Genomic DNA, 57,671 nt, shown 5'->3' with positions numbered 1-57,671 from the left:
CCCGCTTTGCAATTAACTTTTTAATATTTGCCTGTTTAGTTTTATCTATGTTAAAAGAAGAACTTGAGATGTTTTTTCTCTTTTTTTCTCCCGATATAGATTCAGCGCCCCCTCTAATTTTATTTATAAGCCCACGCTTAGACATTTTAGTGATATCACGTCGAATTGTCGCTTCTGAAGCATTTAGAATTTTAGTTAGGCTTCTTACACTTGCAAATTGGCGCTGCTCTAAAATATCTATGATTAGTTGCTGTCTATGCTTTTCAAGCATAGGCAGGGGCTGTTCACTAGTCGTAGTACTTGCAGAAGATCTGTTCATATTAATTCGAAATTCACCTTAAAAAAATTAGTGAAGTTACTATACCATACCTGACCATAAAAGACATATTTTGACACTATTTGATTTTTAATGCGGGGCGCCAACTTTTTTTCGTAGTGACCAGTAGGTGAGCCGGCGTTTTTATTAATAAAAACACTTAATATAAAATTCACGAGTTTGACAAAAATATTACTTTCAGTCATTATCGCTCAATATAGTCATTTACAATCACATAACCTGCAGTTAGAATCATTCAGCTAAATACTTCTTGAACAATAAGAATACTAAAGCAGTGAATTATCGATAGTGGCTTATGTAGATTTAATCTAAGGATGTAATTGTGAAAGTAGCTGTACTAGGTGAATGTATGATTGAATTGAGTCAGCAAAGTGATGACCAATATAAAATAGGCTTCGGCGGAGATACTTTAAATACTGCTATTTATTTATGTCGATGCAATGGCGAAGCCGATTACTTTTCAGTATTAGGTGATGATCCCTACAGCCAAAATATGCTGGACGCTTGGCGCAGTGAAGGTGTGGGTATTAACCATGTAAGAATTAAAAACAGTAAATTGCCTGGCCTATATATTATTAATAATGATGAAAATGGTGAGCGTTACTTTAACTATTGGAGACAAAACTCTCCTGCCCGCACAATGCTTTCTGATTACCCTGTCATATTAGATGAAATCAAATCTTATGAAATGATATTCCTAAGCGGAATAACTCTTTCCCTTTACCCTCAAGATGATTTAGTTGCGCTATTTAATTGCCTATCGCAATACCGAAAGGAAGGCGGAATAGTAATATTTGATAATAATTACCGTATAAATAATTGGATGAGTACTCATGATGCAATAGAGGTTTTTACAAAGATGATGTCGTTAACCGATATTGCATTACTGAGCTTTGATGATGAAAAAGCTTTATATGGAACCCATTCAATAGAAGATTGTATTACTCGTTGGGTGGATTCAGGCACTTCGGAAGTTGTTGTGAAGAATGGTCACCACGGTTGTCATTTTTATAAAGATAAAGCATGTACATTTTATCCATTAGAAACAGTACTAACTCCAGTTGATACAACGGCTGCGGGTGATTCATTCAATGGAGCATATATAGCTGCTAAGTTACAAGGTCTAAACAACGAAGCTTGTATTAAGGCTGGGCAGCAATGTGCTAGTACGGTCATCATGCATAAAGGTGCCATCATAAATCGCGATATATGTTTATTAGGTGGTGATTTATGAAATTTTTTAGATTTGCTTCTACTATTTTTGTTCTTTTTCTTTTATCTGCGTGTGGTAGCAAGGATGATACTCAAACTTCAATTCGCTTAGCTCATCATTTAGATACTAAGCACCCGGTTCATAAGTCGCTTGTGTATATGAATGAAGTTCTTCAAGAATTATCAGGGGGGACTATGCGCCTGATTATCTATCCGTCAGCTCAAGTAGGAACTGAGCGTGAGGTTCTTGAGCTTCTCCAAATTGGTAGTATGGGAATGACGAAAGTTTCGGCGAGTTCGCTTGAAGCTTTTGTACCACAAATGAAAGTTTTTAGCCTTCCCTATTTATTTAACGACCATGAACATTATTGGAAAACTTTAGATAGTGAACTTGGGCAAGATTTACTTGATGCTGGTACTCCCTTTTTGATAAAGGGCTTAGGATACTTTGATGCAGGTAGTCGTAGTTTTTACTCTACGAAGCGAAAAGTAGAGAAGCCTGAAGATCTTCAGGGGCTAAAAATAAGAGTTATGAATAGTAAAACAGCAGTAAGTATGGTCAACACTATGGGCGGTGCGGCAACGACTGTTAGTTGGGGTGAGTTATATACAGCACTTCAGCAAGGAATAGTCGGTGGTGCAGAGAATAACCCCCCCAGCTTTTATTTTTCTAAGCATTATGAGGTCAGTAAGTATTATTTATTAGATGAACATACTTCTATTCCTGACGTAATCGTTATTGGTACAAAAGTGTGGAACAAACTTAAACCACAAGAGCAACAATGGTTAAGCCAAGCAATGAGCGAAGCTACGGAATATCAGAAAGTTCTTTGGGCAGAGTCGACCCAGATGTCTTTACAAAAAGTAAAAGAAGCGGGTGTTGAAGTCATTACTGCAGACAAAGTACCGTTTCAAGACAGCGTAAGCCCTATTTATGAATCATTAGAGGGTACGATACTAGAACCTCTGATTAAAGATATAAAAGCTATGGGAGAGCCGCAGTGAAACAGTTTGAGCACGTCTTACACACAATTGACCATTTTTTACGGATTTTATTAGCTTTAATGATGGCGCTATTAGTCATTGATGTAACTTGGCAGGTTCTAACACGGTTTGTATTACCTCAGCCAAGCTCATTTACTGAAGAAGTAGCTCGTTTCTTACTTATTTGGATAAGTTTACTCGGAGGGGCATATGCTTACCGAGAGCAAAGCCACTTAGGCTTTGATCTGATAGTAAGGAACTTGTCGGCAGCGAAAGCTAAAGTTGTTTTTCAGCTGTGTTGTCTATTAGTGGCTATATTTGCGATCACTGTGTTGATAATTGGTGGCCTCAATTTAGTACACATCACATGGACTTTGGGTCAGCATTCGGCAGTTTTGAACTTACCAATGGCCGGTGTGTATACCGTATTACCCCTAAGTGGATTGCTATTTTTACTCTATAGCACTTATTTCTTTTTCAATGCTCCAAGTCATTCAGTTGAGCAGGAGGACATCATATGACTAGTGTCATTTTGTTTGGTGTTTTTGCTCTTTTGCTGTTAATTAATTTACCGATAGCATTGGCTATTATATTTGCCACATTAGTAACAATGTTAGCGACAATTGATACACTGCCTGCGCTTACTACAATCGCCCAAAGGCTTACAGCAGGTATAGATAGTTTCGCATTGCTCGCTATTCCTTACTTCATCTTATCTGGGTATATCATGGGGCAAGGTGGTATTGCACTTAGGTTGATTGAATTTGCAAAAGTGTTAGTTGGTCGACTTCCAGGTGGCTTAGCATTTGTAAACGTCATTTCATGTGCTCTTTTTGGTTCTATATCTGGCTCTGCCGTAGCAGCGACTTCAGCTATTGGTGGTTTTATGATCCCGGCAATGAAAAAAGAAGGGTATGACAAACCATTTAGCACAGCTGTGACGGTTACCGCTGCCACAACAGGTATGTTGATACCGCCAAGCAATATTTTGATCATTTACTCACTTGCTAGTGGTGGGGTTTCGATTGCAGCCTTGTTTATTGCAGGGTATTTACCGGGCCTTTTAGTGACATTGTTACTCATCGCTGGCGCTGCAATATATGTTAAACGTAAAAATATTCAGCCGTTGTCTAATGAGTCTATCGGACCGTTTTGGCCTTCTTTATTTGGTGCTATTCCAAGCCTATTTTTGATTGTTTTGATCATCGGAGGAATTATTGGAGGCTTCTTTACACCAACGGAAGCTGGCGCAATTGCTGTACTTTATTCATTGGTTGTGTCTTTAGTTTTTTATAAAGAGCTAAGCTACAAAGACCTTTATCCAATTTTACTTAAAGCCGTTAATACAACCGCCATTGTGATGTTATTAATCGGTGCATCATCTGCAATGTCTTGGTTAATGTCTTATGAGTTGATCCCACAAACAATTAGCCAAACACTTCTAGCATTATCAGAGAATCCATTAGTTATTTTATTAATAATTAATATTACGTTGTTATTGATAGGCACCTTTATGGATATGACTCCTGCAGTATTGATATTTACACCAATATTTCTACCTGTTGCTGAAAGTTTAGGTATTTCTCCTTTGCACTTCGGCATCATGATGATCTTAAATTTATCAATAGGGCTGTGTACACCTCCGGTAGGTAGCGTGCTATTTGTGGGCTGTAGTATTGGTAAAGTTTCAATCAGTCAAATTGTTAAACCCATATTGCCATTATATGTGGCGATGGTAGTTGCACTTGTTTTAGTCACAATCTTTCCTTCGATTAGTGAATTTTTACCTCAACTTTTAGGTTTAATCTAAGAAGGCCTTTTATTTAAACCGTTTAATAGGAATTTAGTAATGAACACATATTTACAGCAACAGTTTGGTTTAGAAAATAAAGTTGCAGTTGTTACCGGAGCTAGCCGTGGTTTAGGTCAAGCAATGGCAATTGCCTTGGGTGAAGCTGGCGCAACAGTTGTAGCCATTGGCTCAAAGGCTGAAAATGTTGAAAGTACTATCTCTTTATTAAAAGAGAAGGGTGTGAGCTGTTTGGCGCTTGGTTGTGATCAAGGTGATGGCGAGCAAATCAAGCAAGCCGTTGCAGATACAATCAGTGAGTTCGGGCGTATAGATATTTTAGTAAATAATGCCGGTACGATTAAACGTTCACCAGCGCATGAGTTTTCAGATGATGATTGGAATGAAGTGATCAATACAAATTTAAATGGTGTGTTTAAATTTTGTCGTGAAGCGGGTAAACACATGCTTAAACAAGGCTCTGGTAAAATCATCAATATCGCATCATTACTGAGCTTCTCAGGTGGAATTACAGTGCCAGCTTATGCAGCGAGTAAAGGTGGTGTAGCACAGTTAACAAAAGCATTAGCAAACGAATGGGCATCGAGCAATATTCAGGTAAATGCAATCGCACCCGGTTACTTCGAAACAGATAACACTTATAACTTGCGTCAAGATAAAGAACGTCATGAGAGTATTACGGCTCGTATTCCAAGCGGTGTTTGGGGTAAGCCAGAAGATCTAGCAGGGGCGACAGTCTTTTTATCAAGTAATGCAGCAAATTATGTAAATGGTCATGTCATGTTAGTCGATGGCGGCTGGATGGCTCGATAAGCCAATATTATTTAAATTTTTTCAAATGTATAAACAAGTTATACAAAGGGGCAATTATGGACTTTATGTTCTCAGCGGATATTAGAAGCTACAAGACAATGCGTAACGATGAGCTACGCGATGCGTTTGTGACCGCACCATTATTTGAAGCTGGTAAGATTAATTTAACGTATACCGATGTTGACCGTGCTGTGATTGGCGGTATTACACCCGCAGGTGAGCCGATAGTCTTACCGACGCATAAAGAGCTGGCCGCAGACTATTTTTGTCAACGCCGTGAAGCAGGTGTGATAAATATTGGTGGCGAAGGAGTTATTACCGTCGATGGTACAGAGTACCCAATGAATAACCGCGATAGTCTCTATATTGCTAAAGAAAGCCAAGAAGTGGTGTTTTCATCGAAAGACGAAGCGGATCCAGCAAAGTTTTATTTAGCGTCGTATCCTGCACACCGTGTTACTAAGACCGTGCACGTCCCAAAAAGTAAGGCGAAGTTCATTGAGCTTGGCTCTCAAGAGACCTCGAATGAGCGCACGATTTTCCAATCAATTCGCCCAGGTATTGTGGATAGCTGTCAGTTAGTGATGGGTATCACAGAGCTTAAAAAGGGCAGTGTGTGGAACACCAAGCCACCGCACACTCACTTTAGACGTACCGAAGTGTATATGTACTTTGACCTACCAAAAGATGAAAAAGTATTTCATTTAATGGGTGAGCCAACGGAAGTGCGCACACTACCAATAGAAAGTGAAGTAGCGATAGCGTCACCGAGCTGGTCAATCCACAGCGGTGTAGGTACGTCTAACTATACGTTCATTTGGGCGATGGGTGGTGAAAACCAAGAGTTCGATGATATGGACCACATTGAGGTGAGTGCATTACGTTAATTAGATGATGCATCTTAACTAAGCGTTCGCCTGCCACGTACCGGCGACCGCCGGTACGTTATATCTCCAACCTGTTTTGGCAAAGCTATCACTTAGCTTTGTTGGTTGGGGGTCACCCTACGTTGCCCACTGAGTGGGTATTTATCTTCTATCCGACAGCGAGTGTTGGAGGAATTGTTGCACCTTAAATTTAGGAATGAGGAAAATTTATGGCCAAAATAGTGTGTTTAAAAGAGGCTGCTAGCCGAGAGCGGCGGTGTGGGTTATTGCCCGCGAATGTCAAAGCGTATGTGTTGTTAGGGGCCGACGTGATTGTTGAGTCAGGGCTTGGCGACGGTATATATATCACGGATGAAGAGTACGTAAATGCAGGCGCCACAGTGCTGACAGAGCGGGCTGAGATTTTAGCGCAAGCGGATGTGATTTTATCGGTTGATAAGTTACCGGCCGAGGATATTGTACACGCAAAGAATAAAACCGTGATTAGCTTTTTAGATCCGTTCAATAGCCACGAGTATGTGGACCTATTGTGTCAAAACCAGCTCACCAGTTTTAGCATGGAAATGATACCGCGTAGCACGCGTTGCCAAAAGATGGATGCACTGAGCTCGCAAGCCAGCTTGGCGGGGTATGTGATGGTGACAAAAGCCATAGCGGAATTACCAAGCATTTTGCCGATGATGATGACAGCGGCGGGCACCATAAAGCCAGCGAAAGTATTTATCATTGGCGCGGGTGTGGCGGGTTTGCAAGCCATAGCAACGGCAAAACGCTTAGGTGCGGCAGTGACCGCCTTTGATACGCGTACGGTGGTTGCAGAGCAAGTGCGCTCATTAGGCGCCAAGTTTTTAGACATTGATTTAGGTGATACGGGGCAAACCGCGCAAGGGTATGCACAAGCACTGACTCCAGAGCAAATGGCGAAACAGCAGGCGGCGCAAGCGCAGTGTATAGCGCAATCAGACATTGTTATCACGACAGCACAACTGTTTGGTCGTAAACCGCCGTTGTTAATCAATCACGAGGCGATTAAGTTAATGAAAGCGGGCTCAGTGATTGTGGATATGGCCGCTGAGAGTGGAGGGAATGTAGCAGGTTCAGTGGCGGGTGACACCACCGTTGTTGAGGGGGTAAAAATCATTGGTACAGGTAACTGGTCAAATGAAGTGGCGCTTAATGCCTCACAAATGTACGCCAATAACCTGTTTAATCTCGTGAGTGAGTTTTGGCAAAAAGACAGTAAGCAGTTTGCGATTGACCTTGAAGATGACATTCAAAAGAGTGCGGTCATTACGCACCAAGGCGATATAACCAATCAAACAATCAGTGAGCTACGAGCGCAACAAGAGACTCAACCAGTGGAGCAAGCATCATGACCGGTATTTATCTTTTATTTATATTAATGCTCGCCATCTTTGTGGGCTTTGAACTTATTCGTAAAGTCCCTGCGACATTACATACCCCACTCATGTCGGGTGCGAATGCGATATCGGGTATCACGGTGATTGGTGCATTAAGTTTGGCCGGCGGTGAATCGCACGCGCTTGCTACATGGTTAGGTGCTGCTGCGGTCATGTTAGCGACGGTCAATGTGGTGGGTGGTTATCTTGTGACTGACCGCATGCTTGCGATGTTTAAAAAGCGCTAGGAGAGAAAGGTGACTGATTATTTAGTATTTATAAACGGCGTGTATGTGTTGTGCGCTTTGCTGTTTATCTTTGGCTTAAAACTATTAAGCCATCCGTCTACAGCGCGAAAAGGTAACCTATTGTCAGGGCTTGCGATGTTAATAGCCGTGGTGGTGACTTTATTAGACAAGCAGATTATCTCGTTTGAGTTTATTTTAGGGGCGATAGTGCTTGGCTCAGCGGTGGGGGTGTTCGCGGCGAAGAAAGTGGAAATGACGTCCATGCCAGAGCTTGTGTCATTGTTTAATGGTGTGGGTGGTTTAGCGAGTTTAGCGGTGGCGTATGCGGCCATTGTGAATGATGCGTCAGCCAGTGTGTTTGTGCTGATAGTGAGTTTTTTAGCCTTGCTGATAGGTGCGGTGACCTTTTCAGGGAGTGTTGTTGCGTGGGCGAAGTTAAGTGAGCGCATAGTGGGTCGACCGATAGTTTTTAAAGGTCAGGCAATTGCGAATGTGGTGCTTATTCTTGCGATTGCAGCGTCAGGGTATTTACTTGTTTCACAACCGGAGATAGCCACTTGGCACTACGTGGCGATTGGGTTGGCACTGTTAATGGGCGTGATGTTAGTACTGCCAATTGGTGGTGCGGATATGCCGGTGGTGATTTCATTGCTAAATAGCTACTCAGGGTTGGCGGCGTGTGCAGCGGGCTTTGCACTGGAGAATAACCTACTGATTGTGGCCGGTGCGTTGGTGGGCGCCAGTGGTATTATTTTAACAAATATCATGTGTAAGGCGATGAACCGCTCATTGGTGAATGTGTTGACGTCGGGCTTTCAAAAAGTGCACTCGAATGAGATGAAAATCGAAGGTGAAATAAAGCCACTGAGTCCAGATGATGCCTTTTATGTGTTAGAAGCAGCACAATCAGTACTGGTCATTCCGGGTTACGGTATGGCGGTGGCGCAAGCTCAACATACGATGAAAGAGCTGCAAGCGTTATTGGAAAACAATGGTGCAGAAGTGGCGTATGCGATTCACCCTGTAGCAGGACGGATGCCGGGGCATATGAATGTCCTGTTAGCGGAGGCGGATGTGTCGTATGAGCAATTGTTTGAGATGGACGAAATTAATCCACGGATAGAAGGATTTGATGTTGCTATAGTCATTGGTGCTAATGATGTGGTCAACCCGGCGGCACGCGAGATGGTGGGCAGTCCTATTTATGGTATGCCGGTGATTAACGCGGATTTAGCAAAAAACGTGTTTGTACTTAAGCGTGGTATGGCCACAGGGTTTGCAGGAGTCGATAATCCGTTATTCTTTAAACAAAATTGTCGTATGATCTTTGGAGATGCAAAAGAGACATTAAATACTTTAGTTCGACAGTTTGCAGATTAGTTACAATTTTAGCTATAGCGTGCTTAAGCTAAGAACGCTATAGCTATATTAAAAATATTTTGAAAGTTAGTACGAAATTTACTGAGTATAAATAGAGGTCAGTCTTTGTCTTAGCTATCTAAAGAATCGACAACAATCACTTCTATATCTTTACTTTCAAAATAACGAATTATTTCTTTGTCAGCCTTGGAGTCTGTAATAAGTACATCGACTTCTTCGAGTGAACAGAAAACGAAATTGCTTCGTTTACCTAATTTACTACTATCAGCCAGTATGATGAGTTTATCTGTTTGCTTTTTAAGCTTTTGCTCTGAAAGTATCAGTAATGGATCTGATTCCATTACTCCAAATGCTCCAATACCTGGTGTACCCATAAACATTTTAGAGCTACGGTAATGCTCAGTATTATCTTTTTCATATGAGCTTAATATAATGCCTTGCTCACGATAAATCTCTCCTCCCGGCAGTGAAACTAAATTATCACTGTTTTCTGAAAGGAAATTAGCTAAAACGAATGAGTTTGTCAGTATGTTGAGGTTTTTATCAGTCAGATATTCGCCCATCATATAGGTTGAGCTGCCCCCGTTAATGATAATAGAGTCATTATCTTCACATAATTCAACAGCTTTTTTCGCAATAAGTTTTTTTGTATCTGTTCGTTTTGTTTTGTCTATCTCAAACGCTGAGCTTTGGATATTTTTTCTCTTATTTGAGTTTGACTCCGCCCCGCCTCTGATTTTAACAATTTCTCCGCGATTAGACATTTTTGTTAAGTCTCGGCGAATGGTTGCTTCAGATGAAGATAATTTATCAGTTAAAACTTTTACACTAACAAAACTTTCGCGATCTACAATTTCTTTAATCAGCTGCTGTCTATGTTTTTCTAACATTTATAACTATTCCATTTACCAAAAAGGGCTATATGTATTTCATAATACATATACAGTATCAAAAGTTTATCACTATATAAGTTAAAAAGGAAAAAAATAGGTTTTACGGATAGTTACATGGTCAAATTTCCCATCTAGTAAATGAATTTCGTTATTCAGCGGAACAGCTATTTTTAAAATACATTCCCCCAAGAAAATTATTTTTCCCTCAAATTCAGTCCAAACTAATCATTTGCAATCAATTGCTATGTGTGTAAACTAAGATGCATATAATATCTTGTCTTAGCTATGCTAACGCGTTTTGGACCAAAATTAGTTGACAAAAGCATTGGTAAAGATGAGTTGTGTTTCTATTTACATTAATAATAAGTAATAAAAATGACTGAAATGACGCTGTATTCTTTGGTAATAGATATAGGTAAAACACATGTAAAACTGCATGTGTTAGATAATAAATATAATTCTGTATTTTCCAAACAAATGAAAAATACAGTAATAAAGGAAGGATATTTCCCTAGTATTAATACAAGCGAGATTTGGGGTTGGCTGATTGCTGGTATTAAAGAGATCACACCAAAATACAGAATCAATGCGATTAATATAACAACGCATGGTGCTACTGCGGCGTTGATTGATCGTAACTCGATAGGTACCGATGGTCTTGTGCTCCCTATTCTGGATTATGAATACGCAGATGTTTATGAGCAAATTCCTGAATATGAAAGTATTCGGCCTCCATTCAATGATACTTTTTCACCGTCATTACCAGCTGGATTGAATTTAGGTCGCCAATTATATTGGCTTAAAACAAAATTCCCTACTGAGTTTGCAAAGGTCACGGATATACTCATGTATCCTCAATATTGGGTATGGCGCTTTACCGGACAAAGAGTAAATGAAATAACATCCTTGGGTTGCCATACAGATCTATGGTCAATTAAGAGTAATACCTACTCCTCTTTGGTGGATTATTTAGGATGTGAGAAATTACTTCCTGATATCAAGCCCGCTTGGTTTAATTGTGGCAAAGTATCATCTTCACTTATAGCTGAGCTTGGACTTGACCCACAATGCCACTTTTTTAACGGTATTCATGATAGTAACGCGAGTTTTTTAAGATATAAACTGACCCAAAATAAAGCACCTTTCACCGTAGTATCGACTGGAACTTGGACTATTTTAATGTCATCTCAGGTCCCACTCAGTAACCTTGATGCTGATAAAGATATGCTCGCTAATATTGATGCTATGCAGGAGCCGATTGCTTGTGCTCGCTTCATGGGCGGCAGAGAATTTGAAGCTATTTGTGAGCGAGCTGGCTCGTGGCTTGGCGAGCAATTTAATGTTGACGACATTCAAAATGTGATTGATCAACAAGTGTTTGCATTGCCTGACTTCAGTAATGGAAGTGGCCCATTTGGAGGTGCTATGTGTGGTTTTACTACCAATACAGATAAAGTAAGCGGTATTGCATTAGCAACGATTTACAGTGCTTTAATGATAGATTACCAGCTGGATATGTTGGGTGCCAAAGGCGACATTTTTATCGAAGGCGCTTTTTTGAAAAACCCTTTATTATGCGCTGTTTTAAATCAGTTAAGAGACAATAACAAAGTGATTCTCTCAAAGGACTCTACAGGGACAGTACAAGGTGCTGGTTATTTATCTGATTGGGGCAATGTTCAGTGTGAAATTGAATGTGAACCCTCGTCAACTACTGAGCTTAGTAACCTTTCTGGGTATAAGAAACAGTGGCGAGAATATGCTGAATCTAGGTCTACTGTATTATAGGGATCAGGTTTTAATCTACTGAGGCCCATTTATTATTATTTTTAGGTGTAATTTAGGCGGGCGAATGCACTTAATGGTTTTAAATGTGCCTCAACCTCAAAATGTGAGCAACTATTGAGATAGGTTAGTAAAAATCCGCTTTGTAATTAAGGTGTTTTAGAGGCTTGGACTCTACTTTTATAAGTTGAGTTTAATGTGGTTCATTGTTTTTATAATATTTTTTGACGCAGATAGGAAGGTTGCTACCAGTAGTTTAAAAAGGTAGTAGATATCAGAATAAAACAATATTAAGTTTAGCCATTATGAATGAGATTTTTGAGCACACTAACTGCTTTCATGTAACCCCCCTGCAACTCCAAGTTAGTAAAAATTTGTAATGGCAAAGATCGCTTTTCTTTTTATATTTTATTTATTCTCCGTACCCTACTTTACTTTTTTAATGGCGTTTATTTAATTAAAATATACTAGGGTAATGTGTGATAAAAAGCATTTAATCATCAATTTAACATAATAATGTAATTGGTGTAAATGGACGTTTACACAAGTAATTTTTAAGTGTATAAATATGTAGATTAATATGTTGAAGGAAATTGGGTGCATTATGAAAAGTAGGTTAAAAAAAATTATGGACCATGATGTAAAGCAATTACCAGCAACAAAACAGAATTTAATTCATACTGTACGTGTTGATAATAAATGTCCGATATTTAACTATATACATTCATTGAATGCTGATACCTCAAAACAAACAGCGATACGTTGCTTACAAGCAATAGCAAAACACAATAACTATTCATCTTTTTACGATATTAATTGGCGTGAAATAACATCTGTAGATATAAATAGTTTAATTCATACACTAAAAGATAAAGGTCTTTCACCAAAATCCATTTCACTTTACGTCTCTATAGCCAAAAGCGTATGCGAACACGCATATTTACTTGGCCAAATATCTCGCCTACAGCTAGATGGAGTTTTAAAAGTTAAAGGTTCTACCGGTTCACGTATAAAAAAGCATAAAGTAATTGACCGAAATGAATTTCAAGCTTTACTTCTACGCATTGAAACTAGCAACCCATTTAATAAAGTAAAACTGATAAGAGATAAAGCCATCTTTCACTTATTGATAGGTACTGGGCTCAGAAGAAATGAACTGGCAAATATTCAGCTTTCCTCCTTAGATATAGAAATAAGCAAGCGACGTACTATTTTTATTAGCTCTCAATACATTAAGATAGTTGGTAAAGGTAACAAAGAAAGGTATGTAGCGCTTCATCCTGTGACTAAAGCTGCTTTAGAGGACTGGATAAATATAAGAGGCATACTTAGCGGCCCGATTTTCATAAAAGTATCCAAGAACGGGAGTTTTTCTATAAGAGAAAATAACTTTTTAACAGGAAATGCAATTTATGAGCTATGCAGAAAGTACAACACAGTTGCCCCTCATTCGTTAAGGCGATCTTACGCGACCTGGCTTGATGATAAAGGAGTCAAAATTAGTCGTATCAGTAAGCTTTTAGGCCATGCGAAAGAAGTTACAACGGCTTTGTATATTGTTAATGATGAAGAGAAAGCTTACGAGGATGTTTTAAATAGCTTGTTTTAATATTGATATATACTTATTATTGCTACCGTAATAAAATTTACTGTAATATTAATTACAGTGTATTTGAGGGGCTAGTGTATGCAAAAGTTTTATAATAGAGAAGTTCAGCTTAATAAGTTACGAACGATCTCTGATGATATAGGACAATCTAAAGGTCGGTTAAGTGTCGTTGTTGGTCGTAGGCGTGTTGGAAAAACACGCTTACTTAATGAGGCTTTTCAAGGTATTGCGCAGAAACACCTTTATTTATTTGTAAGTCGAAAATCTGAGAGTGCGTTAGTCAGCGAATTTTCAGCTATATTGCAAAATGAATTGAATACAAAGTTTTTTAAGCCCGAGTCTTTGAAAGATATATATGAATACTTACTCGATTACTCCACACATACACCTATTACTGTCGTTATTGATGAATTTCAGGATATTGAACGAGTAAATAATAGCCTATTTTCAGATTTACAAAACCTTTGGGACGAATACAAAAATAAATCGATGATGCATTTGGTTTGTTGCGGGTCTATGTACAATTTAATGACAAGAATCTTTAAGGATGAAAAGCAGCCATTACTGAACCGTGATGATTACTTTTTTAAAGTTAACCCTTTGGCGCCGAATTATATAAAAGCAATTATGAAGGATAATGATAAATATACGCCAAACGATATGCTTATTTGGTGGTGTTTATCTGGCGGCATACCTAAATACCTTGAGTGGCTAACTAATGCAGGTAGTTCACCTTTTGACACACTAATTTCAAATGGTTCGCCCTTAATAAAAGAGGGGATGCATCGACTTGTGGAAGATTTTGGCTCTGAGCACCGTGCATATTTTGATATTTTAGGTGCTATAGCCAGTGGCTACAATAGCCGGCCCCGAATAGAGAGTTATTTAGATACGAGTGTCGGCGTACACTTAGATAAGTTAGAAAAAGATTTTGATATCATTACTAAGCTCAGACCGATTACTGCAAAAGAAAACTCTAGAGACATTCGCTATAAGATTGCAGATGAATTTTTAAGCTTTTGGTTTCGTTTTATATATAGTAACCGAAGTGCGGTTGAAATAGAGAACTACGACTTCATAAGACGCATAGTATATAGGGACTTTGATACGTATTCGGGTACCCAGCTAGAGGAATTATTTAAAGCTATTATTATAGAATCAAAGCAATTTAACAATATTGGTAGTTATTGGAATAGTAAAGGTGAAGATGAAATCGATATTGTTGCTATTAACGATTTAGATAAAGAAATTTTAATCGCTGAAGTTAAGCGCCAATACAAAAAGTATAGTGAGCCTAAACTAATACTAAAATCTAAGAGTTTACTGCAGAACTTAAACAAAAAGGGCTATAGAGTTTCATATAGAGGGTTTTCACTAGACAATTTAGATGATATTCAGAATGAGTTTAAAAAGGGAGCATGATCTTGCCCCTAACAATTAAATACCTGACTAATTTAAGCAAAGGTAACTAAAACAATTACTATACCATCATACTAAAATCTACTTTTATACTTCTTTCTCTAAACGGTTACTATTTAAATTATCGGCTATACACCGGGGCAAAAGTCTGACATATTGTTATTATTTAGTATGATGGTATAGTTTTATGTCTTTATATATGGAAATAGCTTGTGCGTATAATCAGCTAGTACAATTTACAGATTTACTAAACCAATCTTTATTGGAAACAGAGGTAATTCATGCGCAGTGCTATAAGTTACCCGCTGTAGCGGGTGATATGTCAGACTCAAGTGGGTGGGAATTCATCGAGCCAGAGTCTTTTACCGGCTTCACAGCCCTTAGTATGGCTACGGGTGCATTCTCTAGATTCACGCCAGATTACCAATACTCTGCGAAATACCCATTTCGTTTACCAGGAATTATTCAATTAAACCCAGTGCATCGAGAGCGTATTTCAGAGCTAGTCTATCAATGCAATCACCTAAAATTAAAAATTAAAAGTTTAATTAACTCAAGCGCACTAAATCAAACAAAAAAACGTGAATTAATACAGAGCGTATGCCCAAACGCAATTACTTTACAGATTTATCGCTTAATTAAAAACACAACCTCACCAGTAAGGCGCGTTGGGTTTACGTGGTGTAATAAGAACAGTATGCGTAGAATAAAAAAAAGTGAGTTTTTAGACTACCTACAAAGAAGTAAAAACAATCCTCCGGCAGGGCAAACTAAATCAGAATGGGCGCCTTGGGTAGATAAAGAAGTTGATTTAATTAAAAATAAAACTAGTGACTTCGTTAAAGTGAAGCGACCTCTCCCCATCGTACCTAAGCTAAACATTTCATTTACTGATGATACGAAAACTATTATGTTTTATGGCCATCTACCAGCTATCATCTTTACCGCTGAGCCTATAAAAATAACTCCACTGAGAAGTTACATCGATAAGAAGAATAAAAAGCAGTTTCAAAATTATCTTATTAATCGACTGTACGTTGTTAGTGAATTTATTGACCAATCTTAGCTATTTGCTCTAGCGTCGTTGTATATTTTAAGAGCGGGTGAATTACTATATCAGCGTCTCCCAACTTACTTTTAATATATGCCTTTTTAAAGAGTTACCCTCTGACGAGCAATAAGTAAGATCTCTCGTACTTCTATCAACTAAGCTACTTTGAATTAGTTCTACTGGGGATAGACATAAAACTTTTACAAGGGAAGCAGAAAGCATAACTCTAATCTTAGACTAAATCTATGTAAAAGTGTCAAGTTAGCTTTTGCGTAATCCCAAGAGTTAGGTTGTATCATTTGTTATTTTTAGCGTAGATGACTATTAACTTTAATGATCTACTTCAGACTTTAAACGCTGAATAGGGCCATTATCACCTAGTAAGTAAACTTTTCTATTGGCTTTACCTTTTTGCTTTTCAGCCACAACCATCCTTGCATCTGGATGCCCATCATTGATGATTGAAGTAATCGCCCAATTAGAATTTGTGCGTCTAATTAATTCATCACCTTTGTTGAAAGTAGTACCTCCATCCTTGCTATCCCAATAAGAAATTACACCATCACTACCCTCTTTTGATTCAAGAATAAAACTTACTTCTTGTGGTGCTTTAATAATAAAATCCCCTCGTGTATCTTGATTACTAATAACAGAACTTGAATCAACCGCACTATTTGAAATCCATTTTGAGCCATTCCAATGAGTGTGCGTCGTTTGTTTGGGCCCGCCTGTTTTCATGCCTATATCTTTGCCAATATTAGTTGCTAAATGCGGATAGCCGCTAGAGTCAAGGTGAACCGTTCCATTAAAAGTCCATTTATCACCAGTATCTAAAGCTAATGTTTTTTGATCTGCAATTTCTCGCGTGATTGGTAGGGGTAATTGCTCACCTTTAACATTTTTCCATACATCATTTTTGGTATCGAATGTCATGTAGTACGCATTATGTCTTTGTGTTGTGTGCCCTCGACCATTAACACCTGCTTTACCGTCCCAACAAACATGGTAGTCATAGCCTATTATAATTTCACCCTCTTCGCCTTTATCAACCCACGCATACCAACTATCAACAGCTTCAATATCATCTCGCCTTTTATGCTTCAAAAATGAAACTGGTGCTTCAAATGTGCGACCATGATCTGTAGATTTTTGATATACCCAATCGCTACGATGTGCGCCATGCCTATAAAATAAATAAATATCACCATTATCCATTTTTACCGCTTGATTATAGGTACCAAAGACAGGAATTGTATCAAGCTCTTCCCAGCTACTGATATCATAAGGTTTTTTAGTAACAGCATGAATATTTCTGCCATAATGAGTATTACCTAAAGGGTTTTTACCGTGTTTAGGCATCCCTCCATGACCACCAAAAAATACATGAATATAGCCTAAATCATCCATCAAAATAGTTGGTTTACCGTGATTATCTATTTTACTTCTTGATGGATCTTTACCCATGTCACTTATGCCAGCTTTATATGGCCCTTTCCACTCCTTGGTTTCATGATTATAAGAAGCGACATAGGGGTCTTCTAAAGGCCCTTGGTACGAAACATACGTTACCCCGTCATGGTAAATACCTGCAGGGTGTTGGACGATGGCCAAAGGATTACCGATTGCATCATTGGCAAAGTAATCTACATACTCATCATTACTCGATTTATAATGGCTACATCCAGTGAGAAGAAGTGCTACACATGTAGAAATAACACTGAGTGGTTTTATTATTTTTTTCATTGTTGTCACCTGTAGTCTACCGATTATGAGTCAAAATCATTTAATGAACTGCCACTTGATAAATACTGATTTAATATGACTGAAAATGCAAGTTAATAAGGTAAGAATAGCCAAAATAGGTCAGCCATCATATAAGCTTATGATGGCTGAAGCGAAAAACTATAAATATAGGACTAGTCAGTTGCTATCGTTAATTCCACTCAGAGTTAATGCACTCGGTTGAGATATATAACTATGAGCACTATCTCTATTACCAGGCTGTGTAAGCCAAGATAAATAAAACTTTTTACCAAAAGCTGATGAGTCTCCTTTCCCCTCAAAAACATGGTTTTCTAATTTAATCAGCCCATTACCTTGAGACAGGTGGGGATTAGCAACCTCAGTCGCTGCATTAATAATAGGAGGGTAAATATCAGCTTCCTCAACTTTAATCGTTTTTAGGCTATGACTATCTAGTATAAAACGCATAACATCATCATTTCGTCGAACTAATACTGTTAGTTTATTATTTTCTAGTAGCTCGGGTGAGTATGGTTTGACCTTAAACCGACCTAGCGACCCGTGCCCATCAAAGTCCCAACGGAACCCTTTCCAATCACTAATTTGTACTACTTCCCAATCCTTGCCTTCTTTTCGTGCGACGTATATTTGAGTATCGCCATTTGCGTCATATTTATGGTATGAGATGATAGGCTGCTTATTGTGGTCAAACCCGATCTTTACATTCCCATTAATCATTCCACCAAAGGGTGGAACAGGGTCAACGACTTCAGCACTTTTCGCAGTAATAGGTAACGAAATATCTTCACCGTTTGAATTCTGCCAATTAATCAGGTCTTCGCTTTTTGCATACGACAAACTGTGATTAGTCGCCGCATTTGGTGTATTGCGCCAGACCCAAATTAAATGGAACATTCCATCAGGGCCTAGTGTAGGCCCTTCGAAATAACCACTCATTTTACCTTCGCCATCTAAGAAAGTATTGGCGTGTAATCTGCTCCATGACTTAGATTGAGTATTATAAACGTTGTAAATTTCGCTACCATTGCCACTACTACCATCGCGATACTTTACGATAAGTTGATCCTGTTTGTTGCGAAGAAAAACAGGGTAAGTCATTCTTTTTTCGAGTGACTTTTCAGCCATAACAGAAACACGCTTCAATGAACGTACATTCAAAGGCTCTGACATACGAAAATACTCAAGTGGATCTGCATGCATGTTACCCATGACATGTAAGTAACCTTCAGAATCTAGCTCCATAGTGACATAGTTATGGCTATCCCATCCTAACCAGCTGTCTACTTTGTAGTATCTCCACTTACCACCTAGCTGCCGGTGTGCCACCGTCATTTGGCGATTTGCATCATAATAAGCTACAAATTGTTGCTCGCCTCGAGTTAATAAATAAGGCTTAATTCTGTGCCCAGACCATACATTATCGATTGCTATGCTCGTGATCTCCGGCTCTTTGGCATACACTATTGAACTGAAAAACATCGGTAAAAAAACCAAGCAATAAATTATTTTCTTCATATATTTTATATTGATTAAAAACATAGTATTCACTTTTAAATTTATAATTCGCTCTTAAAGTGAGTTACATATGCTAATTTAAACACGCTACATAATGCTTAAAAATTACAAAGAAACTCACTGTATATTAAATACAAATTTAACCCTGCATATCCTCTAGTTCTTTACCTTTTGTTTCATGCAAGAACATAAAGACAAATACCACCGAAACGAGCGCACAAATTGCATAAAAGCCATATGCCCCAGCGAGACCAACACCAGTTAGCATAATAGGGAATGACCAGGTGATTAAAAAGTTAGCTATCCACTGTACGAAACCTGATACCGCTAAGCCTGATCCTCGAATTTGATTAGGGAACATCTCGCCAAGCATTACCCACATAACAGGCCCCCAAGACAAGTTAAAGAAAAACACATAAGCGTTTGCTGCAACTAATGCGACGATACCTTGACCACCTAATTCTAAATTACCTGAAGCACCGGTTTGAGCTTTAACAAAGGCATAAACCATCGTGAACAATGTCACAGTCATACCCACAGAGCCCACTAATAAAAATGGTTTTCTCCCAATTTTGTCAATAAAGTACATTGTAATAAATACAGCGATAATACTTACTAACCCACTGATAATATTAATTAGCAATGCATCAGATTCATTAAAGCCCGCAGCTTGCCAAAGCACGGCACCGTAATAAAAGACGACATTTATACCAACTAATTGTTGAAATGTAGCCAGGCCGATACCGACCCAAACGATAGGACGCAATTTATTTTTAGACTTATCTATTAAGTCTGATAGTTTTGGTTGGTGCTTATCTGTAGCTAATGATGCTTCTATTTCATCTCTTTTGATTAGAGCCGTTTCATGGCCATATAAATTTGATAGCACACGGACCGCTGACTCTTTTTTCCCAACCATCATTAAATAACGAGGGCTTTCTGGAATAAACAACAAAGCTATAAGAAATAAACTTGCAGGAAGTAACTCTACCCAAAACATCCAACGCCACGTTTCATAACCAAGCCAAAATAATTTAGTTGATCCTCCGGCAGTATCCGCTAAAAAGTAGTTACTTACAAAAGCACAAAACAAACCAAAAATAATAGCAACCTGCTGTAATGTGGAGAGTGTCCCACGATATCTAGCTGGTGCAATCTCACTGATATAGGCAGGAGTCATCACAGAAGCAGCACCAACTGCCAGGCCACCTAATACCCTATAGATGACAAACTCAATAGAAGCATCTGCAATACCAGATCCCCAGGCGCTGATAATAAAAAATACAGCTGCAAAAAGTAAAATGCGACGACGGCCGAATTTATCCGCCAACCGTCCTGCTGTAAACGCACCGATAGCACAACCTATAAGCATACTCGATACATTAAAACCTGTGCCTACGCTGCTTGATCCAAACGCAGTTTGTAAGCCATCGACAGTGCCATTTATTACACCACTGTCAAATCCAAACAAAAACCCGCCAATCGTTGCAGCAAAGCAAACCATGACAATTAAAAGTACATTCTCTTTATTGTTCATAAGTATCCATATTGTGTGTGTTGTTGTTCTTATACAAATTTTGAATAAAAGCTGGCTGCAACTTTATTTGATAGAGCTCGACTCCCTCTCTATCAATTCAAAATCTAAAATATGTCTTAACTCCAAACTTTTTAAATTGCTCATATTGTCATATTGGCCAGAAGCAAGTAACGAAACTGACAATTCGGCCATTTCATTTATCGGCTGCTTAACGGTTGAAATATGCGGCCACACCGATCGAGCAAGTTGAGTATCATCAAAGCCAACCACTGAGAGATCGCCTGGGATATTGATACCTTGTTGTTGTGCAATTGATATAACAGCTGCAGCCATATCATCATTTGCTGCGAATATCGCTGTAGGCTTGTCATCTAATGCGAGTAACTTAACTGCAGCTTCCATTCCCGATTGATAAGTAAAACTTCCTTGCTCTATGTATTCTGGGGGGGTAGTAATTTTATTAGAACGCAACGCATCTAAATATCCCTGGTAGCGCAAACGACTTACACCCTGTTTATTATTACCAATAATATGAGCAATTTTTTTATGACCCTGATTTATAAGCCTCTCTGTAACATCAAACGCAGCTTGGTAATCGTCCATACAAATATAGGGAGAGCTATTTAATTTAGTATCTGGCGTTATTCTCACAAATGGTACATTTGCTTTGGTAAGAACTTCTAGCACATCTTCGTTGTCACACATCGGTGGTAATAAAATCATCCCATCAACCTGCGTAACGTCTATCAGTTGTTTAACTGATTCTATCGTTTTATTAATATCTAAGTGGGCTTCATCTACAACCAGGTGATAACCCAAAGCACGACATTTTTTTAGTGCAGCTAAGAGAAACTGGCTGATATACGAGTCACTAGGGTTATCGTATAACAAGCCAATAAAAAAGGATTTACTGCTCGCTAAACGTCTCGCAGACACATTGGGCCGGTAATTTAGCTTCTCAACAACCGCCATTACTTTTTCACGAGTTTTATTGCTTACTTTTTTGTCTTGGTTGAGTACTCGTGAAACCGTCATCATGGATACACCAGCTTGCTCAGCTACATCTTGAATTCTTGTTCTTCTAGGCTCAGCCATGTTTTTAATTACCTATTAATAATCTTTTTATTGATATATAGCGCTTGTGTTTCGATAGCTTTCATGACACACGCTTAAAACGGCTGTTTCCATACCGATTGTTGAACATCTTATTATTATTTTTTATACATGGAAATGTTAGCGATAACAATAAAACACAAAAAATGTAACAGCGCAATAAATAAACCTAATGAAAAGTTCAAAAAAAACACCATTATTGACTATTTAAGCACAACTATTGACTTAATATTAAGCGATCGATTATGTTAGCGCTAACACAAAAAGATGGTGAGTTTTGATTATGTTCCTTGGTATCGATTTAGGCACTTCAGGTGTAAAAGTAATTATTTTAGACGAGCAAGACCAATTGCTTGCTCAAGCAAGTGGATCTTTGAGCGTTTCACGCCCTGCACCACTTTTTTCTGAGCAAAACCCTACCGATTGGTGGCTTGCAACATGTAGTGCAATTGAGGAGCTTAAAAATACTCACCCTGCATTACTAAAATCGGTAAAAGCTGTGGGCCTTTCTGGGCAAATGCATGGCGCAACGCTGCTTGATAAAAACAATAATATTATTCGCCCAGCCATTTTATGGAACGACGGGCGCAGTGACGCACAATGTGTAGAGCTTGAAAAACGCGAACCAAATTCTCGTAATATTACCGGCAACATAGCCATGCCTGGTTTCACTGCGCCTAAATTGGTGTGGTTAAAAGAGTTTGAACCAGAAAATTTTGCAAAAGTAGCCAAAGTATTATTACCAAAAGACTACCTACGCTTTTTAATGACCGGTGATTTTGCATCAGACATGTCTGACTCGGCAGGCACATTATGGCTAGACGTAGAAAAAAGAGCATGGTCGCAAAAAATGCTTAGTGCTTGCGACTTAACAGAGCAGCACATGCCTACCCTGTTTGAGGGCACACAAATTACTGGTAATTTAACAGCTCAAGTTGCTGCTAAATGGGGAATGGAGCAAGTACCTGTTGTTGCTGGCGGTGGCGATAATGCCGCAGGCGCTGCCGGTGTTGGCGTAGTAAAGCCAAAACAAGCGTTTTTATCTTTAGGTACTTCGGGCGTTTACTTTGTTGCCAACGAAAAATACCTACCTAACCCTGAAGGTGCTGTACATACTTTTTGTCATTGTATTGAAAACACCTGGCACCAAATGTCAGTGGTGTTAAGCGCAGCAAGCTGTTTAACCTGGGTCACTAAATTAACTGGTTTTGAAAACGAAGGCTCCTTGCTTGAACACGTAAGCAAATGCGACTTTAGTAAACCAAGCTCAGTGATATTTTTACCTTATTTAACTGGCGAACGTACACCGCACAATAACCCAGATGCCAAAGGCGTATTTTTTGGTTTAGACAGTGATACCGATGCAGCTGTCCTTGGCCGTGCAGTACTGGAGGGCGTTGCTTTTGCCTTTGCCGATGGCCAACAAGTACTCCTTGATGCTGGTGCACAAATTGACGATGTAACCGTTATTGGTGGTGGCGCTAAAAGCCCACTGTGGGGAAAAATCATCGCAAGTGTACTTAATCGCCCCCTAATTTACCGAGAAGGCTCAGAAGTTGGTCCCGCATTTGGCGCTGCAAGACTTGCCCGAATAGCAGTAACACAACTCCCAGCACAACAAGTGTGTGTTAACGGCAAGGTAACGCAAACCATTGAGCCTGACCCTGTTATGCAAGACTTTTACGCACAGCAATACACGACATACAAAGCACTTTACCAAAGTGTAAAAACATACTTTTAATACACTATTATGAAATTAATGGAGCACATCATGAGTGAGCAATTTTTTAAAAACGTAGAAAAAATTAAATTTGAGGGTGAAAACTCTAAAAACCCATTTGCATTTCGTTACTACGACGAAAATAAAGTCGTTCTTGGCAAAACAATGAAAGAGCACCTTCGTTTTGCAGCTTGTTATTGGCATAATTTTTGTTCTACAGGGTTCGATATTTTTGGTGAAGGCACGTTTGACCGTCCTTGGATCCAACCTGTAGGCAACCAATTAGAACTTGCTGAACAAAAAGTAAAAGTAGCCTTTGAATTTTTCGAAAAACTAGGCGTTCCTTACTTTTGTTTTCATGATGTTGATATTGCACCTGAGGGTAAAACACTACAAGAAAGTCACGATAACGTAACGCACATAGCAAACATTATAGAAAAAGAAATGCAGCGTACAGGTGTAAAATTACTTTGGGGTACTGCTAACTTATTCTCAAACAAACGTTTTTGTGCAGGGGGTGCAACAAATCCTAATCCTAATACGTATGCATATGCAGCAGCACAAGTTAAGCATGCAATGGAAATTACACATCGTTTAGGCGGTGAAAACTACGTACTTTGGGGTGGCCGTGAAGGTTACGATACACTACTAAATACAGACCTTGCACAAGAAAGCGAACAGTACGCGCGCTTTTTGAAGATGGTGGTAGAGCACAAGAAAAAAATTGGCTTTAAAGGCACATTATTAATTGAGCCAAAACCACAAGAGCCAACTAAACACCAATACGATTACGATACAGCAACAGTGGCAGGCTTTTTACACAAGCATGCCTTACAAGACGAAATTAAAGTAAACATTGAAGCTAACCACGCAACACTTGCGGGTCATAGCTTTCACCATGAAATTGCCGTTGCTTGCGCAGAAGGCATTATGGGTAGTATTGATGCTAACCGTGGCGATATGCAAAACGGATGGGATACAGACCAATTCCCTAACGATGTAGCCGAGTGCACACTTGTTGTTTATGAAATTTTAAAGAACGGTGGTTTTACAACCGGTGGCTTTAACTTTGATACTAAGCTACGTCGCCAGTCATGTGAGCGTGATGATTTATTTTTAGGGCACATTGGTGGCATGGATACGATGGCTAAAGCACTACTCAATGCAGCAGCAATGATTGAAGGTGGCGAGCTGACTGACTTTGTTGAAAAGCGTTACGCAGGTTGGAAAGAAGACCTAGGTCAAAGCATTCTTAATGGTGAACAATCATTGGAAAGTCTAGCTACGTTCGTTCATGAAAATGATATTGACCCTAAGCAAGTCTCTGGCCGTCAGGAGCTACTTGAGAATATTGTAAATCGCTACGTTTAAATTTAAATGAATTCCCCTCAGTTGAAAAGCTAAGGGGGCTCAATATTAAAACTAATAAGCCATTAGCAAGTTACTACTCTCTAATGGCTTTTATCTCTATTCTTTCATTAATGCTTTTTTAGTCAGCTCTGAAAAGTATGGGTTGCCGGTATAATCAGAAACAATAGACCATTCAGCATTTTCTTTGGGCAAAAAGCCAATTAAGCGCTCTTTAATTGCTTGGTATTCATCTAAAGCAGCGACATTGTTCCACTCATTTTCATCATTCTCATGATCGTATAACTCTTCTGTTCCATCTTCGTAACGGATATAGCGATACCGGTCTGTCTTAATGGCATGATTATTTGGCCCATAAGTCGTTACTGCCGCATGTTCCCACTGGGCATCGGGTTTCCTTAGCAATGGTGATAAGTCTTGCCCTTCATTCAGAGGGTTATCAGGCAAACCACATATTTTGATCAATGTAGGATACAAATCCAATAAACTAACAGGGCGATTACTCACTTGTTTGGTCGAAGACTTTGGCGGTTTAATTATCAACGGTGTTCGAGTGGCCCTTTCCCATAAAGCCATTTTAGCAAATTTACTTTTTTCACCTAACTGATAACCATGATCTCCCCACAATACCACTGCGGTATTTTCTGCGTACTGACTATTTTCAAGCGCATCCAGAACCGTCCCAATACATGAGTCGACAAACGAAATACTAGCTAAATAAGCTTGTACCATATTTTTCCATTCATCATTTTCTATCGCCCACTCTGTAGTGGGCATCATAGGTAATTCGGTTACAGCTTTTGCAATCTCAGGGACATCGTTTAAGTCATCTTTAAAATAAGGTGGTAGCTCAATTCCTTCGATAGGGTGCATATCAAACCACTTTTGTGGCACATGCCAAGGAACATGTGGACGAAGAAACCCGCCAACCATAAAAAAAGGTTTATCGTAATCTTCTCCTAACTGTTCCGCTAGCCATTGTGCGGACTCAAAATCAGGCATTTGCTCATCAGTATCAGGAAACGCCCCCCAATCGGTATTTGTTCTGGGATCATGCCATTTCATTCTTTCAGGAGGGTAAGGACCAAACCCTTTTGCTCGGCCACCATATTTATCAAAGCTGGCATCAGCTACTCGCTTATGAAAAACCTTACCCACTGCGGCAGTATAATAACCATGTTGACTAAAATACTCGCTTAAAAAAATAGACTGACTTGCTTTATCATTTGCAGACTTAATATCATTGTCCTCAACATGCCCATAAATCCCCGTAGTCGATGGGGCTAAGCCTGTCATAATACTAGCTCGCGATGGGCCACACAGTGGTGCTGGTGCATGCGCATTGGTAAACACAGTGCCCATATTGGCCAAACGATCGATATTAGGGGTTTTAGTACTAGCATGGCCTCCAAGGGGGCCGATCCAGTCATTTAAATCATCAACAATGAGCATTAACACATTTGGGTATTCTTTTTTTAATTGTGTTAACCAGTTTAACTCGCATCCAGTTAACGAGGCTGCAGCTAAACCAGCGCTACCAATAAGAAACTGACGCCTATTCATTGTATGCATTTCCTTTTATTTTTGGCGAAGTTTAGTTTAATACATTTTGTTGCAATACCAATCACTATAGTGCAATATCAATCACTGCTATGCAATAAGTTATTTTATCTACAGTAGGAGACACTCAAATGCTTTCTGGTTCAGAAAATAATAAAGTTAGAAAAGCAAAAACACGTCTAGATAAACAGAATATTTATATTGCTGCCGCCTTAATTACTGCTACAACCATAAATATTATCTACTCCATCCCAGAAACAGCGGCTATGCCTCCTCCTGGAAACAATCATGATTCATCAAAAACCCTGCTCGATGAAAATATTTGTTCCGCCAGCGCTGTTGACTGCTCACAAACACACAATTCATAGGGATTTCTATGTATAAAAAACTTAAAAAAATAAAGTCACCTTTCCTTATCTTAGCTGCAAGCTATTTGGTTTTATCAGGTTGCTCTGTGGAGAATACTTCTACCTCAAAGCCCAATAAGTCATATGATAAAGAGGTGAAAGCTTATGCTAAATTTGTTCCAAAAAGACAGGACGATTTTGCATGGGAAAATGACAAAGTTGCGTTTAGAGTTTATGGCCCCGCGGCACCACTAAAAGGCCATGCTAGTGGTGTTGATGCATGGTTAAAAAAAGTAGACTACTCGATTATCGATAAATGGTATGAAGAAACCTTTAATCAAACTGGTTCGTATCACACAGATACGGGTGAAGGCTACGACCCATACCATGTAGGTATTAGCCGTGGTGTCGGCGGCTCTGCTATTTGGGTTGATGGTAAAGACTACACTGCCCACAACTATAAAAGTTATAAAATACACGAAAACGGTCCAGAGAAAGTTGTATTTACTTTAGAATATGAATTTCAAACACCATTAGGGCGTGTTAATGAATCAAAAACAATCTCATTACCAATGGGTTCCAACTTATATCAAGTTAATTCAGTGTTTAAGCTAGATGGTAAACCTGCTGCACTTCCGATTGCCATCGGTATTACTACCCATGATGGGAAAGCCACTGTAGCTCATAGTAAGAGCGCAGGAAGAATTTCCGCTTGGGAAGAATTTGATGCCAAGGCTTTAGGCACGGGTGTCATTATTGAACCTAAAAAAGTAAAAGATATTAAACATATATCTAAAGAAACAAAAGATGAAAGTCATATTTGGCTTTTCACTAATTCTGAAGAAAATGGCTCACTTGAATACTATGCAGGGTTTGCATGGGAAGCTGCTGGTGAAATTACAACACAGACACAATGGCAGAGCTACTTAGATAATTTTAATAAATAAGGACATAAACATGGAAAAAATTGCATTTACTATGACCTTAATAGCGGGTCATGAAGCTGAGTACGAAAAGCGCCATGACGAAATATGGCCTGAGCTTGTGACAGAGTTAAAAAATGCAGGGGTTTCTGATTACTCAATATTTCATGACCCAACATCAAATAAACTTTTTGCTGTATTAAAAAGAGAGGACAACCACACAATGGACGCACTGCCTTTAACGCCAATTGTAAATAAGTGGTGGGCATATATGGCTGATATTATGGAAACGAACGCCGATAACTCCCCGGTTGTAACTCCTATTAACCAAGTATTTCACTTAGATTAATACAATAAAAATTCAAAGCCTCATAAAGTCACTTATGAGGCTTTATTTTACTAGTAGTACCTAACATTGGCACTTCGCAGCGACATTATCTATATTGGAAATCTAATGAGAACAACAATAAAATGGTTATTATTGGCTACAGTAATAAATACATTTACATTACAAGCTGCCGATATTCTCAAAACTGATAGTTATTTCACCGCTCAACAATATGAATTAGCAAAAAATGGCTATATAGATGCTGCGAAGCTAGGTAATCCACATGCATACTATCAGTTAGCCAGAATGTACGCCAAAGGCTTGGGGGTAGAACAAGATGTAATCAATGCCCTTATTTACTACTCTTTAGCGGCTGAATATGACTATTTTGATGCACAAAAAGTGATAGATAACACACTAGCGACTCTAGCACCTGAATCGAAAACAGCCTTTATCAAAATAATGAATGACTATAAAGCAAAGCTTGGTAAACAGGCTATTGATGCTAAGTATTTTCCAGTTGTTCTAGAGAACTCATTATCTACAAAAATTACTTTTGATGGCCGTGAAAAATTAAAGCGCACTTTCTATAGTGAAGACTTTATGGAAGACTCAATTGCGAATTTAAATAACCTAGCGATTGAGGAAGGTGGAAATGAAGATGCCACTTATATGTCGACCCCTAAAGAACCTTATCTAATCTTAGATATTGATATTGCTGCAGATGGTTCGATTCGTAATTATTTCGCAGTGCAAAACATGGGTGGGTCTACTGCAAGGCTGATTAACGAATTTATTCTCTTCCCTCAGCCAAAACCATCTATCAACAATCAGCATACGAATTTTGTTCACAGAGTATTTCTGGGCGCAGCAGGGTATTCAAAATCAATTTTGATAGACAAAAACGAACCTATGTATGCTCAAATATTGCGCACATCGAAACGATTAAAACAAGGAACAACATTAAGTCATCGGTATCAATATGCTATAGCATTATTAAACTTTCCTTGGCTAACATCAGATCCGCAAGAAGCAGAACAAAAACTATTAGTTCTCGCTAAGCAAGGTCACCCTAGTGCGATGTTTGAATACGGGATGTTACTTTACCGTGAACAACGAAATATTTCTGAAGCAATTAATTGGATATCTCAGTCAAGCAAATATGGCCTTATTCGTGCCGAGTTTCGCTTAGCAATGATTTTAAATTCGAGCCCCTGGGTGCTACAAGATCAAAGCAAAGCGTTATTTTGGTTTTCGTCTGCAATGAGCAAAAGTCATATAAATTCAGCAATTCGAGCTATTGATATTAAGCTCACAGCCAAGGATAAGTCTTTGCTGGATATTGAATCGGCCGTGCAAGATTTGAAGAATATTGAACATCAGCATGGCAATAATCCTGAGTACTACTATTTGCTGGCGTTGTCTTATCGTGATAGAGAGGCTAGAGATTTTAGCCAATTCGTTAGAAATATGCGTACAGCAATTAGTAGAGGTAACTCTGCAAATTGGGACACTAGTGAATGGCAGTCACTATTAGAAAAATCTACTGTTGGGACAGTGTATATAACAGACGAATAGAATAGCCTAGTTTAGGTTATCGCCATCATAGGTAAATGTCCTGCTGCACTTTCAGGTATCACCAACACACATGAATAAAGCAGGCAATTACCTCCTTGTAAACCTATTAAGGCGACTTAATTATTGCTGCTTCATGTAATTAGCAATATCCAAAGGAGGGTATGTGTTTGATAGTTATTTTGCACAAGCTTTAGGGTTTGTAAGTTACATCTTAGCTATGCTGTGTTTTATCCAAAAAGATGACCGCCGCTTTAAAATTATGATGATTTTAATGAACTTAAATCATGCACTACACTTTTACTTATTAAATGCAGTAACTTCCTCATTATGCTGTTTATTCGCTGCAGGACGAACAGCAACTTCATTACAAACAAAAGCGAAATGGGTCGCTGGCTTATTCATTATACTTACCGCATTTATAGGGTATCTAACAGTAAACCAATGGACGGACTATGTAGCTATAGCAGGGTCATGCATAGGTACGTACGCTTTATTTTGTCTCAACGGAATAAAAATGCGCTGGGTGGTGCTTTTAGGTTCATGTTTATGGCTTATAAACAATATCATTGTCGGGTCATTAGGTGGGATACTACTGGAGGCCACTGTAATTGTCCTCAACTTAACAACTATTTATAAATTGTATAAACTTAACTTATAAGCTTGGTTACTTATCTTTGCGTATACAATATGTACTCAAATCTTCCCCTATCGCATTAGTTCATTATTCTATTTGATTATATCGCTTTAGCTATTTAAATCACTTTGTGAGCTTTAGCTATTTTGCTGCGTATTGAGTTTAGATACAGTACCTTGACAATTGCATAACCCCACATTCATCTTCACTAGCCTTAATTAAACTTGGTGTTATAAACGATTACTAAGTACTGCAGTCTAAAAGGTAGTCCCTTAAGCTAAGCAAATTAAAATAGCCATCGAATATATATGCACTTTACAGTTTGAGCATACGTAAACACCCTATCTTTAGCCTAGATTATTAAGCAAACAATACTCTTAGTATTGCTAGGTTAGTTCATTTACGACCTTATGGAATGAAAAAAGCCTAACAATAAATTGTTAGGCTTTAAAAGTAACTTAATTTTTATTTAGAAGCTGTAGCTAAAGCTCACTTCATAAATACGGCCAGTGTAATCAACACGCGAAACCGCCTTTTCGTTATTACCCCAGTACTCATAACGTTGCTCATCGGTAAGGTTATAACCTCTTAAATAAGCTCTGAAGTTATTAGTGAACTTATATGAAGTTACTAAATCTAAACGGCCTGTTGCTTTTTGTACACGAGGCTGTACGCCTAAGTAAGAGTTTTGACCTTTCAAGTACGAGTCGTCTTTCCAGTTATACGCAACCCTTACGCTAAATCCGTCGTTTTCGTAGTAACCTATTGCATTAAACGATTCAGGAGCAACAGAATACAACGTACTTTCTTCGGTTCCATCTTGGTCAATGTAAGTGTAGTTAAATACACCACCAAAGCCATTCCACGGGTATGGTAAAAAGTCTAGCTTTTGCTGAATAGCAAGTTCGATACCTGTTAACTCAATAGTTTCATCATCGTTAAACTTCTCGTTGATTCTAACAGAGCGGAAGTTTTCCGTGCCATCATCGCCAGTAAATGGTTCAACCTGTGTACAAATAAAGCCACCTGTCGCTGGATTATCTTCACGAACCACATCGCTACCTAACGCTTCAATTATAAGCGGGTCGCCTTCAGGGCAGCTTTCTCTGTCTTCAAAAAATCCGGTCAGTTCTTTGTAAAATACACCGACTGATATAGCACTACCGTCACGGTTATACCATTCTAACGACATATCGTAGTTATCTGCATCATATGGTTTTACAAAACTTGCTGGCTTATCAACTGTTACACTTGTATTACCGCCTCTTACCTCTGTAGTTGGCGTCATTACACGAAGGTTCGGACGAACAAACCCTTTACTGTATGCTGTACGCAAAACAAGGTCTTCGCGTAAGTCAAAAGCAAAGTTAACTGATGGTAACCAGTGATCGTAATCGTCACTTATTTTAGTGTCTACTAAAACATCGCCGGCACTACGGTCACGTCTAATACCATTAAAGTCGTTATTTGTGTGGACATAACGCATACCAACATTACCGGTCCACATTACATCGCCAAGCTCACCACTTAAATCGGTCATAACGTAAGCTGCTGCTATTGTCTGCTCTACATCAAAGTTTGTTGCATACCTTTGTGGGTGAGGGCCATTAAAACGTTCATAAAGGCCTGTATCGCCGGCTTTAATACCGCCTTCAATGTCGGCTATTCCATCAGTCAAATTTGCAATGTGAGATAAGTTATCAAACGTTCTCCAACCGCTATCAGCACCAAATGTGCCAGGGAAGTTACCGTTAAAAAAGTCGCTTTGTCCATCAGAAAGGAGTGAATCACTAATCGCAGAGCTGCCTACCGCATCAGCATTAACACCGAGAGCACCTATTTGTTGGTCAAAGTTTTCTAATACCTCGCGGCTATATCTTGCACCAAACTTAATAGAGCGAAAATTTAGAACATCCCCAAAGCCAAAGTCTACATAGCGCTTAGCATCAAATTCACCGCTTGTCATTTTACGAATCGGGTTATCTATTCTACCGGTAATGTAATGGCTTAAGCGGCGTCCATCATTAAGAGCATCAGCTGTAGTAAGCGACAATGCATTTAACGCCGTCGGGCTTTGCCAATCAACATCATAATTATAATTATCCCACCCTTGAGCTGTTAAATACGCTTGATCTAAATTTCCTTGCCCAGAGTCTAATTGAATATCTATACCAGTCGGAACTGTATCGACATTAACTCCGTTCACTTTTGTGGTCGCTTTATGGTGGCCTGTATGTCTAAAATCTAAACCAATGTTCTGAAAATTATTCTCTGACTCTGAATGCGTTAGCATTGCATCAAAAGTCCAATCCCCTACAACGTAGTCGCCGTATAAAAATAAGCCTTTTGCTTCTTCAAAGAAAGTGGTTTCACGATTTGTAAAAAGATACTCGCCATCAGTAATCGCAGTTTTGCTCACAGCATAAACTGGAGTGCCGTCTTCAAGAGTGTCGTAGATAAATGGAGCCGTGTTCATGTCTGGCTCTATCATATAAAACCGATCGCTATTTTGTGGCTTGTTTTGATTATAGCCTGCACTAAATTGTGCATCTTGTTTTGTACCACTATCAAGATCACGCTTTGTATAAAGTAAATGAGCACCAACGGTCATATCACTAGTAGGTCGCCATTCTATATTGCCCGTAAAAGAAATACGGTCGCCTTCACTGTACTCTGATACATTCCTTAATGAAGATGGACTGCGAATAGCGGCGCCTTCTGGGATACCGTATTTAGCGCGGTAAGCATCAATTGTAGTGGAGTTTACGCGTAAGTTTGCATCTGTAGCGGCATCATTTTGACCAATTAATGGTGCGTAATTTGTAAAGTTTGCAGTGTCTCTGCGGAATGTCTGCCCTGAGCCAGCAGCTTTAAAAGCAATAGCCAGTTCATTTTCAATAAGGTGTTTGCTCATAGAGAACTTAACAGATTCGTCCCAATTTTGGGTCAACTCTTCATAACGTCCCCCTACACTAACGTTATATTTACCATCAGGTTTTGCAAGTGCACGCTGTAGTTGCTTATCTACAACACCTGCTATACCACCCGCCTGCATGTCAGCTGTTGCCGCTTTAATAACTGTCACACCATCAAAAACACTCGCTTCGAATGCAGAAAATGGGTTACTTGAACCAACATCGCTAAAGCTACGACTAGGAGTTGCAAAACTTTGGCCCGCCGAAGTTGTTTTTACGAAACCGCCCCCTAAGCCACGTAAACTGATTTCTGACTGTCGGCCTTCGCCAGAGCGCTCAATTTGCACACCAGGTACAGCCTGAAGAGCCTCGCCTAAATCTAAAGCAGGTAGTGCATTTATATCAGATGCTGAAATAGCATCAACAATAGATGGGGCATCACGTTTAGTGTTTAACGCATTTTCTAAAGAACCACGGATCCCTTGCACCTCAATAACTTCAAATTCGTCTTTTCCCTTTTCAACTGCTGATTGTTGATTGTCATCAATCGCTTGCTTAACTTCTTGAGCCAAAATTGAAGGTGCAAATAAAGTTAAAGCTAAACCTAACGAGCCACCTATTAATTGCGTAGAGGCGAGTTTTTTATTCTCTTTATTAAACATTGTAATCCCCATATATTGTGTGTGTGTCTACTATTTTCTAAATTAGCCTATTGCTTACATCCTGAATTTAACAACCTAAACTGCTAATTAACAATACCGTAACACAAGAAAAGCCAACTTCAAATCAAAAATAATCACTTTCGGTCTTTTTATTTTAACTCCATTTAAAAACAATCAGTTACAGTTATGCCAGGCTATGTTTAAATTAGTTAACTATACTTTTATTTATAAAAAACAAGCTATTTAAAGATATTCGTTTGTGAATACAACCCCGCAATGAGCGAATGTGATCAAATATGATTATAAGAAAGGTGGTTACACTTGTTTTGCTCATTAAAAAAGGCCATCGTAGTGATGGCCTTTTTATGAGAAGTTAATTTGTAAAACCTAAACTGTTCTCCCTTTTTCATTATAAGCATCAACTTCTTCTTTAATGATATCGCCTCTATAAGTACCGGGAACTAACATAAAATTAGGGTTCGCTTCTTCTGAAGTGTAAAAAATATGAAATATCATTTCTTTAAGTTTACGGTAACTCCTTGATAGTTCAGTCGCGCGTTCCGCAAATGCTTGTTTATCTAACTCAATAATTAAAGACTCCCTATCAGATTTTGACGCACTTTGATATTTCACTCTAAAGCTTGATTGAGAAATTAAATCTATCTGTTTAACAATAAACTTATACCGTTGCTTAGTTTCTTTTCCAGCCCAACTGAGCATCAGTGCATCTAAAACACCAATAACATTTACATCTGTCGCCCCTGGTAATTCTGTTCTAGGTATCATTATTTCAGCCACATCAGTCAAAATGGTTAATTCACGGGCAGTAAAGAAACGCCCACTTTGTGAATAAACAGATAACGAATTTGTAGTATTAAAAATTGATGCCCAAACGGGGCTAGTAACAAAATATACTGATGCTCCAATGAATAAACGACGACTTATATTAACTTTAGACATAACCCTTCCCTTACAATTGGCCTTTAAAAAATAGTTTAGCTGCATAATCAACAGCTCGAGCGGTAATAGCCATATAAGTCAATGAAGGGTTTTGAGTTGCACAAGATGACATGCAGGCACCATCGGTTACAAACAAGTTCTTAACATCGTGGCTCTGAGCCCATTTGTTTAAAACGGAACTTTTAGGATCTTCGCCCATACACGCCCCTCCCATCTCATGAACGCGATCGCCAACAGCAATAGGCTTTGTTTCAGGAAATTCGTTTATTTTGATATCCACACAGCCACCTACGGTCAGTATTTCTTTAATATCTATCGCGGCTCGCTTAATCATCTTGCGCTCGTTTTCTCTTATTCGTGCATCAATATGTAATATAGGAATACCCCATTGGTCTTTTTCCGTAGGATGTAACCGCGCATGATTTTCAAACCTAGGTAACATTTCACCATACATTATTGCTCTAAAGCGCCAAGGGCCTGGTTGATTACTGTCATTTTTTACTTGAGCGCCAATACCGACCTTTTTTGCAGTTGTGCCAGTGTTGCTTCGATGCTGTGCTGTACCTTGGAAACCAAATCCTCTTATAAAATCAGCGTCGTCTTTCTGCTCGTGTCGATAATTTGGTATGTATGTAGCAATCGGCCTACGCCCTATTGAGTATTTATCATCAAAACCTGGTACTTTCGCATTCGCTATAACGCCAGAAAAATGATCCATAATGTAATGCCCAACAGCACCACTGGAATTAGCAATACCATTAGGAAACGTTTTAGACTTAGAGTTCAGGAGTACTTGCACAGAACCTAATGCAGAGGCGCATAAGAATACAATCTTCGAGCGATATTGACGCTTTTTCTTAGTATGAGCATCAATTACAGTGACACCCGATGCTTTACCTGATCTATCATCGTAATCAACTGTTTCAACTATTGAGTCTGTTACAACAGTTAAGTTACCTGTTTTTTTAGCAGCAGGTAATGTTGCTGAAAGTGAACTAAAATAACCACCAAATGTACACCCTCGATTACAATATGATCGAGCCTGACATTGGCCACGACCAAGCTCAGTTTGTTCTTTAGTCGGTTGTGTGAGATTGGCCGAACGCCCTACAATTAAATGCCTGTCTGAATAAGCCTTCTTTAAGTTCTCAGCTATAAACTTCTCAGCACAACTCATCTCCCACGGCTTTTGAAATATACCATCGGGTAACGTATCTAACCCATCTTTATTCGCAGATACACCAATAAAAGACTCTACGTAATCATACCAAGGCGCCAAATCGTCGTAGCCTATAGGCCAAGGGACACCATTACCATCTTTGGCATTGGCTTGGAAATCCTTCACCCCCCACCGAAGGGATTGTCTACCCCAAGTTAATGAACGGCCACCTAATTGGTAGCCTCTAATCCATTTAAACGGACTCTCTTTTGGATATGAGATAGGATGCTCTTTGTCATCAATAAAAAACTGTTTAGTGGCGTTTTTGAAATAGCCTTTTCGCTCAATCATAGAGTACCTTCCCTCCTCACTGAGGATTTCAGGGACTTTGTTTCGGTTCTCAATTTGCCAAGGCATTTGCATATCAGTATATTCTGGGCCTTGATGCTGAATATTACGCCCACGCTCTATTACAAGGGTTTTTAAGCCTTTTTCACAGAACTCTTTTGCTGCCCAACCACCTGTAATACCTGAGCCTACTACGATCACGTCATACATACAGTATGCTCCATTTTATTTATTATTTTAGCTCTCGAATGAATATATTTTTGAACCTAACCACATTGCCCCTAAGGCCCGACTCTTTATAAGACTTGCTTCCGTGATGCTGTAGGCCTATAACACCTTCATCATCTTTAATATCTTCTACATGGGTAGTGAGTATTCCATTTAGATAAATTTTTATTGAAGCGCCGTCGCAGACGACTCGTAATGAATTCCATTCATCTGGCTTATAAGCTCCGGCTTGCAGCTTTGACCAAGGGGGTAAGTGACTTTTTATAAAGTCATTATCTTTGTGTGATCTTTGAGGGTGTTCGGGGTACAGCCATTTTCGTCGGCCTTGATCAAATAACCCTCCGCTCCAACGACGTGGGCTCGGATCTATTTCAGCTTGATAGCCAACAACGCGTTTACCGTCTTTATCTTGCTCAATTTGGCCTCTAAAAATAATACCCGAATTACTATACTCATCAACTTTCGGCATTTTTATATCGGCAGTCAAAATAAAGTTGCTGTAACGCTGCTTTGTAGTTAGAAACCAATTGTTAGGTGAAATTAAATGCAACTCACCATCTATGAAGCGTGCTTGCCCAAACGAGTAAACATTATCAAAACGGCTAAGCTGAGGGTCTAGCAAAGCAACTCTTTGCGTTGTTGTACATGCTGTAACCGAAAAAGCAAAAAATATAGCTAAATATGATTTAATACCAGTCAACGTATTCTCCTTACTAACACTTTGTCGCGATATACTTAAAAGCAGATATAAATAACCTGCATTAAAAGTACTTTTTTGGAAAATCGCTTTGCACTAAAGTCCAATAGTTTAGTGAAAAGCGATGCTTAACCTGATGTTAGTTTTCAAACAATACATTAAACTCTGATATAGCAGGCCAGTTACCGATCGCTTTTAATTTAACAAAGCGTCCTTCTCTATAAAAAGTAGTTGTACTTGGCTGATTGTTAACCTCTCTGCCCTTATGCTTTGCTACTTTTTTATATCGACCATCAATCGTTTCTGATACATAAATTTGATACTTAATTGCTTTATCGTTCGCAGTCCAAAGTTGGGTCCCTGTAATAGATTTTAACTCTCCTAAATCAATAACTATTGATTGAGTTCCATTTTTGTCCGCACGCCAACTTGAGCTATCAGAAAGGTCACCGTCTAACACATTAGACGCGGGGTATTGCTTCTCCTCAGATGATACATAGACAAGGTTAGGGTTTACTATTAAGCGTTTTTCTGCACTTGAAGATTTCCCTTTACTATCAGTTGTTACAGCTTTTAGAGCGTACTCACCGGCGGCTAAACCAAGGAGCTCAGTTGAATACTCTTCGTTACCCCAGGCAAAAGGAGGCTGCCAAATATCACGCACTAAGGTGTCGTTCAAATAAAGCTCTACCCGCTCTATATCAATGCTATTTAATGCAGACTCACTATGAACCGATACACTTAGAGACTCATACCCTACTGGCACTTCTATCTCGGGTTCTAAAAAATAAACATTTGGAGCCGGTATTTCTTCTACGATAAGTGTAATACTCGCTTCCCCTTCTAAACCTTGGGTATCTCGCGCAATTGCAGTGATAGTATGGCTTCCTACCCCTAAAGGTGACGAATTTGGCTCGTGCCTGTCTAACCAACCCATTGCACCTAGCTCATATGGTGCATATGAATGGCCAAAATTCCAGACAGGCTTGGTATCAGTACGCACAAACTCACCATTAACATATAAAGTTACAGATTGAATATCACGATTGTCGGGAGATACTGCATCTATTGTCACACCTAACTTTTCGTATCCTTCAAAAACAGTAATGGTTTCATTAGGGAAAGAAACCACTGGCGGTTTAGGCTCACCTTCAACATTAAGAGTCATTGTCGCTATGCTTTGAGCGCCTTCACTATCTATGGCAACTGCTTTAAAAGTATAAATTCCTGCACCGAGTGGTAAGGGGTTGGGAGAATGTGAGTCTAACCACCCCATTGCGCCTGTTTCGTGTGGATTAAACTTATGGCCAAAGTTAAAAGGAGCTTTGTCGTCTGTACGTATTAAATTATCGTTAATGTATAAAGTAACAGATTCAATTGTTCTATCAGCAACAGGACTTGATGCTTGCAACGTAAATGTCAGCTGCTCAAAGCCCTCTTTTACAGTTAGCTCGTTATCAGGAAAACTAATGACTGGCGAATCGGATTGAACAAGCAACTGCATTGTGGAAGAGCCAGTGACACCTTCACTATCAGTTGCAACTGCTTCAAAGGTATGATTTCCAGCCGTTAAGCCTAGTAGCTCTAATGGCTTGTTTTTATGACCCCATACAAAAGGGTCTGCATTGTCTGAACGAATTAGCGTGCCATCAACAAATAAATCAACTTTGCTGATGCTGCGATCAGCCACTGGACTTACAGCCGTTACTTTAAACGACAATTCACTGTAACCTTCCTCTACAGTAATGCTTGTCTTCGGAAAAGTGACGATAGGTGAGTTAATTTCACTTTCTATATCTAAATCTATTACTTGCAAATGAAGTGGTAACGCACTCCCTGCCCCGCGTTCCATTAGGTAGTAGTAAACTTTGCCATCTTTGATGTAAATAGTGCCATGATCAAATACTGGCCCATCAGTTGCTTCGTATACGCGCGTAAAGTTATTTGTGCCACCTTGCGCTTTTTCAACGTAAGGTCGTCCATTGTTTAAACCAATAATATATACGTTATCACCAGCCGTATAAATTTCACTTGCGCCAACAAAATCTGTTGACGTAATAAACTCTGTTGCGCCAGCTGGCTTATAGGAGTGTAAATAAACTTCTTGATAATCAGGACGGGTTCTATCGGTTGAGCGTACTTTACTTATAAAATGCACATCTCCCTTTTTAGTCACTGTCCAGTCAAAGCTACCTACAATATAAACAGAATTAGCTTCTTGATGATCTATGTAGTCACCCGGTTCCAGTACTTTTATCTCATCCGAATTTACAAGCGGCCATGTCATTGGCTCACCTTGATGGTTTTTCCATTCACCTATACCATCTGAGTGGTCTGAATAGGCGTAAAAAACACCATTTTGATATTTATATCTATCGTTATTATCGTTGCTTCGCTGCTGGTAGCCTACTCGAAGTTTGCCATTAACGTACTTCATATTGCCATAGAGGCCCCAGTTATAAGCATTACCATAACTTTTTTGGTTATTGTGATTAAATTTAGTGAAGCTTGACCACTTTTTTGTTTGAGCGTTATAGCGATTAAATACATAGGCACCGTTATTGTTACCACCCAAGCGCATATAAAGCAGCAATGTACCATCTGTATTTGTAAAAAACTTGGGATAAGTTAAACGCGCAAAATTTGCTTTATCGGCTAAATTACCTGTCATTGTTAAATGCTTATAGTCATCAGCCCCTTGACTAACACTACTGGTATCTTTAACAAACTTATTAAGAGTAAACTGCTCATCGGGTAAGTCAGCAACCCCTGTTTCGCTAAAAGAATAGCGGAAGAAGTCATCTTTGAATTTACCACCATGATTGTTATCGTCGTAGGCGTGCATATCGTACACCATATGAATAGTGCCATCGATAGGGCTCACTGCTAAGCCAATTGTATTATGCGACTCCCCAACTAAAGGGTCTCCTCTAAAACCTGTATGGCGATGTGGAAATTCTATAGTTGCCAATGTTCCCGTTAATGTATTGTAGCGGCTCAACATTACATTACGCTCTTCCTTACCGCCTTTATACCAAGTCATAAATACATAATGTTTATATACTTTAACGGCATCGCCATGCGCAGAGATATTTCGACCAAAAAAGAAGTCGTATTGCGTTCCAGTGTCTGGGTTAGCTACATTACTAAAATCTAAATCTTGTCCATCAAAGTGCAAACCAGTGTCTGAAATTTTAACTTGTTGCTCTAATTCAACTCTTGCGTGCCCTGAGGCAGCATAAAATGCAGAAGTTAACAAAAGCAGAGATGAAAGCGTGTGTTTCGCTTTTATTGTGTGTTTTTTCATATTGCTCTCTGTTTATCGATGTTGTCTAAATGAATTGTGTGGATTCAATTGTGTAAACTGTTTTGAAATATTTAGATTTAACTTATAGAGACGCCTTTACTATTTTACTTTCGTTAATAAAACTATAACAAAAAAGCAAAAACGATCAATACAAATCAACATCAATCAAAAGAAGGGCATCAGTCTAATATAAAAATCTATTAAAAGAAGGGAAGCTAACGAGGACTGATAATGTACGTAAACAGCACTGCTTTATGTGTATAAGAGTAATTTAGGTATTATTTAAAAAGGTAGGTAGGCAATACCTACCCATACCGCTGTAACTATTCGATGTTACCCGCATTTAGTAAAATTTTACGTAAATAGATTTTGCATTTCTAAAGATATCTAAGGGCCTATTTCTCTTAGCTTACCTTCAAAACTATTTGCAAGCTCCATAAGTTGGCGGGCGTTACTATATTTTCTTAGATTTTGTTTTAACTCATCAAGCGCTTTGGCAGTTAAACCAGCATTATCTAAGGCTAAGTAATATAAATATGCGTATTGCACATTGTTAGGTTCAAGCTCCATCGACTTTTTAAAATACTCTATTGCTTCAACTTTTTTATTACTTCTTATTTTTGCCATTCCATTTGCATAATTTAATGCAGCAGAATTAGGTATTGCAGCCAACCCTTGATCAAGCACAGTCTGCATTTTTTCTTGACTCCCTTGACGAAAATAAATATCAGACAAATTTACATAGTTAGGATCAAAATATGGGTCTACATCAATACCTTTTTTTAAATACCTAATTGCCGATGTAACATCTCGCTTATTTAATGCGAGCATACTTTGATTAATATGACCTTCTCCACGCCAAGAGTTAACTTTATTGGACTGTGCCAGCTCAACAATAGCCTCACTGAGTTCGCCCGACGGATTATTTTGATAACTCAGATTTTGTGCGGCGGCAACCCTAACCGCCTTAAATTTATCTGTTAACAACTTGCTGTAACTTTTAAAACGCTCACTTTCAGGCAGCATATAGCCTATTTTAGCAATCGCTAATCGTATAAGTGGCAGTGGCGAGTTTACCCACCTAGATATAATTGCATCATCTATTACTGAACCAGTGCTTGCCAAATAAGTAATTGCACTTGCTCTATCAATTTCACTCAATGAAGTATCATTAATCAATCCAAGGTGAATATTTAACGGCACACTATTGGCCGATCGAAGTGCTAACATTGCATGCTCTTTGTTAGACAACGGAGCGGCCTTGCCATGCCAGCTTTCTAGCGCAGTGTTAGCCCATTCATTTGTTTTATCATCGTGACACTGAGTACACGCATTAGGCGTATCATAAATGATAGAAATATCAGGGCGCGGGATTTTAAAACTATGATCTCTTCTATCATCTACCCCCATATACCTATTAGTAGGCATATGACAATTTACACATTGGCTACCTTGCGACGCTTGCTTATGCCGGTGGTGCTTGGGCACATCATATTCACTACTTTTATGACATTGAAGGCAAAGGCCATTCGTTTGTGATTTAATTTCCATCGTGTGTTTGTCATGACAATCCAGGCAATTTACACCGGCTTCATACATTTTACTTTGCTTAAAAGAGCCAAATACATAAACCTCTTCCTTTATTTGGCCATCAGCATGATACAAATTTGGCTCTAAGAAAGAGGGGCTGAATTGATCTAAAAAATGCTTATCACTACTAAACCCGTCTGTTAGTGGACTGCGCAATGAATGACAGGCATAACAGGCTTCCATAAAGCTGTTATCACGTTTAGCACCTTGCCAAGTAGCAATGTTGCTTTTATCCGTTATTTTCCAACCAGACATATTGGTCGGTTTCACCTTATTTGTTTTTGGTAACGGGTTAGTTTTGTGATCTTTTGATAGGTCAGCATGGCAAGAAGCACATCCCACATTTATATTTGAAAAGTGCGTATCAAACACATCCTTTTCTACATCATAATTACGCTTTAAATTATCAGAATGACAATCTGCACACATCCCATTCCAATTTTGTAAAGGTTGTAACCAATGCAAACGATCATTTGGTTTTACATCTTCAGTTTCATAATTTGCATACCAGCGCTGCCCACCATCTTTGGCATCGCGACTATCCCAAGCAAAAGGGAAAACTTGGTATTTCCCCTGCTCTACTTCAATAAGGTATTGCTGAAGTGGGGTAAAACCAAATACATAACTTACTTTATAAGTCTGCTTAGTATTGTTCTCAGTTAAATCGATTAAAAACTCATTATCTTTAGTGTAAAACAATGCTTTTTGAGAAAAATGTTCAACAATTACACTATTAAAGTCACCTAATACTTTATCTGATGTTGCTTGGGCCATTGCACCTGCATGGTGAGACTGCTGCCAATCAGACACCTCCTTGCTATGACATGAAGAACACTCCTCATTAGCAATAGAAAAAAAGCTGCTCATCAAAAGCGTTACAACTACTATAATCTTGAATATTTTTATCATTATTTTTCTGCTTTAAAACGCTAGTATTGTGAGTAAATAATTTTATCAGGGTCGTAAATAACGCTATCGCTTTCACTAAAACCAATTCTATGAGCAACGGCTTTCACCGATGTTGCTTGATCTAATTTAAAAGGGCCTTTGTATAATTGCCATAAATCAGGAGGGGTGATGTTACCTAATTGATAAGAAATCACCGCACCAGGCGTTGGGCTACTTAGGTGTATTATGCCATTACTGATTTTAAATTGTGGCTTTGCGGTTACTGGCTGTGATTCACTTCCCGCCCACAGTTGTTTAATAAGTTGGGATTCCGCAAGCCTTGGTTCATCGTTAATTTCTCTTAACCAACGGTCCATTTCTGCACTAAGCTCAGCGACCACTTTTTTATAACTGGGGTCGGTAATAATATTATTTAACTCATGAGGATCATTGGCTAAATCAAATAATTCTTCAGGGTCTTTTTTATCTCTAAACCATAAAGCTTGTGCCGGTGTAAGTTGCTCTGCATCCCGTAAACGTAATAGCTCCTGCATGGTAGGTATTTTTTCTCGATAGACTACTGGCAAATAATAACCTTGTTCTGGACGGTAATTTCTAATGTATTTGAAGCGCTTATTTTTAACAGCCCTTATTACATCTGTAAAACCATCAAACCTATCTGCTGCAGCATGGATGTATTCACGTTTTGCAGTTTGTTGTTTACCTAAAAAGCTTCTCCCGTGCATATGCTCGGGCTTATCTATACCAGCTAGGTTCAAAAGCGTTGGGGCAAAATCAACAAAGCTAACCAGCTCGTCATTTTTTTTGCCTGCATGCTTTGCATTGGGGTAACGAACTATAAAAGGGACCTTGAGGCCGCTATCGTAAATTAACCGCTTTTGCCTTGGTAAAGGTCCGCCGTGGTCTGAGTAAAACATAATAATAGTATTATCGTATAAGCCATCGTCTTTTAATTGCTGTAATACCGCAGCAATCTGTTTATCGGCTTCTGCAAGGTTATTATACATTTTCCATAGGTCGCGCCTAACAAGAGGAGTATCAGGCAAATATGGCGGAATAGGGAAATCAAGATCTTTAGGCACATGCTCAGGTGTATTCGCCTCAGATGATTTTTCAGCATGATGTTGCGGTAGTTTTGCGATTTTCTTTCTATTGTCAGAAAAGTAATGCCGAGATTCTATTTTTCTGAACCCATATGGCTCAAATAAGCCTGACTCATGTGTCGTGGTAAAATTAACAACTGCATAAAATGGCTGCCCGGGCTTTCTATTACGCCAATGAGCGAAAGGCCCACTTTCATCCCATGCTGCTTTTGGCGCTTTGAATTGGTAATCAGTTTTTAAGTTATTTGTTGTGTAGTAGCCTTCCTCGCGAAGGTATTGACTAAGCATTTTCGCATTTTCAGGGGGTACAGCCTCATATTTTGGCAAACCTGTTTGCTCAGTATTAGAGGTTGTTCGCATATTATTTGCACCAACCGAAGAAGGATACATTCCCAGCGCTATAGCTGCTCTGCTTGGCGAACACACACCTGAAGTTGAATACACATTCGTATAAGTCACCCCTTCATTTGCAAGTTGAGTAATAGAGGGTGTTTTTATAGTATTATCACCATAGGGCTCAATAATAGGGCTCATATCCTCAACTACTAACCATAAAATATTGGGTTTGTTAGACACGTCATGCTTTGCAATCCCGCCTTCCACTGCCTGTGAACTACAAGCGCAACATAACAATATCCACATCCAAACTTGCTTGTAACCAAAACTCATACAACACATATGCCACCTCTTTGTATTTTTGTATGGTCAGAATAGCGATTCATTAATCATTTCTGCTAAACACCAGCGCCCGCCATCGTCCTCTGGCAAATGCGGTACCTCCGTTCTCAGGAATTTTGCCATTTGTGACTGCTTTAGAGGAAACTCGTATAATATCGTCTTTAGCGAGTTCAACACCCTTCATGCTAAAGTATATTTCTTCGTAATCATCACTCGTTTCTGGATTAGTAAACTCGCCAATTTTTTTATTATTTATTGAAACAATATAAGTCGATTCACCGTCTGTTTCAGCTAGTGTGACCAAGTCAAGAGTATGGCTGCCAACGTCTTTGGCCTGCACAATATATTCTGCGTGTGCAAACTTATTACGGTAAGTAGTGTTCACCGCATTTATTGCTAAGGCATTCTCTGCTTTATGCTGGTAATAGGGAATTTCGCCCGTATTTTCAATAGTAAAATCGTCCACTGCGTATAGAATCCGGGTGTAGTCCGTTACCTTTAATAACTGAGTTTTTTCTTGTAATTGTTTGGGCTTATTCAGTGTTTCTGGCTTATCTTTACCTACAGGTATATAGCCCTTTTCTTTCGTTAAGAGTAATTTATCAAGCTCAAAGCCATCCTCACGCATTGATACCATAATGGTATGAACACCTTTGTGTGGTATCTCGATATAAATGGTGTTGGGAGTACCACAATGATTCGTGTTTACTCGTTGAGCAGAAGACCATGTCCAAGCATGTTTACCCTCACATAGTTGCAAGCGCTGTGCAGATTCTGGCCATTGCCCATTTATACCTAAATGCAGGCCATTATCTTCACTTCCGGTGCTGTATGCTCTTGCCCAAACGTAATATTTCCCAGGCGTTTCAAAGTAAACCGGATAGCTAAGCACAGCCATTGTGCCGGCTTTATTTGTGAAGTTCTCATGTCTAACTAACGCTTCGTGATGGTTACTGCGGGTATCAGGGAGTATTTCAATATAAGACCCGTTGCTAGCGTCATGATAATGGGCTTGGTCTGCATCAGCGAAATTATGAACTGGCGTATTTTTTGAAAACACCAACCATCGCCTCTTAGCATCTAAGTGCTGAGTTGAAAATTTTTCTGCTTCTATAACCACGAAGCCTGAATCTTCATAATAACTCTGCATCGCATTAATATTGGTTGTTGAAGCTGCAAAGCTGGCTACAATAATCGGTAGATAAAGGGCTAATTTTGTGTTTAATAGTCTCAAATTTTTAGCCCCTATTTACCGCATTAAGCAGTAAAACTTCTTTTATCTCTTTTGGTGTTGAGTGCTTATTACCGCCATTATCAGCGCCCGTTATCCACCAATAAATCATTCCTGCATCAGAGCAATCAAATTTATTAGTTTGAAATGGAACAACACCGTCTTTCTCAGCATAGGCCATCATTTCCCAAATAAATGCAATACCGCTATCTGAATGGTTTTTGGCCCAGTCCCAATCAGCTATTGGCCCCTGAAGCCCCACATTCTGATCTCCTATTTGATGCTCTTTTACACCAAAGTCTAGAATTTGCTGCCAAGTAAAAAAGTCACCGCTATTGTCATTTGCAGGGTGATGAGACACTACGTGAACATGTTGCACCTTATTTTTTTGTGCAGCTTCCAATGCATAGCCTATAAGGTCGGGCTCACCTGCTTCAACTATCCAAAGCGGATTATCAATAGATGATGCGTTGATTGCATCGACTAAATCTTGTTTTGCTCCTGCTTGATCAACTCGGCAATTATAAAAATCACGTAAATTGTTAAATGGTCCAAATAAATCGATACCTCTAGCACTTAATTCATCTAGTTTATTTTGCCGACGCATTTCATTTTCGGCATCAATTTGATACCGCGCTTTGTTTCTAAAAGGGTCTAAATCGCAAGAGTGAGATAAATGAACAAGTCGGCTAGATAACCCAGTGTTTTGTAAAAGCGCCAACATAACAGGTGTAGCACCAATATCATCGGGATCAGGGGAATTACCATCTATGACTACGGCCAAACGACCTATAGGCGGGTTAAGAGCTTCAAATTTGCCTTTTATTGATTGATTTGAGGCACTCTCTTTCGTTTTACCTTCAATACGTGTTGTGCTTTGACTACAAGCTACACTCAAAAAAGTGCTTAAAATAACCAAAGGCAGTAATAGTTTTTTCATTATTTGTTTCTCTATCTTGATAAAGTCGGTAATTTGTAATCGCTACTTTCTATTAAGGGATTTTTGAACACCTTGTTCGTCTCTGTAAATCATCAAGATAAGAACAATTATGCATAACGACTCAATATGAGTAAAAATGATTGTAAATGAAATCTAATAAACTAACAAACTATCAACATTAATCTTTGAAAATAGATTTAACTCTATTTCAATTAGAAGTACGTGACTGTTAAACAAACGGTAAAAAGAGAGAAAATAAACAAGGTAGTTTCAATTAACGCAAAGGTATTCTGAGGGATAGCACCAGCTAAAATCGGCAGCAAGTGGTTGTGATGTTCAAACTTTATAAGTAATAACCCTTAAGTTAATAGTAACTCAAGGGATATTACTTACTGACAATTCTCCGAATGCGAGTCAGTTATTAGGCTAATAATGACTTAACATAATCAATAAGGTCTTGATCTTGGCCGTTTTCAAATAAACATGCCTGAAAACGCTCACCCGAAACTGCGGTTTTAACTAATTCTTGATCAAGGTTTTTTAATGAATCAACATAGCTGCGACTAACTAAGGCTGACTTTACTTGCGTTAAAATTGATGCGTTTCTCACCTGAGGCTCCCTGCGCTCAACAGGGTAACCCGCACCGCGCTCACCGGTAAGTGCTTTTTCAAAAATATAACGCGCGTTTAACTCAGCGCCCCAACCAAATCCTTTAGCAAACGGCAGTGCTAATGCGTTACCGTTATTCACTTGGTTAAACAAAAAGGCATCTGAAGGGTCAATACAATAGCCACAGAAAACACCATCATGAGCATTTAACGACATCATCGCACCTTGGCCAGTGCCACATCCTGCAAATACAAAATCAACGGCTTTAGCGTTAAGTAAAATCCCCGCCATAATGCCTAAATGAACATACGTTAGGTGATGATCGTTTTCGCTATTCATACCCACGTTAAACACACTGTGTTCTAACGGTAAGGCAACACTTTCAAGTTCGTTTAAAATAATTGGATTTTTAGCCGCTTGGCTATTTTCAAACATTAATGCTATTTTCATGATTGGTTTTACACCTTAGTGAGTGAATATGACTCAAGTGTATCATTGGTTTAGTCAGAAAATAACCCATAGAGCGTTTAAAAATGCGCTAAACATACTTCCTATGGTTTGTATGAGTACATTAGCGTTTGCGTTCAGCTTAAATAAAACGTCATTTATTCAAGTCGACTATTTACCAGAGTAGGTCAGATAAGCGAAGCGACATCCGACACAGTAAAATACCTTGCCAAATATTATCAACGTTTTATCTTGTCGAGTGACTAGTGAGTGCCATGAGCATTCATTCATGATTAAGTCGTTTCTGCCCCAAAACGAGTTAATTTAAATGCTCTAAGGGCGGCTTTGAGCGATAAGCGGTCGTTGGACTTTCATCATTAGATGTTAACTCTATGTCTAAAACTACAATTTTAACGTAGAAACCCACATCCATTTACAACTTAAATTCCTCCTATCATTTTTGCATGGAATTAGGTTTATCCCCAAAGCGCCTCAGAACAAATATCAATACTTTAATTGCTTTAATACCATTACCCATGACATTTTTTATATTTCATCCCTGAGCCACACGGACATGGCTTATTCCGGCCAATTTTTTTTGTTGATTTTTGTACTAAATTTTGAACTTAGCGCCTTACTTCGTAACCCACTAATTAACTTACGTTGAGTTACAATCTGCTCCTGCATTTCTTCGGGCTGTCCTGCGACTAGAGGTTCAAGTCGCAGTAGTTCATTTTCGGATTCTGAAAATTCTTCACAATAAGCAAGTATTACAGCATACTGACACCTCACATCAAACATACGATTTAATAACCCTAATTTTGATATATTAGGCATGACATACTGGTCCATTACCCCTTTTGCTCCAATAAAGTCCTGTTGTTCTACAAAGTCATCTGCTAAATTTTGAGCCGTTTTAATGAAAGAGTCGTAAGCTTGCGCCATCTCATATAACTTCATACATTGAATTCTAATATATAGTCTTTCGCTACTAGGCAAGCAATCCCCCTGTAATGACAAAGCAGTAGCTAATCTTTTCAGATCATCATGCAATTCAGGGTATTTATTGATTTTATTCAAAAGAACAGAAGAGTTTTTACCTCGCATTTCCTCATACTGGAAACCGATAAGATCAAAATATTCAGGGATAAGATCCTCTAGTATTTGTAATGAAATATCTATATCCCCCAATTCCATTAGGGAGGCCGCCGCATTATATTTAAAAACCCTAAGATACGCTGGATCATCAGGAATCTCATTAAATGCAGTATCCATTAGCTCAATTACTTTATCTGTATTACTTTGTGTAGCTTCATAAAGCATTCGCTTCATCATGTATGAAAGCTTTTCCCTGGTTCCTAATTGATTTGCTTCCACCAACTGTTCCATCTGATCCAAAAAATTAGCTGTAGTATGAATTCCCCCATTATGAGTCGCATCAAATACCAAACCATCTAACGCCCAGAAACGTTGCTTGGGACTAGCGTCTAAAGAATCCGCAATAGGCTTTAAGAATGCTTTTATTTCATTACTAATGCCCATTTCATGGAAATGTTCTTCTCCTGCCAGCTCGATTAAAAGCTCAACCTCTTCTAACGCAACAAGTGTACGAATGAATAAAGAGAGCCTTGAGCTATCACGTTTTTCTATTAATGATTTCATTAGTATATTTTTGAGAGAACGCTGTGATTGCAATACAGCATCATCTTCCATGATTACTAAATTTCGCCTGCCAAGTATCCTAATAGCATCATGAACCTTTAATCGTTCGCCTCCGTAAATCTCTATTACACCAGAAGTTCTTAACTTTCTAAGTGTTTCAACTATGGTTGGCGACTGTAAATTTAACACCCCTTTAAGTAACTCTATTATTTCAGATTGATACAATGCCTCATCAGAAAGACTCCAAACCGATAAAATATTTTGTGTTGTCACCGGAAACGATGCAAATAATTTAGTAAGGATGATCTCTTGTGCGGTTTCTACTCTATGTGTAAGTGTTTCAAGTTCATGACAAAAGATATCTAAATCACCTTCGGTTTGGCTTGCAGAAAGCCCTACTGCACTTTGAACATAAAGCGGTATTCCTCCTGTGAGTTTAATAAGCTTATCTAATGCGGCAACACTTCCTTTACAGTCATGTGCTTGAGCGACTACTGCAACCGTATCTAAATCCCATCCAGAAAGAGCTTCACGATCAACACCTAGTTGAGCCTCAATCAAGCGCAAGTTATCTGAAGGCTGACACAGTAATATGAACTGAATACTATTAGCTGCATTAATAACAGAACGGAGGTTCTCAGCAGGCATTCTATGTGAATTGTCTAATACAATAATTGGCTGTTTATCCAAACTTTTTAAATGAATACTTAGAGCACTTAAAGACTCAAGACCAGTCGCTCCAGGGTATAAAATTTTTCTTACTGTATCAGAATGACTCTCTACGATTCTTGGAGCAAGCTCTCTCACTAGGGAAGCAGCTAGAGCAGAGCCAGGAAGCTCTCCGACATCATAGTAAACAATAGTATCAGTTGCATGTCTGGCGGCTTCTGATACCCAAGCTGTTTTCCCTGCTCCCGAAAACCCGCAGATTATTCTTACAGAATTTTCCATCTTTATGGACGGCTCATTAATTTGTGGTCGGTAAGGATCTGGGGGGGAAGGAAAATCCTGTAGTTGAATCAGTAATTGCTCAAACAAATCAGGAAGCTCATCTGTTTGAAAAGAGTGATTAGGATGAAGTGCACCTCCAGTACAAGCCATCTGGACTCGTCCTGCAAGTTTCCACACTAAAGAATCAGGAGAAATCATCGAAAAAGGTAATTTTTCAGCTTGAAGTACGCACCACTTTAAAGCTTCATTAATATTACCCCATGCAGGTGGATATGCAGAAGGTAGATGCGCTTGACCTGATTCAGGCCAAAGAAATTTGACATCAAGAGGCCACTCTTTACCGTTAATCAATTTGGCTAGTTTGGGACCTGGTGGTTGATTTGTAACGATTACAAAAAAAGCCTGACCAACGCGCTTATTTATACTGTGCTCTGCCCTGAGGTCATTAAATCTTTCAAGGGCTCCATTGATGTCACTAGGAATGATTGGTTCAGATCGAGTCTTAACTTGAATGTACGTTCTATCGTCACTTACTATTTCTATATCTTCATCAAGCTCAACAACAACCGAAGTAACATTTGCACTAGAGGCCGAAAATAAACAGCCTACAGCATATAAATGCTGATAGAGAAATCCTCTGTGCACTGACTCAATTAGTACAGCTTGTCGTTTGTCTAACACTTCCACAAAATTTCCTTTTATTATTAGTGTTTTAAGCCGTTTATAAATTGTATAGTGAGCATAACGGATACATAAAACGTTTTTTATACCAAAACAGTAAAACTTGTTAAAGAAATAAATTATTTATTGCCAACTTGAAGAAAAATTCGCACTTTTTGATGTTGGTTCATTTGTTGGTTTTTTCATTTTTACTGTCATAGGAAATGGAAAATCAACACCTAGTAATAATGCCTCGCCTTGACCTAATACGGGAAGAAATGAAGCTGAGCGTTGATCTATTGCACCAACGGCTTTTTTTACTATCTCTTGATCATGTTGATTTGTTAATCTATGAACGATAAGTGTACCAATTTGACTCAGCACATCTTCAGGTATATCGCGAGGCCTTTGAGTAGCGATAACAGTATTCAAACCGTACTTTCGACCTTCTTTAGCTATATTACCAAAAGCATCAAGTTCAAACCTATTAGTTTCTTCACCAACTTTTTTGTTGAGAAATTGATGCGCCTCATCAATAAAAACTAACAGTGGCTGCTCATGATTGATTTGACCTTTTCTTGCTAACGACAATAACTTTCTACCAATTGCATTTACTAATATCTCACGCGAGTTTGCTTCAAAGGTTACTTCGGATAGATCAAGTCTGACAACTCGCCCTAGTTCTTCAGTACCGCAGAACCGCTCAAGAATGTTAGGAATCATTTGATATTTGTAATCAGGATCTATCATCCACTTGAGGTATGGGTTATTCGAATATGCCCTAATTCTCGAAGCCAAATTTAAGCAATAACCAACGTCATTAGGAGAAACATCTCCCCATTTTTCGGGATTCTTTCCAAAGTTCGCTGATGGATAAATACATTCATTTTCTATTTGAGTCGCTAGGTTAGAGAATTTCCATGACCTCATGTGCTCGTCTGAAGCAATACTTGTTACTGCTGATTCAAACGGAATTTTAAGACACCCAGTTTTCTGAACCGTACCATTTGGAAGAAAAGTCATGTCATGCCCGGGAACTGATTGATATGTTTCGTAGACTTTTAAACTTCTAATAGCCTCATCTAATTTTGGAGATTGACTTTGTGAGGAAGGTCGAAGAAATGCTCTAATATCACTATCTGTAAACTTCCAGTGAGGGAAAATAACCCTGTTACTTTCATTTGATAATGGGTGTTCTCCTACATAGTAACTTGCACAAGGAAGGTTTTGATATTCGCCCGTAGGGTCTATTATTAAAGCTTTACCACCAGCAAGATGAACTTCTTCTATAATCTTTGCCATCGAAAAGCTTTTACCACCACCTGTAGCACCGAGTATTGCGCAATGTCGAGAAAAAAGTTTTTCTGGTGTAACATGAATAGTAACGGAATCGTCATGCGGTAAACTAGCCAAAGGAAGGTGAATTTGATTTTCCAAATCATCTTGCTTACCCTCAGCAAGTAATGACACTAAACATGGATGAGCTGAGTATATTTGACTACCTAATCGTGGATGTTGCTTTATACCTTTATAATTAAGGCCGTTAGAGGGGTTCAGGCTCACTAATATTTGAACTAAACCAATAGGATGATTCTCTGTTGGCTTATCTGCCAAACCATCAACACTGAGACGCTCCCCACCTTCAATCCATACCTTTACTAGACGTCCGAGTATTGCAGTCTCGCCTACATCTATAAATACGAACTCATTAACTTCACCTGCGGCAATTCTGTTACCGAATGACCAACTAGGCTCGCCTGACCCCGCTTTAGACAAGTTCACAATTATTTCAGTGGCCGAAACATTAATGACACTACCAATTCTTCTAGTCGAATCGTAAGGTGAAAACCATTCTTGCAAATCCATTTATTTCTGCTCCCTACTTAACATTTTCAGCTAATTTTTCAAACAGTTTGAATAAGTCATCTTCAGGGCTTTTCGCTCTTCGTTCAGGTAATAAACTTGAAAATTGCTCAAAAGTTGAATCCAAAATAGCTATTCTTCCATCTCCGTGATTTATGGCTGATCGTAACAAATTTCTAATACCACTATTAAAAGAGCCACTTTCATTAAAAGGATCTTTAGTGGCCACCATTAGCATAAATTCAGGATTCGTTCTTAAGGCCATTGTTAAGGCGTTATTAATATGCTTATCATTAAAGCCAAAACCTAAACAAAGTACACCTGTTCTTGGCTTTTTAACTGCTTCTAAAAATGATGACATCATGTCTAGATATGGTGAATCGTAAGAGGTTTGATATTTACTGCTGCTAGGGTAGATAAAAACAGGCTCCCCCTTTTCGCTGTCGGCAGAGGTTTTTCTAATTCTCCCGTTTATTTTTCGCCAATCCACAGAGCCATGCATTTTATATAGCTGAAAAACATTTGGGAGATATGCGCCTTCATTACTTAATGATTGTCCTCTATTCACTATGTCGTAGTTAAACCACATTGGATTAAAGTATGCAGGGTTTGAATATTCGAAACCATCTATAACAACAAACCCAGTATTTGATGCAGCATGTTCAAATGCCAAGTCATAATTGGTAGTAAATAGCTTTAACCTCTGCTGCTGCGCACTTCTACGACCTACTGCTCGAATAAATTTATCATGGCTTATCCAATCATCTGTATCACTAATAAGATCTGTAAAATTAGTTTTCTCAAGTATGATTCTTTTAGCCTGTTCTAAAAACTTAGTTACTTGAGCTTTTCTAGTGGTAGACAAATCACCGACGGCAAGTGCGGAGTCGCACAAGGATAAAAAAAGTTCTATATCAGCCTTAGGTTTACCTTTATCATCGGTAATTACTTGTAACTCTTTGTATTTAATAGCGGACTGTACTAGTTCGAATAATTTTAAATCCGCTTTACTACAACACTCCCAAAGATGCCACATGCTTGGCGCTATTGCAGGTTTATTAGGCTTATTAAATGTTAAAGATGTACCAGAACCTGCCAATACAACTAAGTTATCAATATCTAGAATTTTATTAACAAAACGGAAAAAAAACTTTAATTCATCATTTTCATCTTCATTGTTTAAATCAATATTAAGACAATCACGATAACCTGCAGTGTTTTTTTTGGGTACATCTGAAGAGAGAAATTTTATTGTATTATCTGCTACCATTTAACTGATTCCTTTCAATGAAGAAGTATCACATCACTCAAGATTATAGATATCTATGTTAGTACCAGTTTGCTTGAAGTATAAATAGTTAGCAAGGCAACAGATGTAAAACTATAAATTCCCCTAAACTCTGAATGACCGCTGTTAGCACAGAGCCGTCCTTCAGCTCTAACTCACTACTGTCCAAAAACAAGCTTGAACGACCGCCCTATTCTCGCTCATTTGACCCTCTCAACCTTAGCTTAAATAAAAAACGCTACCAAAATGGCAGCGCTTTTTACCCTATAAGTTGATTTTCACACTGGCTTATCAAGCTGGGCGGAACTTACCTTCACTCCATAGGTATAAGCGCTGTGCTGAGCCTTTTTTAACATTGAGTAAAACGGCGACAGTATTGCCTTGCTCATTATTGACTACTTCCATTTGCAGCCGTGTTTTAGTTGAGCTCAAAAATATTTTATCTACACGCCAATTTTGTTTATCGTCACTTTTTGCTGTGGCAAAAATAGACTGGCCTTTGGTATCTTTATAAGTCACAGCCGCTGTATATTGCCCCTGCTCTTTACCTAAAAATTCAAGCTTTAAAATATTGGTGATCGTGATGTTTTTATTATCGGTCAAGGTTCTGTTAGCTGCACCAGGCATAGGTTGGCTGTGTTTCCATTGGCCGCTTTCAAACGACGTGACACGCCACTCTCTGTAACTTTTAGTGCGCGCTTGATACGCAACCGCAGGGGCATTATTTTCTAACACCACAGGAACGGTACTAAAAGGTGTTTCTTCTCGTTGTGTGGAGTCAAAAGCCAGTGTTTTTTCGTTTGCTTTCGCTAACGTTATAGGTAACGCTAACTTTTCATTTTGTGCGTTATAAAACGTATCTGTAGTGGTATCTAGCTTCATGTAATATGAGTTAATACGCCCGTAATTAGTTTTGTTGTGCTCCTCAAGAAAGTTGCATTCATGCCACAATGAACTAATAGCGATTTCAGTATCAGACACTTTCTTTGGGGTAATATAAAACGTATCGACGTTTATTGGATTGTGCTCTTGCGGTGTGGGTGCTGTAATGATGACCGGTTTATCAAACGTTTGTGCACCACTTGGCATCTTGTAATATACCCAAGGTGATTTATGCGTTCCTGTGCGGGTAAATAGGTAAATGTCGCCGTTGGCCATTTTTTCACTGGCGGTATACGATGCAAACGGAGTTATGTCGTTTACATAAACAAACTTGCTCATGTCATTTGGTTTCTCTGACATAACATGAAGCATTCTTCCACCGGCATGAGGGGTGTCGATTGAAAGCGGATTTAAACTGTCTTCACGTTCTCCGCCGTGGCCGCCATAAATAATATGAAAGTGACCTTTACTGTCTTGTTCTAGTATTGGCCGCCCGTGGCTATCTATTTTTCTATCACCTTTTGAAAGCGTGCTTTCAGCAGCTTTATAAGGCCCTTCCCATTGATGATTTTTAAGATCGTAACTGGCTATGTAAGGGTCGGTTAAATGCCCTTGATACGTAATAAATACTTTATCACCAATGACATCGTGCCAGCCGGTGTGTGGGTTTCCTTGAAGGTTGTCGGTAAAATAACCTTCAGGTAGTTTTGGTAACGATGCTGGTAGAGCCTTTTTAGGGCCTAGGTTTTCATGTGGTAGGTTGTAAATTTGGTGAAATGATTTTCCTTTTGTGTATTTATCATAAATAGCTTGATAATCAGGGTAAGCACCATATAAGTATTGATCAATTCTCCAACGCCAATATTCACTGCTTTGCGGATCATTTGGGTCGACTTGATTTTGCAGAGTTGAAAATACGTTATCGGTTGCTGAATATTTTTTTATTAATGCAGCGCGCTCATCCAAAAACGCGGTGTTTTGTTTGACTGGCGTATTTGTAGAGCAAGCACTATTTAACAATCCGGTGGCAATAACTAAATTTAAAACGACTGCTTTTTTAATGCGATTTGCGACTGAGGCTTTAAGGGGTATGAATAATGGCATAGTGTGTCTCGGTGTGATGTGTAAGTAAATATCGAGTGTAAGTGAGCATGGTTTATATTGTTGGTTTATAAACCACACTCAATTTAAATTGAGGATGAAACCTCTATTATTACATTTTCATGTAGGCTGAATTTTTATAAAAGGTTGTAAGCGTCTGTTTTTTAAATTGTAGATTAGTACCCTTGCCTATATACATATCTACCAATTTGTTTTGCTCATCGACAGTTATAACGGCAAATTGACCTTCAAAGTAAATACCTAACTCTTTGTCTTCGTATTTATCATTACTATTTTCTTGCACAATGATGTATTGCGTTAGTGACTTTCCATCGACCGTGGCGCTGACTTTTACACCTTTAAATAGATCTTTTTCGTAAAGCCTTTCTACAGCAGTTAACGCATAGTCTTCACCTTCGGTTACTGATTCGTAAGCCACTGTAAATGGGTTACTCCACGTTTCGCCTTGGTGGCGCATTAAAAACGTGGGCAATGGCTTTTTGTTGTATGGCGCAGACGCGCCATAAGCTTTTGGCGCGTTTACAGTTGTAAGCTCAATATCAAGCCCTGCAGGAATTAATGCTCGCATGGCGATTGATTTATCGCCCAATTTAGATGCCGTAAACGTTGCCTCGAATTGCTGTGATGAAACTGACGCCGTTTTAACATCTTCAAAATAGTGCCAGCCTGGGTGCTGGTAATCTTTATGTTTTACCCACGGGGTTTTAGCTGCCGCTTGGTAGCGCTGCGCATCTGCTTTTAATTTTACTTTTTTTGAGTTTGTCGTTATATCAACTTTGTCACCTATGTTGTGGTAAACATAATCGTGAAACTCTTGCTCATAATCACTTTTAGCTCTAAAGATATCTAGGTAGTAGCCTTTAGTATCAGAGAGTTTGATCAATGCTAATGTACGCTGATGATTAGCTGGGGTAACTTTATTAAATTCATCATAAAAAGATGAAATATTAAACGAGTATTTATCTGAGACACCAGTTTCACCGGCTGCAGGCTCCATAGCGATAGACTGCACGCGATTAATACCTAAGTTTATCCAATCACCGCTAGAGGCAGATGCTCCATTACTTATCACTGAGTTATGTGCGGCAAATAAACGATAATAATTTTCATGAATCGGTGTTCTGTAAGTGCCCTTACCTCCGTCAATGCCAAGAACATGGCCTTGACCATATAGTTCCATGTCCATACCAGAAGCATGACCATGAATATAAGAGCCCCCTGCCACAAATGCCATTAAACTGTTT

The 57,671-nt window shown here is 38.9% G+C and carries 43 protein-coding genes (2 of these 43 cut by a window edge); 20 read left to right on the top strand and 23 right to left on the bottom strand.

Annotated elements, in window-relative coordinates; all coding sequences use genetic code 11:
* Positions 1 to 319 carry the start of a DeoR/GlpR family DNA-binding transcription regulator gene (locus SJY38_RS16555; protein ID WP_377110289.1) on the bottom strand. 515 nt of this gene lie to the left of the window's left edge, so 319 of the gene's 834 nt are visible here — the first part of the coding sequence; its start codon is at positions 317 to 319; its stop codon lies off the left edge, out of view.
* A gap of 340 nt (positions 320 to 659) precedes the next feature.
* On the opposite strand from SJY38_RS16555, the gene SJY38_RS16550 reads away from it, so the two are divergent.
* From SJY38_RS16550 to SJY38_RS16510, 9 genes are all read left to right on the top strand, one after another.
* On the top strand, positions 660 to 1,571 hold the full coding sequence (locus SJY38_RS16550; protein WP_377110288.1) for a sugar kinase: 912 nt from the start codon (positions 660 to 662) through the stop codon (positions 1,569 to 1,571).
* The gene (locus SJY38_RS16545) at positions 1,568 to 2,554 is read left to right on the top strand and encodes a TRAP transporter substrate-binding protein (RefSeq protein ID WP_377110287.1); all 987 of its coding nucleotides are present in this window, start codon (positions 1,568 to 1,570) and stop codon (positions 2,552 to 2,554) included. Before SJY38_RS16550 ends, SJY38_RS16545 begins: the two co-directional genes overlap by 4 nt.
* Positions 2,551 to 3,054 carry a TRAP transporter small permease gene (locus tag SJY38_RS16540; protein ID WP_377110286.1) on the top strand — a complete coding sequence of 168 codons (504 nt, stop codon included), beginning with the start codon at positions 2,551 to 2,553 and terminating at the stop codon, positions 3,052 to 3,054. The genes SJY38_RS16545 and SJY38_RS16540 overlap by 4 nt, the downstream gene beginning before the upstream one ends.
* Entirely contained in the window at positions 3,051 to 4,343 is a 1,293-nt protein-coding gene (locus SJY38_RS16535) for a TRAP transporter large permease (protein ID WP_290175064.1), read from the top strand. The genes SJY38_RS16540 and SJY38_RS16535 overlap by 4 nt, the downstream gene beginning before the upstream one ends.
* A 39-nt stretch (positions 4,344 to 4,382) precedes the next feature.
* Complete coding sequence (locus SJY38_RS16530; protein WP_377110285.1) at positions 4,383 to 5,156, top strand: glucose 1-dehydrogenase; 774 nt, start codon at positions 4,383 to 4,385, stop codon at positions 5,154 to 5,156.
* Positions 5,157 to 5,212: 56 nt separating this feature from the next.
* Entirely contained in the window at positions 5,213 to 6,043 is an 831-nt protein-coding gene (gene kduI / locus SJY38_RS16525; RefSeq protein ID WP_377110283.1) for a 5-dehydro-4-deoxy-D-glucuronate isomerase, read from the top strand.
* 209 nt (positions 6,044 to 6,252) lie between these two features.
* A complete protein-coding gene (locus SJY38_RS16520) occupies positions 6,253 to 7,419 on the top strand; it encodes an NAD(P) transhydrogenase subunit alpha (RefSeq protein WP_377110282.1) in 1,167 nt (388 codons plus the stop codon).
* Positions 7,416 to 7,691 carry an NAD(P) transhydrogenase subunit alpha gene (locus SJY38_RS16515; protein ID WP_273606506.1) on the top strand — a complete coding sequence of 92 codons (276 nt, stop codon included), beginning with the start codon at positions 7,416 to 7,418 and terminating at the stop codon, positions 7,689 to 7,691. Before SJY38_RS16520 ends, SJY38_RS16515 begins: the two co-directional genes overlap by 4 nt.
* Before the next feature lie 9 nt (positions 7,692 to 7,700).
* Entirely contained in the window at positions 7,701 to 9,071 is a 1,371-nt protein-coding gene (locus SJY38_RS16510; protein ID WP_377110281.1) for an NAD(P)(+) transhydrogenase (Re/Si-specific) subunit beta, read from the top strand.
* Between the two features lie 110 nt (positions 9,072 to 9,181).
* Here the strand turns inward: SJY38_RS16510 and SJY38_RS16505 are convergent, their stop codons facing one another.
* Positions 9,182 to 9,961: a DeoR/GlpR family DNA-binding transcription regulator gene (locus SJY38_RS16505; protein ID WP_377110280.1), complete on the bottom strand. Its 780-nt coding sequence runs from the start codon at positions 9,959 to 9,961 to the stop codon at positions 9,182 to 9,184.
* A 378-nt stretch (positions 9,962 to 10,339) separates the two neighbouring features.
* Here SJY38_RS16505 and SJY38_RS16500 point away from each other — a divergent pair, with 378 nt between their 5' ends.
* The 4 genes from SJY38_RS16500 (at position 10,340) to SJY38_RS16485 (ending at position 15,843) form a co-directional block, all read left to right on the top strand.
* Positions 10,340 to 11,752, top strand: coding sequence for an FGGY-family carbohydrate kinase (locus tag SJY38_RS16500; RefSeq protein ID WP_377110277.1), 1,413 nt, complete (start codon positions 10,340 to 10,342; stop codon positions 11,750 to 11,752).
* Between the two features lie 601 nt (positions 11,753 to 12,353).
* Positions 12,354 to 13,358, top strand: a complete 1,005-nt coding sequence (locus SJY38_RS16495) for a tyrosine-type recombinase/integrase (RefSeq protein ID WP_377110276.1) — start codon at positions 12,354 to 12,356, stop codon at positions 13,356 to 13,358.
* A 78-nt stretch (positions 13,359 to 13,436) separates the two neighbouring features.
* Entirely contained in the window at positions 13,437 to 14,780 is a 1,344-nt protein-coding gene (locus SJY38_RS16490) for an ATP-binding protein (RefSeq protein WP_377110275.1), read from the top strand.
* A gap of 184 nt (positions 14,781 to 14,964) precedes the next feature.
* Positions 14,965 to 15,843: a DNA replication terminus site-binding protein gene (locus SJY38_RS16485; RefSeq protein WP_377110274.1), complete on the top strand. Its 879-nt coding sequence runs from the start codon at positions 14,965 to 14,967 to the stop codon at positions 15,841 to 15,843.
* 315 nt (positions 15,844 to 16,158) lie between these two features.
* Here the strand turns inward: SJY38_RS16485 and SJY38_RS16480 are convergent, their stop codons facing one another.
* The 4 genes from SJY38_RS16480 to SJY38_RS16465 all read right to left on the bottom strand — a co-directional run bounded on the left by SJY38_RS16480 (position 16,159) and on the right by SJY38_RS16465 (position 21,739).
* The gene (locus tag SJY38_RS16480) at positions 16,159 to 17,571 is read right to left on the bottom strand and encodes a BNR-4 repeat-containing protein (protein WP_377110273.1); all 1,413 of its coding nucleotides are present in this window, start codon (positions 17,569 to 17,571) and stop codon (positions 16,159 to 16,161) included.
* Between the two features lie 177 nt (positions 17,572 to 17,748).
* On the bottom strand, positions 17,749 to 19,131 hold the full coding sequence (locus SJY38_RS16475) for a BNR repeat-containing protein (protein WP_377110272.1): 1,383 nt from the start codon (positions 19,129 to 19,131) through the stop codon (positions 17,749 to 17,751).
* 115 nt (positions 19,132 to 19,246) lie between these two features.
* Entirely contained in the window at positions 19,247 to 20,677 is a 1,431-nt protein-coding gene (locus SJY38_RS16470; protein WP_377110329.1) for a sugar porter family MFS transporter, read from the bottom strand.
* Between the two features lie 30 nt (positions 20,678 to 20,707).
* A complete protein-coding gene (locus SJY38_RS16465) occupies positions 20,708 to 21,739 on the bottom strand; it encodes a LacI family DNA-binding transcriptional regulator (protein WP_377110271.1) in 1,032 nt (343 codons plus the stop codon).
* Positions 21,740 to 22,040: 301 nt separating this feature from the next.
* Here SJY38_RS16465 and xylB point away from each other — a divergent pair, with 301 nt between their 5' ends.
* Complete coding sequence (gene xylB / locus SJY38_RS16460) at positions 22,041 to 23,498, top strand: xylulokinase (protein WP_377110270.1); 1,458 nt, start codon at positions 22,041 to 22,043, stop codon at positions 23,496 to 23,498.
* A 30-nt stretch (positions 23,499 to 23,528) separates the two neighbouring features.
* Entirely contained in the window at positions 23,529 to 24,848 is a 1,320-nt protein-coding gene (xylA, locus tag SJY38_RS16455; protein ID WP_377110269.1) for a xylose isomerase, read from the top strand.
* A 96-nt stretch (positions 24,849 to 24,944) separates the two neighbouring features.
* Here xylA and SJY38_RS16450 read toward each other — a convergent pair whose 3' ends face one another.
* A complete protein-coding gene (locus tag SJY38_RS16450) occupies positions 24,945 to 26,408 on the bottom strand; it encodes a sulfatase-like hydrolase/transferase (RefSeq protein ID WP_377110267.1) in 1,464 nt (487 codons plus the stop codon).
* Between the two features lie 128 nt (positions 26,409 to 26,536).
* Here SJY38_RS16450 and SJY38_RS16445 point away from each other — a divergent pair, with 128 nt between their 5' ends.
* The 5 genes from SJY38_RS16445 (at position 26,537) to SJY38_RS16425 (ending at position 30,239) form a co-directional block, all read left to right on the top strand.
* Entirely contained in the window at positions 26,537 to 26,773 is a 237-nt protein-coding gene (locus tag SJY38_RS16445) for a hypothetical protein (RefSeq protein WP_377110266.1), read from the top strand.
* Positions 26,774 to 26,781: 8 nt separating this feature from the next.
* Positions 26,782 to 27,699, top strand: a complete 918-nt coding sequence (locus tag SJY38_RS16440) for a DUF4861 family protein (protein WP_377110265.1) — start codon at positions 26,782 to 26,784, stop codon at positions 27,697 to 27,699.
* 10 nt (positions 27,700 to 27,709) lie between these two features.
* Positions 27,710 to 28,024, top strand: coding sequence for an L-rhamnose mutarotase (rhaM, locus tag SJY38_RS16435; protein WP_377110264.1), 315 nt, complete (start codon positions 27,710 to 27,712; stop codon positions 28,022 to 28,024).
* Between the two features lie 105 nt (positions 28,025 to 28,129).
* Complete coding sequence (locus SJY38_RS16430; protein ID WP_377110263.1) at positions 28,130 to 29,581, top strand: tetratricopeptide repeat protein; 1,452 nt, start codon at positions 28,130 to 28,132, stop codon at positions 29,579 to 29,581.
* Between the two features lie 163 nt (positions 29,582 to 29,744).
* On the top strand, positions 29,745 to 30,239 hold the full coding sequence (locus SJY38_RS16425) for a YgjV family protein (RefSeq protein WP_377110261.1): 495 nt from the start codon (positions 29,745 to 29,747) through the stop codon (positions 30,237 to 30,239).
* 445 nt (positions 30,240 to 30,684) lie between these two features.
* Here the strand turns inward: SJY38_RS16425 and SJY38_RS16420 are convergent, their stop codons facing one another.
* The 16 genes from SJY38_RS16420 to SJY38_RS16345 all read right to left on the bottom strand — a co-directional run.
* Positions 30,685 to 33,792: a TonB-dependent receptor gene (locus SJY38_RS16420; protein ID WP_377110260.1), complete on the bottom strand. Its 3,108-nt coding sequence runs from the start codon at positions 33,790 to 33,792 to the stop codon at positions 30,685 to 30,687.
* Between the two features lie 387 nt (positions 33,793 to 34,179).
* Positions 34,180 to 34,752: a gluconate 2-dehydrogenase subunit 3 family protein gene (locus SJY38_RS16415; protein ID WP_377110259.1), complete on the bottom strand. Its 573-nt coding sequence runs from the start codon at positions 34,750 to 34,752 to the stop codon at positions 34,180 to 34,182.
* Between the two features lie 10 nt (positions 34,753 to 34,762).
* Positions 34,763 to 36,469, bottom strand: a complete 1,707-nt coding sequence (locus SJY38_RS16410; RefSeq protein ID WP_377110258.1) for a GMC oxidoreductase — start codon at positions 36,467 to 36,469, stop codon at positions 34,763 to 34,765.
* A gap of 22 nt (positions 36,470 to 36,491) precedes the next feature.
* Positions 36,492 to 37,187, bottom strand: coding sequence for a DUF1080 domain-containing protein (locus SJY38_RS16405; RefSeq protein ID WP_377110257.1), 696 nt, complete (start codon positions 37,185 to 37,187; stop codon positions 36,492 to 36,494).
* A 136-nt stretch (positions 37,188 to 37,323) separates the two neighbouring features.
* Complete coding sequence (locus SJY38_RS16400; RefSeq protein WP_377110256.1) at positions 37,324 to 40,491, bottom strand: BNR-4 repeat-containing protein; 3,168 nt, start codon at positions 40,489 to 40,491, stop codon at positions 37,324 to 37,326.
* 387 nt (positions 40,492 to 40,878) lie between these two features.
* Entirely contained in the window at positions 40,879 to 42,990 is a 2,112-nt protein-coding gene (locus tag SJY38_RS16395; RefSeq protein WP_377110255.1) for a multiheme c-type cytochrome, read from the bottom strand.
* A 20-nt stretch (positions 42,991 to 43,010) separates the two neighbouring features.
* Positions 43,011 to 44,762 (bottom strand): sulfatase-like hydrolase/transferase, encoded by a 1,752-nt coding sequence (locus tag SJY38_RS16390; protein ID WP_377110254.1) that lies wholly within the window; start codon positions 44,760 to 44,762, stop codon positions 43,011 to 43,013.
* A 52-nt stretch (positions 44,763 to 44,814) separates the two neighbouring features.
* Positions 44,815 to 46,005 (bottom strand): hypothetical protein, encoded by a 1,191-nt coding sequence (locus SJY38_RS16385; protein ID WP_377110253.1) that lies wholly within the window; start codon positions 46,003 to 46,005, stop codon positions 44,815 to 44,817.
* A gap of 4 nt (positions 46,006 to 46,009) precedes the next feature.
* Positions 46,010 to 46,942 carry a hypothetical protein gene (locus SJY38_RS16380; protein WP_377110252.1) on the bottom strand — a complete coding sequence of 311 codons (933 nt, stop codon included), beginning with the start codon at positions 46,940 to 46,942 and terminating at the stop codon, positions 46,010 to 46,012.
* 421 nt (positions 46,943 to 47,363) lie between these two features.
* Positions 47,364 to 48,002 (bottom strand): RpiB/LacA/LacB family sugar-phosphate isomerase, encoded by a 639-nt coding sequence (locus SJY38_RS16375; RefSeq protein ID WP_182769360.1) that lies wholly within the window; start codon positions 48,000 to 48,002, stop codon positions 47,364 to 47,366.
* 527 nt (positions 48,003 to 48,529) lie between these two features.
* Positions 48,530 to 48,592 carry an SEC-C metal-binding domain-containing protein gene (locus SJY38_RS16370; RefSeq protein WP_377110328.1) on the bottom strand — a complete coding sequence of 21 codons (63 nt, stop codon included), beginning with the start codon at positions 48,590 to 48,592 and terminating at the stop codon, positions 48,530 to 48,532.
* Positions 48,579 to 51,299, bottom strand: a complete 2,721-nt coding sequence (locus SJY38_RS16365) for a dsDNA nuclease domain-containing protein (protein WP_377110251.1) — start codon at positions 51,297 to 51,299, stop codon at positions 48,579 to 48,581. The genes SJY38_RS16370 and SJY38_RS16365 overlap by 14 nt, the downstream gene beginning before the upstream one ends.
* A 117-nt stretch (positions 51,300 to 51,416) precedes the next feature.
* Positions 51,417 to 53,138, bottom strand: a complete 1,722-nt coding sequence (locus SJY38_RS16360) for an ATP-binding protein (RefSeq protein ID WP_377110250.1) — start codon at positions 53,136 to 53,138, stop codon at positions 51,417 to 51,419.
* Positions 53,139 to 53,151: 13 nt separating this feature from the next.
* Complete coding sequence (locus SJY38_RS16355; protein ID WP_377110248.1) at positions 53,152 to 54,405, bottom strand: SIR2 family protein; 1,254 nt, start codon at positions 54,403 to 54,405, stop codon at positions 53,152 to 53,154.
* Positions 54,406 to 54,714: 309 nt separating this feature from the next.
* The gene (locus SJY38_RS16350) at positions 54,715 to 56,409 is read right to left on the bottom strand and encodes a hypothetical protein (protein ID WP_377110247.1); all 1,695 of its coding nucleotides are present in this window, start codon (positions 56,407 to 56,409) and stop codon (positions 54,715 to 54,717) included.
* 109 nt (positions 56,410 to 56,518) lie between these two features.
* Positions 56,519 to 57,671, bottom strand: partial view of a heparinase II/III family protein gene (locus SJY38_RS16345; RefSeq protein ID WP_377110246.1) — the 3' end only. Its footprint extends 1,409 nt past the window's final position; 1,153 of the gene's 2,562 nt are visible here — the last part of the coding sequence; the start codon falls outside the window, past its right edge — the gene reads right to left on this strand; it ends in the stop codon at positions 56,519 to 56,521.

It is taken from the genome of Pseudoalteromonas sp. R86517 (genome assembly GCF_042466295.1).
In the GTDB taxonomy this organism is placed as follows: domain Bacteria; phylum Pseudomonadota; class Gammaproteobacteria; order Enterobacterales; family Alteromonadaceae; genus Pseudoalteromonas; species Pseudoalteromonas atlantica.
The sequence above is the reverse complement of the archived record's forward strand: the minus strand, read 5'-3'. Positions and strand labels throughout refer to the sequence as shown.

Excerpts from the sequence above, each read along its gene's own strand:
- SJY38_RS16415 (WP_377110259.1), bottom strand. The coding sequence starts at position 34,752 with ATGTCTAAAGTTAATATAAGTCGTCGTTTATTCATTGGAGCATCAGTA.
- SJY38_RS16530 (WP_377110285.1), top strand. The coding sequence starts at position 4,383 with ATGAACACATATTTACAGCAACAGTTTGGTTTAGAAAATAAAGTTGCA.
- SJY38_RS16360 (WP_377110250.1), bottom strand. The coding sequence starts at position 53,138 with ATGGATTTGCAAGAATGGTTTTCACCTTACGATTCGACTAGAAGAATT.
- SJY38_RS16350 (WP_377110247.1), bottom strand. The coding sequence starts at position 56,409 with ATGCCATTATTCATACCCCTTAAAGCCTCAGTCGCAAATCGCATTAAA.
- SJY38_RS16445 (WP_377110266.1), top strand. The coding sequence starts at position 26,537 with ATGCTTTCTGGTTCAGAAAATAATAAAGTTAGAAAAGCAAAAACACGT.
- xylB (WP_377110270.1), top strand. The coding sequence starts at position 22,041 with ATGTTCCTTGGTATCGATTTAGGCACTTCAGGTGTAAAAGTAATTATT.
- SJY38_RS16390 (WP_377110254.1), bottom strand. The coding sequence starts at position 44,762 with ATGAGTTTTGGTTACAAGCAAGTTTGGATGTGGATATTGTTATGTTGC.
- SJY38_RS16515 (WP_273606506.1), top strand. The coding sequence starts at position 7,416 with ATGACCGGTATTTATCTTTTATTTATATTAATGCTCGCCATCTTTGTG.
- SJY38_RS16485 (WP_377110274.1), top strand. The coding sequence starts at position 14,965 with ATGTCTTTATATATGGAAATAGCTTGTGCGTATAATCAGCTAGTACAA.
- xylA (WP_377110269.1), top strand. The coding sequence starts at position 23,529 with ATGAGTGAGCAATTTTTTAAAAACGTAGAAAAAATTAAATTTGAGGGT.
- SJY38_RS16500 (WP_377110277.1), top strand. The coding sequence starts at position 10,340 with ATGACTGAAATGACGCTGTATTCTTTGGTAATAGATATAGGTAAAACA.
- SJY38_RS16535 (WP_290175064.1), top strand. The coding sequence starts at position 3,051 with ATGACTAGTGTCATTTTGTTTGGTGTTTTTGCTCTTTTGCTGTTAATT.
- SJY38_RS16440 (WP_377110265.1), top strand. The coding sequence starts at position 26,782 with ATGTATAAAAAACTTAAAAAAATAAAGTCACCTTTCCTTATCTTAGCT.
- SJY38_RS16505 (WP_377110280.1), bottom strand. The coding sequence starts at position 9,961 with ATGTTAGAAAAACATAGACAGCAGCTGATTAAAGAAATTGTAGATCGC.
- SJY38_RS16490 (WP_377110275.1), top strand. The coding sequence starts at position 13,437 with ATGCAAAAGTTTTATAATAGAGAAGTTCAGCTTAATAAGTTACGAACG.
- SJY38_RS16450 (WP_377110267.1), bottom strand. The coding sequence starts at position 26,408 with ATGAATAGGCGTCAGTTTCTTATTGGTAGCGCTGGTTTAGCTGCAGCC.
- kduI (WP_377110283.1), top strand. The coding sequence starts at position 5,213 with ATGGACTTTATGTTCTCAGCGGATATTAGAAGCTACAAGACAATGCGT.
- SJY38_RS16480 (WP_377110273.1), bottom strand. The coding sequence starts at position 17,571 with ATGAAAAAAATAATAAAACCACTCAGTGTTATTTCTACATGTGTAGCA.
- SJY38_RS16430 (WP_377110263.1), top strand. The coding sequence starts at position 28,130 with ATGAGAACAACAATAAAATGGTTATTATTGGCTACAGTAATAAATACA.
- rhaM (WP_377110264.1), top strand. The coding sequence starts at position 27,710 with ATGGAAAAAATTGCATTTACTATGACCTTAATAGCGGGTCATGAAGCT.
- SJY38_RS16380 (WP_377110252.1), bottom strand. The coding sequence starts at position 46,942 with ATGAAAAAACTATTACTGCCTTTGGTTATTTTAAGCACTTTTTTGAGT.
- SJY38_RS16355 (WP_377110248.1), bottom strand. The coding sequence starts at position 54,405 with ATGGTAGCAGATAATACAATAAAATTTCTCTCTTCAGATGTACCCAAA.
- SJY38_RS16375 (WP_182769360.1), bottom strand. The coding sequence starts at position 48,002 with ATGAAAATAGCATTAATGTTTGAAAATAGCCAAGCGGCTAAAAATCCA.
- SJY38_RS16420 (WP_377110260.1), bottom strand. The coding sequence starts at position 33,792 with ATGTTTAATAAAGAGAATAAAAAACTCGCCTCTACGCAATTAATAGGT.
- SJY38_RS16465 (WP_377110271.1), bottom strand. The coding sequence starts at position 21,739 with ATGGCTGAGCCTAGAAGAACAAGAATTCAAGATGTAGCTGAGCAAGCT.
- SJY38_RS16520 (WP_377110282.1), top strand. The coding sequence starts at position 6,253 with ATGGCCAAAATAGTGTGTTTAAAAGAGGCTGCTAGCCGAGAGCGGCGG.
- SJY38_RS16410 (WP_377110258.1), bottom strand. The coding sequence starts at position 36,469 with ATGTATGACGTGATCGTAGTAGGCTCAGGTATTACAGGTGGTTGGGCA.
- SJY38_RS16395 (WP_377110255.1), bottom strand. The coding sequence starts at position 42,990 with ATGATAAAAATATTCAAGATTATAGTAGTTGTAACGCTTTTGATGAGC.
- SJY38_RS16400 (WP_377110256.1), bottom strand. The coding sequence starts at position 40,491 with ATGAAAAAACACACAATAAAAGCGAAACACACGCTTTCATCTCTGCTT.
- SJY38_RS16545 (WP_377110287.1), top strand. The coding sequence starts at position 1,568 with ATGAAATTTTTTAGATTTGCTTCTACTATTTTTGTTCTTTTTCTTTTA.
- SJY38_RS16475 (WP_377110272.1), bottom strand. The coding sequence starts at position 19,131 with ATGTTTTTAATCAATATAAAATATATGAAGAAAATAATTTATTGCTTG.
- SJY38_RS16495 (WP_377110276.1), top strand. The coding sequence starts at position 12,354 with ATGAAAAGTAGGTTAAAAAAAATTATGGACCATGATGTAAAGCAATTA.